Genomic DNA, 57671 nt, shown 5'->3' on the forward strand with positions numbered 1-57671 from the left:
ATGGCGTCGTAGGTCGCCGCGGCCGTCGCGCGTGGCGGCTCGGCATCCATCGCGGTCCACGCCGCGTGAAAACGGCGCGCGTTGACCCTCGTGGTGTCGCGGTCCCAATTGCCCACAATCAACGAGCCCTGCGCGCCGGGCACGCTCGCCAATCCGCGCACGTCCCAGCTGTCAGTGCCGAGGAAGCGCCCGCGGAAGCCGAGGCTGCGGGCCTGGCGCATCTGCGTCGAGTCGCCGGTCACGAAGTTGGGGAGCAGCAGCGCTTGGGGATCACCGGCGAGGAGCCGTTGCAACTGGGGCCGATAGTCCTCCGGGCCATCGATGTCGTATCGCTCGAGGGCGACGATGCGGCCGCCGAGGGTCGTGAAGGTCTGCGCGAAGAGCGCTGAGATGTCGCTGCCGTACGGGCTCGCAGCATCGTGCAGGATGGCGGCGCGGCGGATGCCCAGTGAGTCATAGGCGAAACGCGCGAGCACCTCGCCTTGGAACGCATCGAGGAACGCGAGGCGGAAGACGAACTGCCGGCCGGCCGTCACGAGTGGATTGGAGGCCATTGGCGCGATCATCAGAATCTCTGCTTCCTCGGCCACCGCACCCGCAGCGATGGCGAGGGTGCTGATCTGGGGGCCGATGATGACGTCGACAGAGTCGAGGTTGATGAGTTGGCGCGCGCCCACCGCGGCGGCATCGGGACGGTTCTCCACGCCAACGTCCACCAACTGGAGGCGGTGCGCTCGTCCGCCGATCTGCACTCCGCCGCCGGCGTTGATTTCGGCGATGGCGATCTCGGCACCGCGGCGCGCGGGGATTCCCGACGAGCCGCCCATCGCGCCGACGTACACCCCGATTAAGCCGATGCGGATCGGCGGAGGCTCCGTCGGCCGGCAGCCGACCCCCAGCAACGCGGCACAGCCGAGCGCAACGGCAGCGCCGCTGCGGAGACGTCGGAAGGGTGTGAGACGCGTGTGCATCGCGGGGTACCGGCGGAAGGGAGAAATCTACCCGAGTTGGCCGTCGCGGCCGACGCCTGTGCCTAGTTATTGTTATCGGTACGCCCGGATGGCGGAACTGGCAGACGCAGGGGACTCAAAATCCCCCGATCGCAAGGTCTTGTGGGTTCGATTCCCACTCCGGGCATTAATCGACGGGGCGTGGCAAGCAATTGCCGCGCCCCGCGTGCTATCGGTCGCTCGGCCGGGGTGGGTCGAGAATCAGGTCGGCGGCGAGCCATACTGTTCGCGTGAACGGATACAGCACGAGCGGCGCGACGAGCATCGCGGCCACCAGCGCGTATTCGACACGCTCCCAAGGCACGTTCGGCCAGACCGAGAGCATCCACGTGCCGAATGCTACCGCAAACAGCAGTTCGGCCACGATCAGGTTGACGAGATACGCGCCAACGAAATGATCAGGGTTCGCCCGGTCCGTTCGCAGCTCGCAGCGCGGACAGCGCGGCTTGAGGAACAACCAGCGCCGAAAGAGCCCGCCGCTGCCGCACTCAGGACAGTGCAGTGCCAACGCCCGCAAGAGGCGCCTGGGCGTCGAAGGTAGCGCGATGGGCTCGGTCACACATACAAGCTACATTCGTAGGGTCGGATTTCACACTCTGCCCGCTTCCCGCGATGCCTGGTCGCCATCACCTGTTCGTCCCCGGTCCATCCAACGTCCCCGATCGCGTCCTGCGCGCGATGCACCGCGCCCAGGAAGACCATCGGTCGAGCGCCTTCCCGGAACTCACGCAGGGCTTGCTGCGTGACATCAAGCCGGTCTTCGGCACGGTGGAGGGGCGGCCCTTCCTCTTCGCCGCGACTGGCACAGGTATGTGGGAAGTCGCCATCGTCAACACGCTCTCGCCGGGCGACCGCGTCCTGGCGGTGCGGCTCGGACAGTTCTCGCACCTGTTCATCGACACCGCGGAGAAACTCGGACTCAAGGTCGAGGTAATGGACCTGGAGTGGGGCGAGGCCTTCGACCCGCAGGCGGTCGGTGAGCGGCTGGCGCAGGACACGACGCACCAGCTGAAAGCGGTGCTGGTGGTGCACAACGAGACCGCCACCGGCGTCACCAACGACATCGCCGGCCTGCGGGAGGCGATGGACGCGGCCGGACACCCGGCGCTGCTGTTCGTGGATGGTGTGAGCTCGATCGGCTCGCTGGAGTTCCAGCAGGACGCCTGGGGCGTGGACGTGGCGATCACGGGTTCGCAGAAGGGCTTTATGATGCCCGCCGGGCTCGGGATGGTCTCGCTCTCGCCGCGGGCGCTGGAGTTGATCGAGACGGCCGGCTTTTCGCGGCACTACTTCGACCTGCGCCCGCAGGTGCTGCACAACGACCAAGGCTACTTCCCGTACACGCCGGCGCTGGCACACCTGTTCGGGTTGCGAGAGGCGCTGGATATGATGGCGGAGGAAGGGCTGCCCGCCATCCACGCGCGGCACGCCCGCTTGGGCGAGGGTGTCCGCCGCGCCGTCTCGGCCTGGGAGTTGCGGATCTGCGCGCGCGATCCCGAGCGCCGCTCCAACACGGTGACGGCGATCCTCGTGCCGGAGGGCAAGGACGCGCGGCAGGTCATCGACCACGCGTACCGGCGCTGGGATATGGCCTTGGGCTCCGGCCTCGGGCGCCTGAACGGCAAGGTGTTCCGCATCGGGCACCTGGGCGACTGCAACGAGGGGATGCTGCTCGGCGCCATCGGACTGGCCGAGATGGCGTTGCACGACGCGGGCATCGCCGTGCCGCTGGGCGCGGGCGTGGCCGCGGCGCAACGCTGGTACCGCGAGTCGAAGTGACGGCGCGGCCGGTGGTGTGGGTGACACGTCGGCTGCCGGCGGACGTGGAGGAGGCGCTGGCGGCTCGCTTTGACGTTCGCAGCCGCGGCGACGACGCGCCGATGGGCGCGGCCGAGCTGCAGGCCGCTTTCGCCGAGGCCGACGGCGTGCTGTGCACGGTGACGGACCGCGTGGACGCTGCGTGTTTCGCAGTGCCGGGCCGGCGCGCGCGCATCGTCGCAAACTTTGGCGTGGGGGTCAATCACATCGATCTCGCCGCGGCCACCGCCGCAGGTGTGACGGTCACCAACACGCCGGGCGTGTTGACCGACGACACGGCGGACTTGGCTATCCTGCTGATGCTCTCGGTGCTGCGCCGGGCGAGTTCGGGCGAGCGCGAACTGCGGGCGGGGCAGTGGACCGGCTGGCGCCCGACGCATCACCTTGGGCAGAGCGTGCGCGGAAAGACGTTGGGCATCGTGGGGTTCGGCCGCATCGGCCGCGCCGTGACGGAGCGCGCGATGGCCGGACTGGGAATGCAGGTGCTCGCCTGGACGCGCGGGCGCAGCGCGACGGCCCTGCCGACGGGCGTGACGCGCGTAGAGACGCTTGAGGAGTTGTTGCGCGCCGCTGACGTGGTCTCGCTGCATTGCCCGGCCACCCCCGAGACGCGGCGCTTGATGGGCGCCGCGCAGTTCGCCCAGATGCGTTCGACGGCGGTGCTGGTGAACACGGCGCGGGGCGATGTGGTGGACGAGGCGGCGCTGGTGGCGGCGCTCGAGGCAGGGCGGATCGCCGGCGCGGGTCTCGACGTGTACGAGCGCGAGCCGGCGGTGCACCCCGGCCTGCTGGGCCGCGACGACGTCGTTCTGCTGCCGCACCTGGGCTCCGCGACGGTCGAGACGAGGACCGCGATGGGGCTCCGTGCCCTAGAGAACCTCGACGCGTTCTTCGCCGGCCGCGTCCCGCCAGACCGCGTCGGGTGAACCCTGAGCGGCGCCTGCAGCGCCGCTTGCTCCGTTCGTCCGCCGCTCCGTACCTTTCGCATCCCAACAACCGCGACTGACCAATGGCGAACTACAAGTACGCGCGCGTCCCCGCGAAGGGTGAGCGCATCGAGGCTTCCGGCGGCGATTTCCGCGTGCCCGACCAGCCGATCATCCCGTTCATCGAAGGCGACGGCACGGGTGCCGACATCTGGCGCGCCTCGGTGCGCGTGTTCGATGCGGCCGTCGAGCGCGCCTACGGCGGCAAGCGCAGGATCCACTGGATGGAGATCCTCGCCGGCGAGAAGGCCTTCAACGCGACCGGCGAGTGGATGCCGGCCGAATCGCTCGAGGCCGTGCGCGAGTTCAAGATCGCCATCAAGGGCCCGCTGACGACGCCGGTGGGCGGCGGCATCCGTTCGCTCAACGTGGCGCTGCGCCAGGAACTCGATCTCTACGCGTGTGTGCGTCCGGTGCGCTACTTCCAGGGCGTGGGTGCGCCGGTGAAGGAGCCGCAGAAGGTGGATATGGTCATCTTCCGCGAGAACATCGAGGACGTGTACAGCGGCATCGAGTTCAAGGCGGGGACGCCCGAGGCGGAGAAGCTGCGCACCTTCATCGAGAAGGAGTTCGGCAAGAAGATCCGCCCCGAGAGCGCGCTCGGCATCAAGCCGATGTCGGCCTTCGGCTCCAAGCGCCTGATCGAGATGGCCATCCGCTACGCCATCAAGATGCACCGCCCGTCGGTGACGATGATGCACAAGGGCAACATTATGAAGTTCACGGAAGGCGCCTTCCGCGACTGGGGCTATGAGCTTGCGCGCGAGAAGTTCGCCGGGCAGGTGGTTGCTGAAGCCGACTTGGGCAAGGCCGGCGGTGGCGCACGCGCCGACGCCGTGGTCCTCAAGGACCGCATCGCCGACTCGATGTTCCAGCAGATCCTGCTGCGGCCGGACGAGTACTCGGTGGTCGCCACGCCGAACCTCAACGGCGACTACATCTCGGATGCGCTGGCGGCCGAAGTCGGCGGGCTGGGCATCGCGCCCGGTGGCAACATCGGCGACGAGGCGGCCGTGTTCGAAGCCACGCACGGCACCGCGCCCAAGTACGCGGGCCTCGACAAGATCAATCCGGGCTCGGTGATCCTGTCGGGCGTGATGATGCTCGACCAAATGGGCTGGAACGAAGCCGGCAAGCTCATCATCACCGGGTTGGAGAAGGCCATCGCGGCCAAGACCGTCACCTACGACCTCGCGCGGCAGATGCAGGGGGCGACGGAAGTCAGCACCTCCGGCTTCGGCGACGCGATCATCAAGGGGATGGCCTGATGTCCCTGCAGTTCACGGCGACGACGTCGGACCCGGCCCGAGCGGCGGTGCCGCTGCTGGCGGTGGTACTGCCGAGCGATGCCAAGCTGCCGAAGCGGCTGACGGCGCTGGACCGCGCGACCAAGGGCGCGCTCTCGTTGGCCCTCAAGCGCGGCGACTTCAGCGGCGCCAAGGACGAGGCGCTGCTGGTGGTGAATCCGGGCCCCGGGCCGCAGCGCGTGCTGCTCGTGGGCAGCGGCGCGGGCGACACCAAGGGCGTGACGCGCGCGGCCACGCTCGCTGGCCGCAAAGCGAACGCGCTCAACGTCGGCACGATGGGCCTGTGGGCCGAGGACCTGCAAGGTGAGCGCGTCGAGGCGGTCGTGGTCGGGCTCTCGCTCGGCAGCTGGGAGTTTCGTGAGTTGATGGCGCCGCCGGCGGGCAAGCCGCGTAAGCCGTTGACGGCGGCCCGCGTCTTCGTCGAGAACGCGGAGGCCACCAAGGCGCCGTTCGCCGCTGGCGTCGCGGTGGCGGAGGGGCAGCGCCTCGCGCGGCGTCTCGCGATGCTGCCGGGCAACATCTGCACGCCGAGCTATCTCGCCGACACCGCGCGCGACATCGCCAAGCGACTCGGGCTCAAGGCGAGCGTGCTCGGACGCAAGGAGATGACCAAGCTCGGGATGGGCTCGTTCCTCGCCGTCGCGCAGGGGACGACGCAGGATCCGAAGCTCATCGTGCTCGAGTACAGCGGTGGCCGCCGCGGCGAGGCGCCGGTGGTGCTCGTGGGCAAGGGGCTGTGCTTCGACACCGGCGGCGTGAGCATCAAGCCGGCGCCGGGAATGGAACTGATGAAGTTCGATATGTCCGGCGCCGCCGGCGTGCTCGGCGCGATGGAGGCGATCGGACGCTTGAAGCCGAAGGTGAACGTCGTCGCCCTCGTGGGCTCCACCACCAACGTGGTGGACGGCGATGCGATCCGGCCGGGCGACGTCGTGCGCGCCGGCGACGGCACGACGATCGAGATCCAGAACACGGACGCCGAAGGCCGCCTCGTGCTCGCCGACGTGCTGCACTATGCCAAGCGTTACAAGCCGCAGGCGGTGGTGGATGCCGCCACGCTCACCGGCGCGGTGGTGATCGCGCTGGGCAACGTGACCTTCGGCGTGATGGGCAACGACCAGGCGACGATCGACGAGGTGCTGGCCGCGAGCCGGCGGGGCGGGGAGCTGGCGTGGCAACTTCCGCTCTTCGAGGAGTACAAGGAGCAGCTGAAATCCGACGTGGCCGATCTCCGGAACATCGGCGGGCGCGGGGCGGGCACGATCACGGCCGGACTGTTCCTCCAGCACTTCGCCGGGGAGATGAAGTGGGTCCACTTGGACGTCGCGGGTACCGCCTATTCCGAAACGGACCTTGTCGTGCTGCCCAAGGGCCCGACGGGCGTGCCGGTGCGGACCTTCGTCGAGTTCGTCCGCGGGAGAGCGCGCTGAGCCGCATCGTCCTTCTCGGGGCGCTGTTGCTCGGCGCCCCGCTGCTCGCGCAGGACCCGAGGCCCCCGGCGGACACGACGCGCCGCGTTGTACCAGCGCGCGACAGCGTGACCGCAGACAGCCTTCCCGCCGCAGTGCGCGATACGGTGGACACGCTAGCCAAGCCGCCGCGCGATACGATCAAGACGCCGTTCGCCGTCAGCGAGCGGCCCGCCACGCCGGAGCTGCGCGGCCGGCAGTGGGTGTGGGATCGCGAGCGCATCTACCTGACCGGCGCGCACAATCTCGCCGAGTTGGTGGCGGAGGTGCCGGGCGCGAGCCTGGTGCGCTCGAGCTACCTGATGGCGCCCACGTCCGTGAGTTGGTTCGGCGAGCCGGGGCGCGTGCGGGTGTTCTTCGATGGCGTCGAGTACGACGCGCTGGATCCGCGCACGGGTGGCCAAGTGGATCTCGGCACGATCCCGCTGTACGGCTTGGAGGAGGTGGCGGTGGAGCGCGCCGCCGGTGAGCTGCGGGTGCACTTGCGCAGCTGGCGGGTGGAGAACACGACGCCCGCGACGCGCGTGGATGTCGGCGCCGGCGCGGAGAATCTCACGGTGTATCGCGGCTACTACGGCCGACGGTTCGACAGCGGGGTGGGTTTGCAGGTGGCGGCGCAACAGTTCTCGGTGCTCAACGGCCTGACGCGCGGCGACGGTGACTCCTTCGGCGGCATCGGCCGGCTGGGCTGGGCGCGCGGCGACTGGAGTCTCGATGGCGTGGCGATGCGCACCGGGCGCCTGCGGGCGGGTACGCGACGCTACATCCGGACGACGCCGCAGGAGAATGCGATCGGGCGCTTCGAGGGCAGCGAGCGGCTGGCGTACCTGCGTCTGGGCTGGCGGCAGCCGGACGCCGACGGCCTGTGGTGGCAGGCCATCGCGGCGACTCAGCAGTACGTGGAGGACGACTCGCTCGCATCGTCCGCGACCACGCCCGACTCAGACACGCTGCGCTCGCAGGCGCAGTACGTGTTCACGGGTGGCGTGACGAAGGGACCGTTGCGCGTGAGCGCCGCAGCGCGCTACCGCGTGGCGGAGGGCAGCGGAAGATTCGCACCATCGGCACGCGCAAGCTGGGATGCTGGACGCCTGTCGCTGGCCGGCTCCGCAGACCTCGTCGGTCCGGACTCGACGCGCCGCGTTGACGCGAGCGCGCGTGTGCAGCTGCTCCCGTGGGTGCATCTTGGCGGCGCGGCCTCGCAGCATACACCCGTGTCGGAGGCCGCTGGCGGGCCGGCACGGAGTACGATGCGCGGCGAGCTCGGCTTCGAGTTCCGGCGCCGCTGGATCTCGGCGGGCGTGGTCCAGCGCAGCGCAGCGAGGGTCGCAGGGATGCCGGTGTTCGACTCGCTGTACATCGCGGCGCTGATCCCTGAGTCGCAGGGACTGATGCTCGCGCTCGGTGGCCCCATCTGGGGGCCGTTTTCACTCGACGCGCAGGTCGTCGATTGGGGTGACGAGCAACTGTACCGCCCAAAAGTGCAGGCGCGCTCGCAGCTGAGCGTGGAGACCGCGTTCCGGCGCTGGCTGAAGCGCGACACGTTCCTGCTCCGCGCGGCGTTCCTGCACGAGTATCGCAGCGATATGCTCACGCCGGCGCCCGGTGGCACGTTCGCCCGCGCGAAGGGCGCGAGCGCGCTGTCGACGCTGCTCGACATTCGCCTGGGGTCTGCGCACATCTTCTGGCATAACCGGAACTTCACGGGCCAGGTGTACGAGACGCTGCCCGGATTCCTGATGCCGCGGCTCATCCAGCAATACGGCGTGCGGTGGGAATTCTGGAACTAGCCCAGCTTGCCCAAGTTGCTGTGGCAGAGTAACTTATCGCGCTTCTAATGATACGCAGTATGACGGGATTCGGAGCGGCCGAAGGGCCGATTGGCGGCTCGCGCGTCAGCGTGGAGCTGCGCTCCGTGAACCACCGGTTCTTTAACCCGTCGCTCAAGCTGCCGCAGGCGCTGGGCAAGTGGGAGCCCGAAGTGCGCGAGACGCTGCGTCAGCGCATCACCCGTGGGCACGTAACGCTCTCGGTGCGCGTGGTGCGCGACGACGAAGCCGCGTCCGTCGTGGACGAAGCGCGCTTCGCCGCGGCCGCCGACGCCCTGAAGGCGCTGCAGACCAAGTACGGTCTCGGCGGCGCCGTCGACGTGGCGACCGTCCTGCGGATGCCCGAGGTGCTCCAGCTGACGCGCGACGATGCGGGCCTGGAGACGGCGACTTCCGAGGAGCTCCAGGCGGTGGTCGAGGCGGCGGTCGATGCGCTGCAGACGATGCGGGCGTCTGAGGGAGCGCGCCTCGCGCAGGTGATCGACGAGCGGCTCAACGTCGTCGAAGCGGCCGTCGCGCGTATCGCGGCCCGAGCGCCGGAACGCGTCATCGCCCAGCGCGATCGCCTGCGCGAGAACGTCGAGCGCCTCGCCGGTGGCATCGCGGTGGACCCGCAGCGGCTCGCCCAGGAGATCGCAATCCTCGCGGATCGATTGGACGTGGGCGAGGAGCTTGATCGCTTCGGCAGCCACATCGCGGCATTCCGCGAGGCGCTGGCGAGCAAGACCGGCGACGGAGTGGGGAAGCGACTCGGATTCCTGCTACAGGAGCTGCTGCGTGAGGCGAACACGACGGGCAGCAAGGCCAACGACGCCGCGATGCTGCAGGACGTGGTGGCCATCAAGGAAGAGCTGGAGCGCATCCGCGAGCAGGTGGAGAACGTCGAGTGACGGCCCGGCCGTTTCCGCTGGTGCTCTCGGCGCCCTCCGGTGCCGGCAAGACGACCATTGCACGGAAGCTGCTCGAGCGGCGCAGCGACGTCGGGTATTCGGTGTCCTGCACGACGCGCGCTCCGCGGCCCGGCGAGGTGAACGGGGTGGATTACCACTTCCTCACGCCGGAGCAGTTCGACGAGGCGGTGCGGCGGAACGAGTTCGCCGAGTGGGCCGACGTGCACGGCAAGCGCTATGGCACCTTGGCGAGGGAGATCGAGCAGGTGATGGCGCGGGGCCAGCACGTGATGCTGGACATCGACGTGCAGGGCGCGCGGCAGGTGGCGCAGCGCTTCCTCGATGCCGTCACGATCTTCGTCGTCCCGCCCTCGGCCGAGGTGTTGGTGGCCCGCCTGACCGGCCGCAACACCGAGAGCGACGAGGCACTGGCCATCCGCTTGAAGAACGCCGTACTCGAGCTTCAGGAAGCCCAGCTCTACCAGCACGTGGTCGTGAACGACAATCTCGAGCACGCCGTGGCGCAGGTCGCAGCCATCATCGACGAGGAGACGCTCAAGCGGGAGCGGCTCCCGGCGCTGGGCAAGGACGTCGGCGACATCGTGGGGCGGCTGCAGCGGGACCTGAGCGCCCGGATCTAAGCCCTGCAGGGCGGAATTGGGTCACCGCGGGGTTTGTGCCGCGCCCTCCAGCCTTGTAAGTTTCGGGTCGCCAGCAGCACCCAAACCCTGAGGTCGCTCCAATGCAGGTCTTTACCCCCAAGGACATCACCGAACACGCCACCAACAAGTACCTCGCGGTGCTCGTGGCGGCGAAGTATGCGCGTGTGTTGAACGAATTCCCGCGCGATCGCTCGAAGGTCGAGAAGAAGCTGTCCACCCGCGCGCTCGAGGACCTCTCCGGAGGCGAGATCGAGTACCGCGTGGTGCCGCGCCGCCGCGCCAAGGGCGCGTAAGCGGCACGGCGTAGGCCTCGGGCCGCCGCGTCGTGCGCCCGTTTGACGGCCGCCGCATCCTGCTCGGGGTCACGGGCGGGATCGCCAGTTACAAATCGGCCTGGCTCGCCCGCCTGCTCACGCAGGCCGGGGCCCAAGTAGACGTGGTCCTCACGCGCTCGGCGCGTGAGTTCATCGGGAGCGTCACGTTCGAGGCGCTCACCGGCCGCCCCGTGCACAGCGTCCTCATCGGGGACGGGCACGCGCTCGATCATCTCCGGCTGGCACGCGAGGCCGAGCTGTTCATCGTCGCTCCCGCGACGGCCGACTTCCTCGCCCGCGCAGCGCACGGCCACGCCGACGAGCTCCTCTCGGCAGCCCTGTTGGCCGCTGAGTGCCCCGTGCTGCTCGTGCCGGCGATGAACGACCGGATGTGGGCCAATGCGGCCGTGCAGGCCAACTGTGCCGCGCTGGCCGCTCAAGGCAAGCACGTGCTTGAGCCTGGCGTCGGCCCGCTGGCCTCACCGGACGAAGGAGCCGGGCAGGGGCGTATGCAGGAGCCTGAGACCATCCTCGCGCACGCAGCGCGCCTGCTGGAGGCACCGGGCCGCCTCAACGGGCGGCGGGTCGTGGTCACGGCCGGCCCCACGCGCGAGGCGCTGGACCCGGTGCGCTACCTAAGCAATCACAGCACGGGCAAGCAGGGCGTGGCATTGGCCGAGGCGGCGTGGCGTCGCGGGGCCGACGTGGTGCTGGTCCACGGGCCACTGCAGGTGCCTTTGCCGGTGGGAGCGCGGAGCGTCGCAGTCGAGTCGACCGAGGAAATGGCCGCGGCAGTCGCGACTGAGATTGCCTCGGCCGACGTCCTCGTAATGGCCGCCGCACCCGCCGACTTCCGTGCGGCCGAAGTCGCCAGCGCAAAGATCAAGAAGTCCGGCCGCGCGCCGACGCTTGAGTTGGTCGAGACGCCGGACGTGCTGCGCAGCACGATGAAGGCGCGAAAGAAGGGAATGCTCGCCGTGGGTTTTGCGCTCGAGACCGACGACCTCGCCGAGAACGCGAAGAAGAAGCTCGAGGCCAAGGGGCTGGCGATGGTCGTGGCCAACAGCGCACGCGAAGCCGGCGCCGGTTTCGGCTACGACACCAACCGCGTCACGATCTTCGCGGCGGATGGTTCCGTGGACGAGCTGGCGCTGATGTCCAAGCGCGACACTGCCGATGCGATCCTCGACCGCGTCGAGGCTCGGCTGTGAGCGAGGGACTCGATCGCCTCCGGCAATACTTGGAGCAACGCAAGGAACTCGGCGAATCGGAGTTCGTGCTCGACTCGCTGTCGGTCGAGGACGCGCTCAAAGTGCTCGGCACGAAGAATCCTCCGCCGCCGCGCCCAAGAAGCGCCACCTCCGCTCCGCCGGCCCGACCGCCTGCGTCAGACTCCGTGATGCGGAAGAACGCTGAGGTTGCCGCTGCCAGCGGCGATTGGCGGGACGCCCTGCGCGCCGTCGAGGCCACTCCTGCGCCGGCCGCCCCAGCCAAGCCCAAGGGCGCACCGTTCGTGCCGCCTACACCGCTCGAAGCCGACGGGCCGCCCAAGTCGCCCACTGCGACGGGCGAGCCGCTTAACGTGGGCGCCGGCCGAGCGCCCAGCGGTCTCGACCGCCTGACGACGCTCGATGCCGTCGCCAGTGCCATCGGCGCCTGCCAGCTCTGCACGCTGCACAGCACGAAGAAGAAGGACGTGCCGGGGGAGGGGAATCCGGCGGCGCGATTCGTGGTGGTCGGCGAGGCGCCGGGCCAGACGGAAGACGAGCTCGGCAGGCCGTTCGTCGGCAAGAGTGGCGACCTTCTGACGAAGATTCTCGAGGCCATCGGCTTCAAGCGCGAGGACGTGTTCATCTGCAACGTCCTCAAGCACCGGCCACCGGGGAACCGCAATCCGGCCTCGGACGAGATCGCGGCCTGCCGTCCCTTCTTGTTGCGGCAGTTGGAGTTGCTCCAACCCAAGGTGATCCTGGCCGTCGGCACGTTTGCCGCGCAGACGCTCTTGGAGACAGATTCCCCCATCGGGAAGCTCCGCGGTCTGGAGCATCGGTACCACGGCATTCCGCTCGTGGCGACGTACCACCCCGCCGCGTTGCTGCGGAACCCCAATTGGAAGCGCCCAGCCTGGGAAGATGTCCAGCTCGCCCGTCGAATTTTCGATCGCCCGTAAGGGCCCACCCGACGCCTTCGCGGACCGCCGGCCCCCGTGGTCGGAGGACGCGGAGCGTGCCGTGCTCGCCGCGATGCTGCTCTCCGGCGACGCCATCGTCACGGCGCTCGAGCTCGTCAGCGAGGACTCGTTCTATCGCGAGGGGCATCGTCGGCTGTTTCGCGCGATGGCGTCCCTGCACAACACGGGAGCGGTCGTTGACCCACTGACGCTCTCGAACGAACTCGAGCAGCGCGGCGACCTGCAGGCGGCCGGCGGCAAGGAGTTCATCGGCGGGCTGCTGGACGAGATCCCGACGGCGGCGAACGTCGAGCATCACTGCCGCATCGTGCGGGACAAGGCCCTGCGCCGGCGGCTGATCGAGACGGCCACCTCGCTGGTCCGTGAGGGCCACGAGTCGCCGGTGGATGTCGCCGAGCTGCTGGACCTCGCCGAACACAAGATCCTCGAGCTGAACGACACGCGGGGCAACGAAGGCTTCGTGCGCATCAAGTCGCTGCTCTGGAGCGCGATGGAGCGCATCGAGGTGCTGCGCACGGCGGGCGGCAATCTCACGGGCGTGCCGTCGGGCTTTATGGATCTCGACAAGATGACGTTGGGCTTCCAGCCCTCGGACCTCGTCATCGTCGCGGCGCGTCCCTCGATGGGCAAGACGGCCTTCGTGCTCAACATCGCGCAATACGCGGCCATCGAAGGCAATGTCCCGACGGCGATCTTCTCGCTGGAAATGAGTACCCAGTCCCTCCTGCTGCGAATGCTCGCCTCGGAGGGATACGTGGACGCCCAACGCCTGCGCTCGGGCCAACTGACGGCCCAAGACGCCTCGAACCTCGCCAAGGCGGCTGCCCTGCTGGGGCAGGCGCCCATCTGGATCGACGACTCGCCCGGCCTCTCGGTGCTCGAGGTGCGTTCGCGCGCCCGACGCCTGAAGTCGCAGTCGGACATCAAGCTCATCGTCGTCGACTACCTGCAGCTGCTGTCCGGCCCGCCGAACTCCGAGAGCCGCCAGCAGGAAGTGTCGGCCATCTCGCGGTCGCTCAAGGCGCTGGCCAAGGAGCTCGACGTGCCGGTGCTCGCGCTGTCGCAGCTTTCGCGTGCCTCGGAACAGCGCGGCGGCGAGAACCGTCGCCCGCAGCTCTCGGACCTGCGCGACTCCGGCGCCATCGAGCAGGACGCCGACGTGGTGCTGTTCATCTACCGGCCGGAAATGAACGAACGGCCCTACGACGACCAAGGCAACGCGCGGATGGTCACCGGCACGACGGACATCCCGCTCGACGGCTACGCCGAGGTGATCGTCGCCAAGCAGCGTAACGGCCCGACCGGTCACATCCGCCTGCACTTCCGCAAGAGCCACACGCGGTTCGAGAACTGGACGAACCGCCAGCCCGAGGCCTGACCCGTGGCGGTGAAGGCCAAATCGGTCTATCGCTGCACCGAGTGCGGCGGCGAATCGCTCAAGTGGCAGGGCCGCTGCGACACCTGCGGCGAGTGGAACACGCTCGTTGAGGAGCTCGCCGCGCCCAAGGTGAGCGCGGCGACCAAAGGAGCGGGCGCGCAGCGGCGCCTCGCCGGCGCCACGGCCTTCGGCGAAGGGGGCCAAGTGCTCGAGACGCCGCGCCTGCGCGAAGTGGTCGGCGCAGAGGAGCACCGCCTGGCCACGGGCATCGCGGAGTTCGACTTCGTGCTCGGAGGCGGCGTGGTGCCCGGCGCAATGGTGCTCGTGGGTGGCGAGCCGGGCATCGGCAAGAGCACGATCCTGCTGCAGGTCGCCGCGCGTCTCGAGGCCGCCGGCCACCCAACGCTCTACGTGAGCGGAGAGGAATCGCCGCTGCAGGTGAAGCTGCGCGCCGACCGACTCGGTGCGACGGCGGGCGCGGTGTCGCTGCTCGGAGAGACGAATCTCGAGACCATCCTCGCGACGGCCGGCAATCTGCGTCCTGCGGCGATGGTCGTGGATTCCATCCAGACCGTCTTCACAGGCGACCTCGAAGGCGCGCCCGGCAACGTGGGGCAGGTGCGCGAGTGCGCGGCGCGATTGATGCGCTTCGCCAAGGAGACGGGCACGGCGGTGTTCGTTGTCGGGCACGTGACCAAGGGCGGCGGCATCGCCGGCCCGAAGACGCTCGAGCACATCGTGGACACGGTGCTGTACTTCGAAGGCGAGGGCTCGGCCGACCACCGCGTGCTGCGCGCCACGAAGAACCGCTTCGGCAGCGTGGACGAGATCGGCGTGTTTCGGATGACGACGCAGGGCCTCGAGGCGGTGGAGAATCCGTCGGCGCTGTTTCTCGGCGAGCGCAGTGCGTCGCCCGCGAGCGGCTCAGCGGTCACCTGCTTGATGGAAGGCTCGCGCCCGATGCTGCTCGAGGTGCAGGCGCTGGCCGCCAAGGCGGGCTTCGGCACGCCGCAACGCGTCAGCACCGGCTACGATGCACGGCGCCTGGCGCTGTTGCTGGCCGTGCTCGACAAGCGCGCGGGGCTCTCCTTCGCGCAACTCGACGTGTTCTTGAACGCCGTCGGTGGCGTGCGCGTGCAGGAGCCGGCCGGTGACCTGGCCGTGGCGGCGGCGCTGGCCTCGAGCTTCTACGACAAGTCACTCCCCGCTGACGCGATCTTCCTCGGCGAAGTTGGCCTTGGCGGCGAGATCCGCGGCATCTCTCAGGCAGAGCGCCGTCTCTCCGAAGCCGAGAAGATGGGAATGCGGCGCGCCTTCGTAAGCGAGCGCTCCCGGCCCAAGCGTGTGCCGAAGCAGCTGGCTATCGAAGTCGTGCCGGATGTCGTGGCGCTCTTCCGGGCGCTGTTCCGATGAGCCGCAACGTCGGCGTGGTGATCGTCGCCGGTGGCTCGGGCAGCCGCGCAGGCGGCAGCGAGCTCAAGCAACTGCGCTGGGTGGCCGGCAAGCCGATGCTGCTGCACTCGCTGCAGACGTTCCAGCAGCTGCCTGACGTCGCGATGGTCGTGTGCGTGCTGCCGCATCAGTACGCCGGTGATCCGCCGCCCTGGATCTTCCAGAGCGACAGCGACCGCCTGCTGATCTCCGTCGGCGGCCGCACGCGCGCCGAGTCGGTGGCGAACGGATTGGAGGATCTGCCCGCGGAGTGCACGACCGTGCTGGTGCACGATGCCGCGCGCCCGCTTGTGGATGTCGCGGTGATCCAGCGCGTCATCGCCGAGGCGCGGAAGGGCCACGGTGCCGTGGCCGCGCTGCCGGTCGTGGACACGCTCAAGCGCGTGGACGCCGACGGACGCATCGTCGAGACGGTCAGCCGCGACGCGCTGTGGCGCGCGCAGACGCCGCAGGGGTTCCCTCGAGAGCTCATCGAGCGTGCGCATCGCGAAGCCAAGGACGCAGGTTGGCATCACGAGGCCACCGACGACGCCGCGCTCTGCGAGCGTTTGGGCATTCCCGTGCACGTGGTGCGGGGCAGCGAACGCGCGCTCAAGGTGACCGAGGCGTCGGACTTCGCTCGCGCCGAGGTGTTGGCGAACTGGCGCGAGGAGGCGGATGCCTGAACCGCGGGGTCTCCCGTTCTGGTCAGCCGAGGAGATCGACTCGGCCATCGCGCCGGCCCTGGCGCACCTGCGCGACGGTGGGATCCTCGCGTACCCGACGGAAACGCTGTACGGCTTCGGGACGATGATCGACAACGACGCGGTCGAGCGGCTGGTGACGCTCAAGCGTCGCCCGCCCGCCAAGCCGTTCCTGCTCCTGATCTCCGATACCCCGATGCTCGCGCGCATCGGGCTGCACCTGACGCAGCCGGCCTCGATGCTTGCGGCGCGGCACTGGCCTGGACCGCTGACGCTGGTCCTGCCTGGCGGCGAGCGCCGGATTCCCGATCGGCTGCGCGGGCCGGAGGGCGGCGTGGCCGTGCGCTGGACGCCACATCCCGGGCTCCAACGTTTGATTGCAGCCCTCGGCGACCCTATCACCAGCACCAGCGCAAACCGTCCCGGCGAACCCGCCGCTACCGCCGCGCGCGAGGTGCTGCGCGACTTCGGCTCTGCCATCGCCAGCGGCTCGGTGATGTTGCTGGATGCCGGCCAGTTGCCGACCGACACGCCCAGCACCGTGGTGGACTGCACCGGCAAGCGCCCACGTGTCATCCGCCCCGGCGCGATCCCGGCCTCCGTGCTCCGCGAGTCAGTGCCCGATCTCGTCGGCGATCGGTAGGTTTCGCAGATGCACATCCTGTTCGTCTGCACTGGCAACACCTGTCGCTCCCCGATGGCCGAGGCCATCGCTCGCGCGGCGATCGCCGAGCGGGGGTTGGCGGACATCACGGTGGGGAGTGCGGGCACCAGTGCGTGGGAGGGCTCGCCCGCCTCCGACGGCGCGCTGCTCGTGTCGATGGAGCACGGGCTCGACCTCGGCACGCATCGCTCGCGGACGCTTTCTCGCGAGTTGCTCGAGGAGGCGAACCTCGTGCTGACGATGGGCGCGCACCACGCCGAGCGCGCCAACGCCCTTGGGGCAGGGGCATCCACGGCACTCCTGATGCACTATGCGACGAGGGGCCAGGAGGCCACGCCGGTAGCTGACCCCTTCGGCGGCGACCTCGAGGCCTACCGCGCAACGTTCGCAGAGCTGCAGGTCGCGGTGAGCAAGGTGCTGGACCGCGTCGCGGCGGAGCGCGGGGCCTCAGGGGCGTGAGCGGCGCGGCGCTGCCGGGCCGGCTCGTCCTGCTGGGGCATCCAGTCGCGCACTCGCTCTCGCCCGTGTTCCAGCAGGCGGCGCTCGACGCCGTGGGCATTCCGCTGAGCTACGAGTTGCTGGACGTCGCGCCGGCGGAACTCGGCAGCGTGTTAGAGTCGCTCCGCCAGGCGGGCGCCGCAGGCAACGTGACGGTGCCGCACAAGGAAGCCGTGGCCGAGCGATGTGCACGTTCGGCAACGGCAGAACTGACTGGCGCCGTCAACGCATTCCGGGTCAGCCCCGCGGGCGTGCTCGAGGGCGAGAACACAGACGTCTTGGGCTTCGTGCGCGCCGTGGAGGCGCTGCTGCCGAGCCCGCGGCCGCTGCGAGCGCTCAGGATCATCGTGCTCGGCGCCGGTGGTGCTGCCTCGGCCGTCTGCGCCGCCGCCCGGACGTGGCCGGGCTCGCAGGTGGTGCTGGTTGCGCGCACGCGCGAGCGGGCGGAGCGCCTGGCGGCGCGCTGGGCCGGCGAGGTGCGTGTCGCCGCGTCGGTGCCGGAGGCAATCGCGATGCTCGAGGGCCGGCCGAGTCTGGTGGTGAACGCCACGCCCGTCGGCTTGAGCGGCGACGCGATGCCGGTGGATCCGCGCGACTTGCCCGCAGGCTGCGCCGTGCTCGACCTCACGTATCGGCGAGGGGCCACGCCGCTGGTGGACGCGGCGCTGCGCGCCGGGCTGCCCACGTCCGATGGCCGCCGGATGCTGGTGGAGCAGGGTGCGGCGGCCTTCGAGTTCTGGCTGGGCGTGCCGGCTCCGCGCGCCGTGATGTGGGAGGCGTTGGAACGGTTGTAGCTCGCGGAGGCAGCTGACGCAGTAGTCCGTCGTGCTTGCCGCCGGCTTCCTCCAACTCCTCCTGCCGCGGGCCTGCGCGGCCTGTGACGCGCTGCTCGCGGATCACGAGCCGGGCGTCGTCTGCGGGCAGTGCTGGGCCCGCGTGCCGTTGCTACCGGCGCCGCACTGCCTGCGCTGCGGGCATCCGAGGCCACCGCGCGGCGCCTGCCCGGTGTGTCCGCTGTTGGCACGATTCATCCGAGCGGCGCGGTCGTACTGCTGGCTGCCGCACCCGACCAGCAGTGCCATCGTCGGGGCGCTGAAGTACGAGGGCTGGACCGCGGTCGCCGAGGCGATCGCGGAGCGGATGGCGCGCCTGCCCTGGCCGCGCGACGTGGTGGCGGAGCGTGCGGCGCTGCTGCCGGTGCCGCTGGCGCCCACCAAGGAGCGGGCGCGCGGCTTCAATCAGGCGGCGCTGGTGGCGCGGGCGGTGGCGCGGCGCTGGGGCCTGCCCGCGTGGGAGGACGTGCTCGAGCGGACGCGGGCGACGCCGTCGCAGACCTCGTTGACTCCCGGGGAGCGCTTGGCGAACGTTCACCGCGCGTTCGCCTGTGCGGACGGAGCGGCGGAGCGGATCGCCGGCCGCCACCTGATCCTCGTGGACGACGTGCTCACCACGGGCGCGACCCTCAACGCCTGCGCTACGGCGCTGTTCGAGGCGGGGGCGCGCACCTTGAGTTTCCTGACTTTCGGCCGGGCCCGCACCAGCGCGGACCGCCGCTGACCGCTTGCCCCCCTCGTCACAGGACTTCGTGCTATGGCCGCAACACTTCGCGTCGGCATCAACGGATTCGGCCGCATCGGCCGCCAGGTCGTCCGCGCCGCCAAGGAGCGCGGTGCCGCATTCGACATCGTCGCCATCAACGACCTCACCGACACCAAGACGCTCGCCCACCTGTTCACGTACGACTCCGTGCACGGCAAGTTCGACGGCACGGTGAGCTACGACGCCGACTCCATCACCATCAACGGCGACACGATCAAGGTCCTGAAGGAGAAGGACCCGGCGCTGCTGCCGTGGAAGGACCTCAAGGTCGACGTCGTACTCGAGAGCACCGGCCGCTTCACCAAGGCCGACGACGCCAAGAAGCACATCGCCGGCGGCGCCAAGAAGGTGATCATCTCCGCGCCCGCCACCGGTGAGGACATCACCCTCGTGCTCGGCGTCAACGGCGACAAGTACGACGCGGCGAAGCACACGATCGTCTCCAACGCCAGCTGCACCACGAACTGCGTGGCGCCGATGGTCAAGATCGTGCGCGATGCCTTCGGGATGAAGCACGCGTCGATGGTCACGATCCACAGCTACACCAACGACCAGAACATCCTCGACCTGCCGCACAAGGACCTGCGCCGTGCGCGCGCGGCGGCCGTCTCGATGATCCCGACCTCGACGGGCGCCGCCAAGGCGACCTCGCTGGTCATCCCCGAGGTGAAGGGCAAGATCGACGGTACGTCCATCCGCGTCCCCACGCCGGACGTGTCCATTACCGAGCTCACGGTGGAAGTGGAGAAGGCGACGACCATCGCTGAGGTGAACGCGGCCTTCAAGGCGGCTGCTGAGGGCGCGCTGAAGGGCATCGTCGGCTACTCCGAGGAGGAGCTGGTGAGCTGCGACTACATCGGCAACCCGCACTCGGTGGTGCTCGACGCCAAGAGCACGAACGTCATCGACGGCACGATGGTGAAGGTCTCCGGCTGGTACGACAACGAGTGGGGCTACTCCTCGCGCTGCGTGGACCTGCTGCTGATGGTCGGCAAGTCGCTCTGAGCCGGCGATGAACACGAAGACGATCAAGGACCTGAAGCCGGCGGAACTCGCGGGCAAGCGGGCCCTCGTGCGCGTGGACTTCAACGTCCCGCTCACGGAGGACGGCCGCGTCGCCGACGACACGCGGATCCGTGCCGCCGTCCCGACGATTCAGACGCTGGTGAAGGCAGGCGCGCGCGTCGTGCTCTGCTCGCATCTCGGGCGCCCGAAAGGCAAGCCCGAGCCCAAGTACTCGCTGGCGCCGGTGGCGCCGCGCCTCGTTGAGCTGCTCGGCAAGGCGGTGAGCTTCGTGCCGCACGTCGTGGGCGCCGAGGCCGAGGCGGCGACGAGGGCGCTCAAGGACGGCGAGGTCTGCCTCCTCGAGAACACGCGCTTCGAGGCCGGCGAAGAGAAGAACGACGCGGCACTCAGCGCGGCCTTCGCCAAGCTCGGGGATCTCTATGTCAATGACGCCTTCGGCGCGGCGCATCGCGCGCACGCGAGCACCGAGGGCGTGGCCACGCTGCTGAAGCCGGCAGTCGCCGGCCTGCTGATGCAGAAGGAGCTCGACTACCTCGGCGGTGCGCTCGAGAAGCCGAAGCGTCCGTTCATCGCGATCCTTGGCGGCAGCAAGATTTCCGGCAAGATCGACGTCATCGAAGCGCTGCTGCCCAAGGTCGATGGCATCCTGATCGGCGGCGCGATGGCCTGCACGTTCTACAAGGCGATGGGCTTGGAGACGGGCAAGTCGCTGGTCGAGCCGGACCGGGTGGAGATGGCGAAGGACCTGATGGAGCGCGCCGCGTTCCGTCTCTCGATTCCGCACGATGCCACGGTGGCGCCGGCCATCGCCGAGGGCGCCAAGGCGCACGCCGTCAAGCGCGACGAGATCCCTGCGGGCGAGGCGATGCTCGATATCGGGCCCGACTCGGCGGCGAGCTACGCGCGGGCCATCGCCAGCGCCAAGACAATCATCTGGAATGGCCCGATGGGCGTGTTCGAGACGCCGCCGTTCGACAAGGGCACGACTACCATCGCACAGGCGATGGTGGACGCAACCAAGAAGGGGGCCACGACGATAGTGGGTGGCGGCGACTCGGCGGCGGCCGTCGAGGCCGCTGGCCTCGCGACGGCGATGTCGCACGTTTCCACCGGCGGTGGGGCGTCGCTGGAGTTCCTGGAAGGGAAGGTGCTACCCGGGGTGGCAGCCTTGGATCAGCGCTAAGTCCCTGCGCGACGCCTAAGTTTCTCCGCAGCGCTTGCGGTGCTCACCTGAGACCAGAGCTGGAATGAAGTCGCTCGTATTTGCTGCGAACTGGAAGATGAACCAGGCCCCCGCTGACGCGGAGGCCTTTATGCGCGCATTCACGGCGCAGTACGCACGGCAGCAAGACCGCCGCGTGTTGTTCTTTCCGCCGAGCGTCTCGCTCGCGGTGTGCGTGGCCGCGGTGCGGCAGCGCGCGGACCTCGAGTGCGGCGTGCAGAACATCCACTGGGAAGAGAAGGGTGCCTTCACCGGCGAGATCTCGGCGTCGCTGGCCCGCGGGGCTGGCGCACGGCACGTGCTGGTCGGACACTCGGAGCGGCGGCACGTGTTCGGCGAGTCCGACGAGGCGACGGGACGCAAGGTCGCGGCGGCGGTGAAGGCCGGGCTGACGCCGATGCTCTGCGTGGGCGAGCAACTCGCCGAGCGCGAGGCAGGCAAGACGATTGACGTGGTGCTACGCCAGTTGCGGGCCGGGTTCGCTGCGGTCGAGCCAGCATCTGTGGCGACGGCGATGGTGGCGTACGAGCCGGTGTGGGCGATCGGCACGGGCAAGACCGCCACCCCGGAGGATGCCGCCGAGGTGCACGCCGCCATCCGCGCCGAGTTGATCCAGATGACCGGCGAGCGGGGCGGGGCGGTGCCGATCCTCTACGGCGGGAGCGTGAATCGCCCCAACGTGGAGGCGCTCATTGCCGTGGAGGACGTGGACGGCGTGCTCGTGGGTGGAGCCAGCCTGGACGCCGAGGTCTGGTTGGCCATCGTGCGCAGTTGACCGGGTGAGCTAACTCCGGTATTCTTCAAGGCTTACCCAACTCTGCAGACCCTCGGAAACGCCGTGTATACGTTCCTCATCGTTGTTCTCATCATCGACGCGCTCATCCTCGCGACGGCCGTGTTGCTCCAGGCCGGCAAGGGTGGCGGACTCGCCGCGAGCTTTGGCGGTGCCTCGTCGTCGTCGGATTCGCTGCTCGGCACGCGTCAGGCCGGCAACATCCTGACCAAGACCAGTTGGTGGGCGGGCGGCATCTTCATCGGCCTCGCCTTCGTGCTGCAGATTATGTCGACGCGCTCGCGCGTCCCGTCGTCGATCCTCGACGGCGCCGTGGCGCCCTCGGTGCAGACGGCGCCGAGCGTCGCGCCGGCTCCTGAGCCGGGTGCCCAGTCGGCCGTGCCGCTGACGCCCGCCCCCACGACTCCTCAGCCCCAGCCGTGACGTCGCTCTCGCACGATGAACCAGGGTTCCTCCTCCTCGAGGACGGGACCCTTTTTTTTGGCCGTCTCCACGCGCCCCTGACTTCGCCCGCCGTCGCCGAGGTGGTGTTCACGACCTCGATGAGCGGCTATCAGGAGACATTCACCGACCCGTCCTACCGCGCTCAAATCGTGGTGATGACGGCGCCGATGATCGGGAACTATGGGGTGAACTCCGAGGACCCTGAATCGGAGAAGCCGCAGGTAGCTGGCGTGGTCGTCCGGGAGCTCTCTGAGTCGCATTCCAACTGGCGGGCGGAGCAGGGGCTCGGCGAGTGGCTTATTGCCGCGCAAGTACCTGTCATTTCAGAAGTTGACACGCGCCGTCTGACGCGTCACTTGAGGACCGTTGGCGTCCTCCGCGGCATCATCGCCGCCGGCGTCGAGCCCACCGACGCGCACCGCACCGAGCTGGCGGCCTGCCCGTCAATGTCGGGGCTCGATCTGGCGTCCAAGGTCAGCACCTCGAAGCAGTACCTGTGGGGCGACCCCAAGGCGGCGCACCACATCGTGGCCTACGACTACGGCATCAAGCGCAACATCCTGCGGATGTTCGAGAATCGCGGATGCCGCATCACCGTGGTGCCGTCCACGACACCGGCCAAGGATGTGCTGAAGCTCAAGCCGGACGGCGTGTTTCTCTCCAATGGCCCCGGCGACCCGGAGGCCGTGAGCTACGCGCCCGCCAACATCAGGGCGGTGGTCGAGGCGGGCGTGCCCGTCTTCGGCATCTGCCTCGGCCACCAGCTGCTCGGCATCACCTTTGGCGGTCAGACGACCAAGCTGCCGTTCGGACATCGCGGCGGGAATCACCCGGTGAAGGACCTGGCCACTGGCGACGTGCTGATCACCTCCCAGAACCACGGCTTCGCGGTGCAGGGCGGGGCCGAGGGCATCCCGGGTGCGCCGGAGCTCCAGGTGACCCACTTGAATCTCAATGACGGCACCGTGGAGGGGCTGCGGCACCGCTCCAAGCCGGTTTTCGGCGTCCAGTACCACCCCGAGGCCGCCCCGGGGCCGCACGACGCCGTCCCGCACTTCGACGAGTTCATCGGCGCCCTCAGCGGCAAGCGCTAGGCTAGGGTAGACAGCGCGCAACCGCTTGACACACAACAGCTAAGGTCCTAACCTTTGGGCACTTACGGCACTTGGGCCGTCAACCCATCCTCGGTATGTCGATGACCAAAGCGGACCTTGTGGAGCGTGTCACGGAGGCGATGTCCCAGACCTCCGGCCCGATGATTTCCAAGAAGGACTGCGCACGCGTGGTCGATTCATTCCTGGACGCCATCAAGGACGCGCTCAAGGAACAGAAGAACATCGAGGTGCGAGGGTTCGGCACCTTCAAGATTCGCAACCGGAAGACCCGGATGGCGCGTAACCCGCGCACCGGTGCACCGGTTGAGGTTTCCGCCCGTCCGGTCCCGGTGTTCAAGCCCAGCAAGGAGTTGCGGGCCCTCGTCGCCGATCTGGAGATGGTGCCCGAGGAGGGGTGACCCCCTCCGTGAAGCACCGCGTCCAGCTTTTCGCCTCCTGGAGCGACACCCTCGGCCCAATGGTCGAGGTCGAGTTGCCGGATGGCGCGCGCGTGAGCGACCTGCTCGCCACGCTCGCCGCACAAGCCAAGGCCAAGTCCCCCAAGCCCTTGCCGCGTCCTCTGGTGGCGGTGAACCAGCGCTATGCCAAGCCGGACCAGGCGCTAGCCGCCGGGGACGAACTCGCGATCATCCCTCCGGTCGCGGGCGGCTGATGCGGACGGCCCTCGTTGAGCACCCGCTCGACCCCACGGCGTTGCTGGCGGAGGTCGCGAACGTCGGCTCCGGCGCCACGACCGTCTTCGTCGGAACCGTGCGGCGGACCAACCAAGGTCGCGAGGTGACTGGCATCGACTACTCGGCCTACGCGCCGATGGCTGCGGCCGAGATGCAGCGCATCGCAGAGGAAGCAGCCGAGCGCTTCGGTACGCCACACATCGTCATCGAGCATCGCCTGGGGACCCTCAGCCTCGGCGAGGCCAGCATCGCCATTGCCGTGTCGCACGAGCGTCGGGCGGCGGCGATGGACGCACAGCGCTACATCATCGAGGAGTTCAAGGCCCGCGTGCCTATCTGGAAGCGCGAGCACTACGTGGACGGCGAGCGCGCCTGGGTGGACAACACCGGCGGCACCCTGGCTGCTGCGCCCGACGCCGTGGAGGCCTCGTGACGCTGCCCGCCCCGCTCAAGGACCAGCACGGGCGCTCGATCGAGTACCTGCGCATCTCCGTGACCGACCGCTGCAACTTCCGCTGCGTGTATTGTATGCCGGCGGAGGGACTGCCCTGGCTCCCGAAGCAGGAGATCCTCAGCTACGAGGAGATCACCGAGGTCGTGCGCCAGCTTGCGCCGCTTGGACTCCGGCGCCTGCGGCTGACCGGCGGCGAGCCGACCATCCGGCCCGAACTCGTGCGTTTGGTGCAGATGCTCCGCGCCGTGCCCGGCATCGAGGACATCGCGCTCTCGACCAACGGCGCCAAGCTCCCGACGATGGCGCGCGAGCTCCGCGCCGCGGGCCTCGACCGCGTGAACCTCAGCGCCGACTCGCTACGCCCCGAACGCATCGTCGCCATCGCGCGGCGCGACCTCAAGTTCGAGCCCGTGCAGGCGATTCGTGCCGCGCTTGCCGCCGGGCTCGAGCCGGTGAAGGTGAACGTGGTCGTGATGCGCGGCCTCAACGATGACGAGATCGAGGACTTCGCGCGGCTGACGCTCGAGTTGCCGATCCACGTCCGGTTCATCGAGTTGATGCCGGTCGGAGAGATGGCCCACCTGACCGACGCGCACATCGTGCCGAGCGACGAGGTCCTGCGCCGCGTGGCGGGCATCGCCCCGCTTGAGGGTGCCGCCGGCCCGGCCAAGGGCAACGGGCCCGCCAAGTACTACCGCCTCGCCGGGGCCGCCGGCACGGTGGGTGTCATCACGCCGATGACGCACACCTACTGCGGCGACTGCAACCGCGTGCGCCTCACCGCCGACGGCCGTCTCCGCACCTGCCTGTACGGTGACCACGAGGTGAACCTGCGCGAGCCGCTGCGGGCAGGTCTTGGACTGGAGCCGCTGTTTGTCCAGGCGCTGGCCGAGAAGCCGAAGGAGCACAATCTGTTGCAACTGAGGGTGGGTGGGCTGAAGGCGCTGTCGCAGGTTGGAGGGTGAGACTGGGACGGATGACGGATGACGGATGCTCAGACGGCCCGCTGGATGTTGTTCGCCTCCGTCATCCGTCATCCGTCCTCGGTCCCAGAGCTACAACTCGCCCTCGCACCACACTAAATTCCCCTCACTGATTCATCCCCAAAACGAGACTCTGTAAAGTATGGTCAACAAGATTACCGTCGTCGGAGCCGGCAACGTCGGCGCTACCGCGGCGCAGCGCATCGCCGAGAAGGAACTCGCTCGCACCGTCGTGATGGTGGACGTGGCGGAGGGCATCCCGCAGGGCAAGGGCCTCGACCAGTGGCAGTCGGCGCCGATCGAGGGCTTCGACAGCCGCGTCATCGGCACGAACGGCTACGACGAGACCAAGGACTCGGACATCGTCGTCATCACGGCCGGCATCGCCCGCAAGCCGGGGATGAGCCGCGACGACCTGCTCAACACCAACGCCGGCATCGTGAAGTCGCTGAGCGAGCAGATCAAGAAGACCTCGCCGAACGCGATCGTCATCGTGGTCTCCAACCCGCTCGACGTGATGTGCTGGGTGGCCAAGGAAGCCACGGGCTTCCCGAAGGAGCGCGTCATCGGGATGGCCGGCGTGCTCGACACCGCCCGCTACCGCGCATTCCTCGCCACGGCGCTCGACGTCTCCGTGCGCGACATCCAGGCGATGGTGCTCGGCGGCCACGGCGACACGATGGTGCCGCTCATCTCCTACACGACCGTCTCGGGCATCCCGATCACGCAGCTGATGGACAGGGCGACGCTCGACGCGATCGTGGACCGCACGCGCAACGGCGGCGCCGAGATCGTGAAGCACCTCAAGACCGGCTCGGCGTACTACGCGCCGTCCTCGGGCGCGGTGCAGATGGTCGAGGCCATCGTCAACGACCAGAAGCGCATCCTCCCCTGCTCGGCCTGGCTGGACGGCGAGTACGGCGAGAAGGGCATCTTCCTCGGCGTGCCGGTGAAGCTCGGCCGGAACGGCATCGAGAAGATCATCGACGTGTCGCTCACCGCGGACGAGAAGGCGGCGCTGGCCAAGAGCGCACAGGCCGTGCGCGAACCGATGAGCGTGGTCAAGCTGTGACGCTCTGAACCGGGAGGCGCCGCGTGGTGCCTCCCGGTCTTGTCTCTGACCCCCGCAGAGGACTTCGATGGCCGCGTTGCTGCAATTTTGGAATTCGACGATCGGCAAGAAGTGGGTGATGGCCGTGACTGGCATCGGCCTCGTGCTCTTTGCCGTCGCCCATATGGCCGGGAACCTGCAGGTGTTCCTCGGTGCCAGCGTCTTCAATGCCTACGCGCACGCGCTGCAGTCCCTCGGAGCGCTGCTGTGGATCGCGCGCATCGGCCTGCTGGTGATGGCCGTGCTGCACATCATCTCGGCGCTGCAGCTGACGGCCATCGCGAAGGCCGCGCGGCCGCAGGACTACGTGAAGCGCGAGTCGCAGATCGCCACGCTGGCCTCGCGCACGATGCGCTGGGGCGGGGTGGTGCTGGCGGTCTTCCTGGTCTTCCACATCCTGCACTTCACCACCGGCCACCTGCACCCGGCGTTCAGCAAGGGGGGCGCCTACGGCAACGTGGTGCTGGGCTTCAAGGTGTGGTGGGTCACCGCGTTCTACGTGATCGCGATGAGCCTCTTCGGCCTGCACCTGTACCACGGCGTCTGGGCCGGCTTCCGCACGCTGGGCGTGGCCAAGCCCAACCCGATGCCGATGGAGCGCAAGCTGGCGCTGGGCGTCGCGATCGTGACCTGGGCGGGATTCATCATCGTGCCGATCGCGGTCGCGCTCGGCATCGTCGACTGAGGAACTCAAGCACAATGGCACTCAAGCTCGACGCCAAGATCCCCAGCGGGCCGCTGGCGGAGAAGTGGGACAAGCACCGCTTCGAGATGAAGCTGGTGAACCCGGCCAACAAGCGGAAATTCCACATCGTCGTGGTGGGCTCCGGCCTCGCCGGCGCCAGCGCCGCCGCGACGCTCAGCGAGCTCGGCTACAATGTGTCCTGCTTCTGCTACCAGGACTCGCCGCGGCGCGCGCACTCGATCGCGGCGCAGGGCGGCATCAACGCCGCCAAGAACTACCGCAACGACGGCGACTCGGTGCAGCGGCTGTTCTACGACACCATCAAGGGCGGCGACTTCCGCGCCCGCGAGGCCAATGTGTACCGCCTCGCGCAGGTGTCGGTGGATATCATCGACCAGTGCGTGGCGCAGGGCGTGCCCTTCGCGCGCGAGTACGGCGGACTGCTGGCCAACCGCTCCTTCGGCGGCGCGCAGGTCTCGCGCACCTTCTACGCGCGCGGCCAGACCGGGCAGCAGCTGCTCATCGGCGCCTACCAGGCGTTGGAGAAGGAGATCGCCAAGGGCGGCGTGAAGATGTACGAGCGCCACGAGATGCTCGAGCTGGTGCTCGTGGACGGCAAGGCCCGCGGCATCATCGTGCGCGATATGGTCACCGGCGAGATCGAGTCGCACGCGGCGGACGCGGTGATCCTCGCGACCGGCGGCTACGGCAACGTCTTCTACCTCTCGACCAACGCCAAGGGCTGCAACGTCACCGCGACCTACCGCGCCTACAAGAAGGGCGCGGCCTTCGGGAATCCCTGCTTCACGCAGATCCACCCGACCTGCATCCCGGTCGCGGGCGACCATCAGTCCAAGCTCACGCTGATGTCCGAGTCGTTGCGCAACGATGGGCGCGTGTGGGTGCCCAAGCGCAAGGAAGACTGCGGCAAGGAGCCGTCGCAGATTCCGGAAGAGGACCGCGACTACTACCTGGAGCGGAAGTACCCGAGCTTCGGCAACCTGAGCCCGCGCGACATCGCCTCGCGTGCCGCCAAGGAAGCCTGCGACGACGGCCGCGGCGTGGGGCCCGGCGGGCGCGGCGTGTACCTCGACTTCGCCGACGCCATCAAGCGGCTCGGCAAGCCGGCCATCGAGGAGCGCTACGGCAATCTCTTCGAGATGTACCAGCGCATCACCGACGAGGACCCCTACGAGCGTCCGATGCGCATCTACCCCGCCGTGCACTACACGATGGGCGGCCTCTGGGTCGACTACAACCTGATGAGCACCATCCCCGGCCTGCACGTGGCCGGTGAGGCGAACTTCTCCGACCACGGCGCCAACCGCCTCGGCGCCTCGGCGCTGATGCAGGGCCTCGCCGACGGCTACTTCGTGATCCCGTACACCATCGGCGACTACCTCGCGAGCACCAAGCTCGAGAAGGTGACGGCCGAGCACCCCGCGTTCCGCGAGGCCAAGGAGCAGGTGGAGCAGCGGACCAAGCGCCTGCTGTCCATCAACGGCCAGCGCACGGTGGATTCGTTCCACCGCCAGCTCGGGCAGATTATGTGGGACAAGTGCGGAATGGCGCGCAGCGCCGAGGGGCTCAAGCAAGCGTTGGTGGAGATCCCCAAGCTGCGCGAGGAGTTCTGGCAGAACGTGCGGGTGCCGGGCAGCGGCGCCGAGCTCAACCAGAGCCTGGAGAAGGCCGGCCGCGTGGCCGACTTCCTCGAGTTCGCCGAGTTGATGTGCATCGACGCGCTGCACCGTGAGGAGAGCTGCGGTGGGCACTTCCGCAGCGAGCACCAGACAGAGGACGGCGAAGCCAAGCGCGACGACGCCAACTTCGCCTACGTGGCGGCCTGGGAGTATGCCGGGGAGGGGAAGGCGCCCATCCTCAACAAGGAACCGCTCCACTTCGAGAACGTCCACCTGAGCACGCGGAGCTACAAGTGAGCGGGTCCAGCACTGCGACGATGAACGTGACGCTGCACGTCTGGCGCCAGGCCGGCCCCGGCGTGCCCGGGGAGATGGTGACCTACCCGGCGCCGGCGATCAGCCCCGATATGAGCTTCCTCGAGATGCTCGACGTGGTGAACGAGCGGCTCATCGAGAAGGGCGAGCAGCCCATCGCGTTCGACCACGACTGCCGCGAGGGCATCTGCGGCGCCTGCGGGATGATGATCAACGGCGCGGCCCACGGGCCGATGCGCCTGACGACGACCTGCCAGCTGCATATGCGCAGCTTCAAGGACGGCGACGATATCTACATCGAGCCGTGGCGCGCGCAGGCCTTCCCGGTGGTGAAGGATCTCGTGGTGGACCGTTCGGCGTTTGACCGCATCATCCAGTCCGGCGGGTTCATCTCCGCGCCGACGGGCACGCCGCAGGATGCGAATGCGATCCCGATCGCCAAGCAGGACGCGGACCTCGCGATGGACAACGCGGCCTGCATCGGCTGCGGCGCTTGCGTGGCCGCCTGCCCGAATGCGTCGGCGTCGCTGTTCACGGCGGCGAAGATCGCGCACCTCGGTGTGTTGCCGCAGGGGCAGCCGGAGCGGCGGAAGCGGGCTTTGGATATGGTCGCCCGTATGGATCTCGAAGGCTTCGGCGGCTGCTCGCTATTCGGCGAGTGTATGGCGGCTTGTCCGAAGGGGATCTCGATTGATGCGATCCAGCAGATGAATCGGGATTATGCGGTGGCGGTGGCGACGAAGGGGGAGGGGAAGGAGTGGGTAGGGGCGGCGTAGCTAGCGCGGGCACACAACCGGGACGTCCGACCTCGGCCGCACTACAATTGATGGTCCAACGCGTGATCCGCTCGGTCCTCCTCAGGATAGACGGCGCGCAATTGCGCCACGAGTTGGGATTGATTGTCGTAAGCAGGATGCGCCGGGACACGGCAGTACTTCTCGTCCTCCGAACACACGTAGCGCACGAACTCGCGACCCATTGGAGCCCATGCGACTTTGCGGCTCTGCCGCTGCAAGGCAGCCAGTGATGCGTGCGCTTCGGAAGAAGCGATAGGTGTCACGAGTAGCATCTCTGAGATGTACGCTTGATCGCGAGTCCCCCAGCGGAGGTGCTGAAATCCGGCTGGCGTCAATTCTACCCGTTTAGCTTTCGCAATCTCTGTTATCGTTGGGTCATAGGAGCCGCAGAGGCCATACTCGAGCATCTTCCCCAGTATGCGTGTGGTTGCCCGCGGCTCTACGTGCATCGCTCTGAAGTAGTCGATAACGTGCTCGACCGGCATGAACGGGTCCGTGGGGTCGTGCTTAGAGGTGTCGCGAAGCACCTGCAGGAGACGCAATCCAAGCAGAGGGGAGTGCTCAAGATCTTCATCAAGTGCAAAGACGTTGCGCACGAAGGTGTTCTCGGTGCTGGAGAAGATGTCGTATCGCCCGTTCACCAGGGCCTTCTTGACTCTCCAAGCCGGCAGAACGATTGACGAGCCTGCGATGTAGGTCTTGAGCAACTCTGCGACCTCAAGCCGGGGACTCGAAACAAGGTACTTAGCGAGCTCGAGGCACCGGCGAACGTCGTTATTCGCAAGATTCCCAATCCAATACGCGACATCGCCCGACTTCAGGAAGATTCCCTGCAGGGCAGCGGTAAAGGCCGTGAGGTTGTCCAGCGAAAGTGAAATGCCGCGGCCGATGAAGTAGCCTCGTCCCGGTTCGCGCTTCTCCTCGTGCAGTCGCGACTCAAGAAACTCGATGCGCTTCTTGAGCACAACCATCGGGAGGGGAGTCGGTAGGAATAGCGATTCGTTCTCAAAACTCCGAAGAGCGCCCTCCCGCGAAAGTTGCCAGCTCGTGCGATCCGTAATCGGCATTACCACGAGACTCAGTTCCGATTCGTACAGGGAACGTGCATACTGAAACACACGCTCCTGGAATTCGATTGTGAAATGGTCGGCGTTGTCGAACACCAGACACGGTAACATCCGCCGGACGTTGACGATGTGTTGCAGCAATCTTTTAATGTATTCGTGCGGCCGTGTCTCTCGACGCTCTTCAATCATTCGTCCAAAGTCGATCTGGAAAGACACTTTGTCGCTTTCGTAGAGGTACTTTAAGGTTCCTTCTGAGCGCCTCTTGTATTCGTCGAAGAACATTCCCTTCAGCTCATCGAAGCTCGGCCCCTTCTCGCCAAACACTGCCTGCTCGAGAGCGCTCAACAGGCGACGGTTGAGCCACTCAGACACCTCAGAGTCGTTTCCGTCGCTGTCAGCGAGGTTTATTCGGGCGACGACCAGCTCGCCAGCCAGAGGACGCGGCAAGACGAACTTGAAGAAGCGATCGATGAACGTTGACTTGCCCGCACCTTTGGTACCGATCAGCAGTACGAACTCGTTTCGGCCGGTATCTCTCACGCGAGAGATGACTGATGACAGTTCGCGGCCTTCATCCGTGTCCAGGTTCTTGATTCTCCCCAGCAAGTCGTCTGAGATTCGTGCGAGCCTCTCGTCCGCGTGCTGGCTCTCTCTCGACACTACGAAGCATTTCGCCAACAGATCTGGATCGTCATCGCCACTAAGGCGGCGAAAGAACGAGGTCATGACGCGTTCGATATCGGACATCAGCGTTGACTGTGCGAGAAGCACGCGTGAATCGGGGTTGCGCAACGCACGCCGAAACTCGTGGGTGCGAAGCGGGCGCCCCTCCGCTTCTTGAAAGTGAGCGCGAAAGGCCAGTTGAGCCACGTTCTCGGGCGACAACAGAGCCCAAAAGAGCGCAAACTCGCTCTTGATCGCCTCGTATCCCGGGAATACGAACGCCATGCCATCAAGTGTGTCGCGCCCGTCCCCCAGTCTGCTTCCACGGAACACGATCCATTCGTGTCCGTTCGTCACCACGGCGAGTTCAGCGTTCCGCATGCCGCAATACCGAATCGCTTGTTGCAGCCCTTCGCGGGTCGCCGCTTCTTTGAAGATGGGGCCTGAGAGCTTGTAGCTTCGCCCGGGGCGCGCGGTTGGAGCAAGGAGGGGCAGGCCGTCCCGCTTCGCCTCGACAATTACCCGAGTTAGCGACTGGTTGCAGAGCCGATAGTCAATGTATCCGGATCCTGCCATGCTCTCCGTCATAATGTCTTCGAAGGTCCAGCCAAGAACGTCGGAGAGGATGCGGTCAATCACTTTTACGCGGGTATCCTGTTCGGACACGACCGACTTCTTGTAAAGCTCAATCTCGCCGTGGAGCTGGGAGAATCTCTGCAGCGCCGAGTCGATGGGTTCCATTGGGATCGTAGCGTGAGGCGTAACTGTGAACCACTCGCAACGTCGCGTCCAGCCCTCTACGGCACCACCCGAGGCACCTCCGCCTTCGCATCCGTCATCGCCCGTCGCGCCTTCAGGTGCGCCTCCATCTGCAACCGCGGCACCCCCTCCGTCAACCACTCCGGCGCCGGCTGGTCCCGCAAGAAGGTATCGAACCACTCGGTCATCCGCAGCGCATAGTCCTTCTGGTTGGCCGCACGCGCGAGCCCGTGGTTCTCCCCGACATACTCGAGCAGCACGACCTCCTTCCCGAGGTGGCGGAGGTGGTTGTAGTACGTGATGCCCTGGTTGAAATCCACCGCGCCGTCGCGGTCGTTGTGGAGGAGCATCAGGGGGCTCTGTAGCTGATGTGCGAAGACCTGAGGTGAGTTGCGGCGGTACGCCTCGGGCACTTCGTTGGGGCTGCCGGTGAAGCGGCCCTGGCTGGCGATGAAGATGCTGCCGTCGGTGCTGCCGGTGTTCCAGTACACGGAGCCGAACATCGAGACCATATCGGTGAGCGGCGCGCCGGCGACGCCGGTCTTGAAGATGTCGGTCTGCGTGGTGATGAACGCGGTCTGGTAGCCGCCCCAGCTGTGGCCCTGGAGGCCGACGCGGGCGGTGTCGATGAGGCCGGTGGCGATGGCAGCCTTCACGGCGGGCACGACGCACCACAGCGCGCTGCGGCCGGGATCGTCCAGATGATAGGTGATGTCGGGCATCAGGTACGCGTAGCCGCGCGAGGTGTAGACGCTGGGATTGGCGTAGCGCGTGGCGTTGGGCTGCGCGTAGACGTTGTAGTTCTGCGAGAGCCGCTCGTAGATGTACGTGAGCATCGGGTAGGTCTTGCCCTGCTCGTAGCCGGCGGGCAGCACGAGCACGGCCTGACGCCGCGCGTCGCTGTTGTCGCACTTGTACTCAATGAGCCGCGCCCCGGGCGTCCACGCGACCTCGGCCTGCTGCGGATTGGCGGTGGTGAGCCGGCGGACGTTGGTGATGCCGGCGTCGGCGGCCCAGAGGTCGGGGTAGGCGACGACGCTCTGGCGCGTGAAGAACCACACGTTTGCATCGCGAGCGCGCCGATAGTCCACCTTGGCGTCCTCGTCGGTGAGCACGCGCACGCCGCCGCGGGCCACGTCGACCTGCACGAGCCCCTCGCGCTTGCTGTACTCGCCGTAGGTTTCGACGAACATCGGCTGCGAGGGGTCGATGCCGCGGCGATCGCGGTTGTCCCAGTTGAGCCGGCCGAGGTAGCGGATATGCTCGCGACGCCCGTTGCCGGTGAGGTTGCGGGCCGCGGCGCCGGTGGCTGAGAGCTTCCAGATGTCCCAGTTGTCGCGCACGAGGATGCTGGCGTTGTCCCGCGTCCAGCCGAGCAGCGCGCCGCCCAAGGCCGGCTTCACCTGGTTGCGGTCGTCGTCCTCGTTCCAGAACGGATTGTCGATGCCGGCGGTGACGACGCGGGTCTGGCCGCTGGTGAAGTCGTAGACCTTCCAGTCACCCGTGTCGTAGTAGGCGTACTTGGAGTTGTCGGGCGAGAAGGCGTTGCTCGCGCCACCGAAGAAGCCACCGCCCCCGCTGCCGGGGACCTTCGCCTGGATGAGGCGGCGCTCGCCGGACTGCAGGTTGACGGCATAGAGATCGTGGAACTGGTAACCACGGATGCCGGCTTCGCGCTCGTAGGCGCGATTGTCGCTGGCGATGCCCCAGGTGTCGCGCGGCCCGCGCTGCAAGTTCCGCAGCGAGTCGTCGGTGAGGGGAACGAGTGCGCGTCGCGTGAACTGATAGGCGGCGACGTGCACGAAGTTGCGGTCGCTGTTCTCCTGCACCTGCTGGGCGGACTGGGTGCGGTCGTCCTTCCAGTGCCAGAGCACTAGCGAAGGCACGTCGGCGTCGGTCTGCGGCGCGGCGGCTTGGCGTCCACCGCTGCCAGCACCCGGCGCCGGACTGCTGCCGCCGCCACCGGCCGTGGCGCGCGGGCGCGGAGGACGCGGTGAACGCAGTCCGACGAAGATCGCCGAGCCGTTGCGCGCAAAGGCCATCGCGTAGTCGCCGCTGGGGACGTAACCGGCCGGAAGCCCGGTCGCCTTGGCGTCGATCACGTGCGGGGCGTCGTTCCCGGTGGCGCGAGGCCAGGCAAGCACGGTCACGACCTCATCCACGTTCTGGGCGCTGTCGGATTCCACCTTCAGCACAGCCAGTGCGGCCGACGAATCGCCCCAGGTGATGCGGCGGTAGGTGGCCTTCTCCGCGGCCAACGCGCGGGTCTCGCCCGTGCCGAGCCGGCGGAGTTGCAGCGAGTTGCCGAGCTGGTCCGGCGTGCCGATGGCGTAGGCCATCCACTGCGCAGCGTCGTCGAAGGCGAACTCGGTTACGTTGGCGATCGGCGTGGACGGCGACGTCGCCGGCGCGGCGAGGTTCACGAGTTGAAGCACCGTGCCACTGGGCGACGTGTTGGCGCTACCGCCGCCAGCCGCGCCGCCGCCGCTCGGGGCGGCGTGGTGGATGGCCAGCCAGCTTGAGGTGTCGCCGGCAAAGCGGAAGGCGCGGACGTTCTCGAACTCGCGCTTGCTCCCGTCTGCCAGGTTCACGATCGCGAGCGTGGGAGAGGCGTTGGCGCCGGCTGCAGCGCCTCCGCCCGCCGCCGCGCCAGGCCGGCCGCGCGAGCGCGACGCCTCGGCGCTCGGCCGCACATAGAACGCGACCCAGCGGTTGTTGCCGCTGATCGTCACGTTGGCGCCGGACGCGGGACCGCCGGACGGGGCGGAGCCAACCGGAAACCGCCACTCCTGCCCGTTGGCCGCGCTACCGCGGATGACCACCTCCGCGTCGCCCTCGTTCGGCGCGAGCTCGTAGGCCAGCCAGCGCCCATCGTTGGAGATCTGCGGCGCGCGGATGCCCTTCCAGCCGAGCAGGTCCTCCAGCGTGAGCTGGCGGCCAGCCGAGGCGGGCGGCGTCCAGCGGGAAACGGGCGCGGCGCTGGCAGCGCCGTAGGGCAGGGCCAACTGCGGGTTGCCAGACGGCCCGCGGTCAGCGGCGGGCGTGGCGGCTTGGGCGCCGAGTACGGACGTGGCGAGCGCCAGCAGGCCGACGCACAGCGCAGACGAAGCAAGAGTACGATTTCGCATAGTCGGGCTCGTGGAGGGGACGGCGATCAGGGGGCCAACGCCGCATCGATGCGGAGCAGGGCGTCTTCGAGATGAATGCGCGTGTTGCGGTCGCGTACGCCGCGGCTGAGTGCGCTGCGGAGCTCAGTGCGAAGCAGAGTGAGCTGTTCGCGGATGAGCGGACGGATGTCCGACTGGGCGATCTTGAGCTCGCCGTTGAGCGGCGGATCGTTGTTGCTGCCGACGCGCAGGTCGCCGGAGCGCGGCGGGCTCCAGCCCTCGTTGTCGGCCGTCTTGAGCAGCTGCGTGGCCTGCGCGAGGTACGCGCGCTGCAGGTTGCGGCGGTAGGTATCCACCGCGCGGCCGCCCGTGGCGTCGCGCCAGACGGCCGCCCGCGCGTCGTCGAGCATCTGCGCGGGCGTGTACGTCGCGTTGCCGAGGAAGGCCTCGTGCTCGATCATCCGCCCGATGCGGGCCGGGTTGAGCAAGCGCTGCACGGCGAGTTCCTGGTACGCGCGTATGCGCTCGACGGCACCGGCGTGCTCCAGCCTGCGGAGCACGTCGACGTTCAGCGCCCAGGTCGGCGTGGCCAGGACCTGCTCGTCGATGAAGCGCATCGCCTTGCGCTGGTACGCGGCGTCGATCGGCGTGTAGACGACGCCGGCCTCGCCGTAACGCTTGTGGTGCGTCCACGAGCCGCCCACCGCCGCTGCGGCGTGTTCGGCGTAGCGATTCCACTGCGTGAGCGCCTGCAGGTAGTGCGTCTCGATCTCGTAATAGTCATCGCCGGGCCGCAGCAGCCAGGGCATCAGGCTGTCGACCATCACCTTGAGGTTCTTCATCCCCAACGACGCAGCTTCGACGGGGTCGTCGGAGATGCCCTCGGTCATCCGGTAGGGATCCCACTCGACGTCCATCCCGAACTGCGCCGAGGCAAAGCGGAACCAAGGCTTGTCGGCGCGCTCGGTGATCCAGCGGTGCAGGACCGGCGTCTCCTCGTCGGCGCTCTTGGCCTCGATGATGGGACGATACCCCCAGTAGACAGCCCAGCGGTCCCAGATGCCGACGCGGCGTTCCGGCGGCACACCATCGCCCGGCTGCGCGGCGTAGTTGAAGCGTGTGCGGCCCACCGAGGAGCCGGAGTGGCCCATCCGCCGCACGAAGTCCGGATTGCGGATGGAATCGATGGGGAAGACGAAGTTGGCCCGTTGATTGTGCGGCAGGCCCACCGAGTGCGCCGTCTCGTGCGAGGTGACATAGCGGATCGCCTCGCCCATCAGGTCTTCAGGCAAGCGCGAGCTGCGGTAGCGCTGATCCGCCGCGGCAGTCGCGACCTGCGAGAGCAGCTGCCAGCGCATTCGCTCGGCGACGGCCTCGAACATATTCGTGTGGGCGCGCAGCACCTCACCTGAGCGTGGGTCCACGACATCGCCGCCAGAGTTGGCGGAGCGCACCGTGGTCGGCACGTAGCGCAGCACCGAGTAGCGCGCGTCGAGCAGCGAGAAGCTTGGATCCTCCGTAGGCGACGGCGCGCGACGGACCTGGATCGCATTCTTGAAGCCCGCATCCTCGAAGGCGGCATTCCATTCCAGGATGCCGGCTTCGATGTACGGGACCCACTCTTCCGGCGTCGCGGGATCGATGTACCAGACCCAGGGCTTGATCGGTTCCACCAGTTCACCGCGCAGGAATGCTGCAGTGTCCCTCGGCTCGAGGCGGTAGCGCACGGCATAGCGATCGGCGCGCACGCCTTGGAAGTCGCGCGAGTAGTCGGTGCGCTGGATGGAGATGAAGCCCACGCGTTCGTCCCAGAGCCGCGGCCGCATTGGCACGGCGGGCAGCAGGATCATCGAGTGGTTGACCTCGAACGACAGCGCGCCGCCGCGCGGATTGCTCGGCGCCTGGTTGGCGGCGTAGCTCTGCACGACGCGGACTTCGACGTTGGTCGGGAAGCTGCGCGCGAACTCCAGCCAGCCGCGGTCGCGCTCGAGGCGCTGGACGCCGAGCTGCGTGCGGGGCTGTCGCTGCAGCGTGAAGGCCGGGTGGTCGCCGAGGTAGAGGTCGGTGACGTTGATGACCGACGAATTCGTGCCGCGCGCGGCGATGGGGAAGGACTGCAGCACCGGCGCGAAGTTCTGGTCCTCGACGGCGATGTGGCGCGCCGTGCCCGGCTCGGCGGTGGTCTGGTGCGAGGCGGCGCGGAGGTAGATGCGATCGTCACGGCGCTCCCAGCGCACCACCATATTCGGCGCCATATTCGCGCCGACCTGCGAGAAGCCATCCTGCACCTGCGCGAATCGCGACATCACGATCATATCGCGGCCGAGCAGGGAGTCGGGGAGCTCGAAGAGCAGCGTGGCGCCGACACGGTGGACGCCGAAGAGGCCGGCCTCGGACTGGGCCGTCGCCGGGACGACGTCGCGGTAGGGGCGCTGCTGGGCGGAGAGACCGGGGGCCGCGAGTAGCGCGAGCGCGGCCAGCGTGAACGTGGAGCGCATCGGGAGAATCGCCTCGGCTGCTGATATCGTGAATGGGCCGGCACGCCCCTGCGGGCGCGCCGGCGGGGCGAGCGCGAGCTAGATCTTGGGCAAGGTGACGCCGACCTGCCCCTGGTACTTGCCCTTCTTGTCCTTGTAGCTCACGAGCGGCGGTTCGTCGCCCTCGAAGAACAGCACCTGGGCGATGCCTTCGTTGGAATAGATCTTGGCGGGCAACGGCGTCGTGTTGGAAATCTCCAGCGTCACGTAGCCTTCCCATTCCGGCTCGAAGGGCGTGACGTTGGTGATGATGCCGCAGCGCGCGTAGGTGCTCTTGCCAACCGTGATGGTCATCACGTTGCGCGGAATCCGGAAGTACTCCACGGAGCGTGCCAGGGCGAAGGAGTTCGGTGGCACGATGCAGACGTCGCCCTCGTACTCCACGAAGCTCTTCGGGTCGAAGTGCTTGGGGTCCACGATGCTGTTGAGCACGTTGGTGAAGATGCGGTACTCGGGGGCCACGCGCATATCGTAGCCGTAGGCCGAGACGCCGTACGAGACGACGCCGGCGCGCATCTGTGAGCTCTCGAAGGGCTCGATCATCCCGTTCTTGGCCTGCTCGATGATCCAGCGGTCGTTCTTGATGGACACGTACGGTTCTCGGTGAGGGTGGTCTGCCGCTGCCGACCGGAAATCTGCCCTCGGGAACCGCGGTCCGGAACCTGCTAGAACCTCCAGCGCACGCGTGCCTGCACCTGCCGCGCGTCCCAGCCGGGCTGCACGGAGACCTGCAACCGCGAGGTGGAGTTTCCCTGCACGCCGGAGATGCCCGAGACGAAGGCGGCCGCTGAGGTCGCGAGCGCCGCGCCGCGCCACGCGGCGGGTTCGGAGCCCGGGGCGGCGGCGGCGAGGCCCATCCCGACGAATCCGAGCACGATGTTCATCGCCGGGAGCGCCGCCGCCTTGCGGCCGAAGGGCGTGAAGCGCTGCAGGGCGAAGAGGCCAAGCGAGACGCCAGCGGTGGCCTTGAGGGCCGTCTCGTTGGTCAGCGGGTTGTCGTTCATCGGCTCGTAGATTCCCCCGCCGGGTCCCGGTTCCCATTCGTACGCCGGCTGAATGCCCGCCGCCTCGTCGAGCGTGATGCCGTACTCATCGAGCCACGCAGCGACTTCGGGATCGTCCGCGAGGTCGAGCACTCGCACGTGGTTGTCATCCGCCGCGATGCGGCGGACCAGCGCTTGGTGGCCCGTCTGCGCCATCAGGTGGCCCACGGCACAGTGGGCGTCGGTCACTGGATCGACGAAGTACGAGACGTACTCACCTGCGAAGTCGCGATTCTGCGGGTACTTGCCGGCGTCGCGGTAGGCCTCGAGCAGCGCGATGGCCGCGGCGCGATTCGCGCGCTGGCTCGCGGTCAGCGAGCTGAGCTCGCGCTGCGAGAGGGACCTCAGGGCGCCGTTCAGGTGTCTTACGACGTGTGCCTGCGCCGGCGAGAGATGCACTGCCGGTGAAGCAGTACCCGGTGAGACGGACGGTGGAGAGACGGACGGCCCGAAGAAGAGGCCAAGGACGAACGGAAGGAGCACCTGGGCAATCGTCACGGAGGCCTCGCTGAGATGATACGGAATTCTACTCGTCAGGCGCTGCCAACGTCACGCGCGAGCCCGCGAGCGGCCAGAGCTGGCCGGTCACATTTTTGTGACGCTGCTCGCATCACACGGTGCTCAAGGCTCTCAGTATTATTCCGGTCTATGAAAGTGCCACGCCTAGTTGCCCTCCTTGCGTTGAGTCTGTCGCCGGTCCTCAGGGTCGCGGGTCAGTCTGCCGCGCCTTCCGCGCCCAGTGCGCCGGTCGCCGCTGCCGCCGATGTTGCGTCAATCGACGCCATCATCGACGCACTCTACGCCTCCATCTCCGGCCCGGCCGGCCAGCCGCGCGACTGGGACCGCCTGCGCTCCTTGATGGCGCCAGCCGAGTTGCTGCGAGGCCGCCCGTGAGGCTGCGCCGCGCCGCCACCATCCTCGGGGCTGCCGTCCTCTGTGGCAGCTGCGTGCGCATCGCAGGCGATGCAGAGTTCTCGGTCGGTGTCATCGCGGGCGAGTTGCGCGGGGCCAACCTGGACGAGGCGTCGGGACTCGTGGCCTCGCAACGGCACCCCGGGCACTACTGGGTGCATAACGATTCCGGCAATGACCCCGAGCTCGTGCTCGTGGACTCCACGGGTGCGGCGCAGATGACATTGCGCATCGAGGGCGTGCGCAACCGCGACTGGGAAGACATCGCGCGGCTCGGCGACACCATCCTCGTCGCCGAGATCGGCGACAACCGCGCCGAGCACGACACCATCTTCGTGATTGCGCTGCGCGAGCCCGCGACGCGCGCGGACACCGCCGTGCGGCCGCTCGGGGTCTACCCGATGCGATTCCCGGACGGTGCGCGCGACGCCGAAACGCTGCTGGCGGACCCCCTCACCGGAGATTGGTTCATCATCTCCAAGCGCGAGGATCGGGTGCGGGTCTACCGCTACGCCGCGCCGCAGCGCGCGGGCGTGCTGCACACGCTGGAACGGATTCCCGGCGAGCTCGGAATGCGGATGGTCGTGGGCGGCGATGTCTCGCCCGACGGGTCGGAGCTGTTGGTGAAGACCTACGACGCGGTGTATCACTGGCGGCGTCACGGTCAGGAGTCCCTGAGGGTCACGCTGATGCGCCCGCCGCGCCGCCAGCCGTACACGCCAGAAAAGCAGGGTGAGGCGATCGGCTTCTGGCTGGACGGCGGCGGCTACGTCACCACGTCGGAAGCCGAGGCCGACCTGCCGCAACTGTTCATCCGTTACGCGAGACGCCCGCGTTGAGGCGCGCTACCCCGCGTCGCCGCAGCGCGCCGAGACTCCGACGGCCTCCGCGACGCCACGCCAACTGAATGCGGAGATCGTCGCGTCGAAGTGCGCGGCGAAGAACATCCCGGCCTCATATGGCCCGACCGCACGCTGCGTCAACGCGACGCCGTCGGTGGTGTTCGTCACGCGGCCGCGGAACGCCCCGACGGGCTGCAAGGTCTGACGATCGAAGAGCCAGAAGGTGTTCACCAGCGGCCCTTGGTCGGTCACGATCCAATAGCCGTCGCGCTGGCCGCAGGTCCACAGCGCGATGCCCTCGGCTTGCTGGGCCAGGAGGCCGCGGCCGAAGGTCCGCCCGGTGAAGCGGCCGTCGAGCGTGTACTCCTTCACCTCCGTCCGCCGCTCGTCCTCCTCGGCAATCATCACCCGGTCGTTGGCCGGGTCGAGGTGGATGCTCTCGGCGATCCTGATCGCGCCTGCGTCGGTGGTGTCACCGAACGTGTTGACGAGGGTGGCGGTAAGGGCACCCCCGCGCGTCGCAATGTCGTAGACGCGCACGCGTCGGTCGAGACGCGAGAGCGGCGGGACCTCGTCCTCGGGTTCCTCGTAGTTGTCTGTCACGTACACTCGGTAGACGCCCGCTCGCGGTGCATACGCGGCGAGACCGTAGGGCAACGTGAGGTCTGTGCCACCGAAGGAGCCGAGGCTGGCAAAGGACGGCAGCGCGAAGCCCTGCACGCGGTGATTGTCACGCTCGACGACCAGCAGCAGCGAATCGCCAAGCACGAGCACGCCGTTGGGACGCGCCAACTGCCCGCGGCCGGCGCCGGGTCCGCCGACGCGCCGGATGGGAGCGCCGGTGACCGCATCGTAGACGATGAGGACGTCGGTCGCCTTGGCGGACGCGATGATCCGGGGGCCATCGTCGGAGAACCAGATGGCGGGCCCATCCACGTTGTCGAGGGTGTCGATCGGCCCGACCCAGGCTTCAGCCACGATTGCGACGCTATCGCCGCCGACGCTGAGGGCGCGGGCGCTGCGCAGCGCCGTGGCGAGAATGTCCCGTGCCTCGTCGCCGTCCTCCCAGCCGTGGAGCTGCACTCGTGAGGCGGGTCCCTTGTACGCTTGAAAGAAGGCCTCGACGCGCGCGCGGAACAGCGCGGGGACGGAATCGAGCGTCGAGGCGACCGGCACGACGATGATCTTGTCGTCTTGCTGGCCCGCGTCCGTCATCCGAAGGACGCCGACGGGTCGCACGAGCACGCGGTCCCCGCTTTGGGCCGTGGAATCGCCGAACAGCAGGGCGTCGAGCGGGTCGGCGTCTCCGGCGAGGCTGCAGGGGAATGCGCCGTAAGCTGCCGGATAGGCCAGCGAATCCGGCAGGACGCGATCGACCTGCATCTGCCGCGTGACGGCGTCGAACTCGAGCTTCTCACGCCCGCCACGGGGAATCTCCACGAGCAGTATTGCTGTGGCGGGGGCATCCGCCGGCTGCTCCGCTAGACCGCAGAGCGAGGGCGGAAGCGCCGACGACCCTGCCGCCGGCGCACAGGCACCGGCGAACAGGGCCGCAACAGCCACACTCAGGATGGCTGTGCGCATCAGAAGTCGAACTTCACGCCCGTCTGCAGGCGGTAGCCGTAGAACTCGTCTTGCATCAGCCGTCCGCGCGCCCCCTGATAGAAGCGTAGGGGGCGGTTCGTCAGGTTGTTGGCTTCCAGGAAGAAGCGGGTGTTCGGCGCCACCATCCAGTTAGCGCTCAGGTCGACGTCGAGGCGGCGGTCGGCCCACCGGTCGTAGAAGGCCTCTTCATTGTAACCGCCCTCGCCGGCATCGAGCGACTCGCTCTGGTAGTTGAACGCGAGGCGCACCGAGCCCTTCGGCGGATCATAGGAGATGGAGAAGTTGCCGCTGTGCTGGGCGGTGCCCAGCAGGGGAAGCCCCGAGATGTCGCGGCCCGAGACGGTCAGCCCCTCGACCTTCGAATCGTTGAACGTGTAGTTGGCGTACAGGCCGATCCACTTCAGCGCGCCGGGTAGCATATCGAGCTGGCGCTGGACGGCCACTTCAAAGCCGAGCAGCGAGGCCGAGGCGCCGTTCTCGGGGCTTGAGATGCGCGAGAACGTGTTTCCCGTGACCGGATCGAGTGCGTTGAACTGCGTGAAGTTGAAGATGAAGTCGGTGATGTCCTTGTAGAACACACCGGCCGAGACGAGGCCGACGGACTCGAAGTAGCGCTCGGCCATCAGGTCGAGGTTCATCGACCGGGTCCGCTTGAGGTCCGGGTTGCCGGTGGCGAGTTCGTCGTCGTCGAGCGAGATCTCGCGGTACGGCACGAGGTCGAAGTAGTTCGGGCGCGCCAACGTGTTCGTCCACGCGGCTCGCACCACGGTGCGGGCATCCACGTCCCAGCGGAGGTGTACGCTCGGCAGGACGTCCGTGTAGGACTGGTCGCCGGAGGTGGGCGAGACGTCGTCCGTGTCGAGGTCGTACTCGAACCCACGGTAGTCGATTGAGGTGCCCTCATAGCGCGCACCGACGATGGCCGAGAGCCGGGGGGTGATCTGCTGCGTCAGCTGGACGTAACCGGCGGTAATCGCCTCGGTGGCGGAGAAGTTGCCGGCGGCGTACTCCGCCGGCTGGTCTTCAAATGTGAAGTTCGCCGGATTGTAGAGGTCAAGCGACGAGAGGAACTCCGGCGTGGAGAACACGCCGTAGCGGTACGCGCCGGTATAGTTCCGCGCGGTCGTGAAGTCGGCTGATCCGACGGCCGTCATATTGCCGAAGGCGGTCGACGGCACTGCGCGATCGAACGAATTGTTCCGGAGCTTCTCCTTGCCGCGGTAGCGGCCCCCAAGCTTCAGCGTCGAGTTGCCGCTGCGGAACGGCAGCGTCAGGTCAAGGCGGCCGTTGAGATCCTCGTCCTTCGTATAGCTGTCGAGGACCTCGATGCGACGGAAGGTGAAGGCCGAGGGAGCGAGCTGCGAGGGCGTGACCGGATTGAACTGCGGGTTCTGCTGGTCCGAGTAGTCCGAGGCGATGGCCACGCCGGAGCGCCGCCATTCGATGTAGCGCTCGTCAGGGCGTGTTTCGGACGCGCGGGCGATGGAGCTCGACCATTCCAGGGTGGCGAAGTCCCGCAACAGGTGAGAGCCCGAGAACTGGTGCGCCTGCGTCCGCTGATCCTCGAGACGCGCGTCGCGAAGGCGTCCGCCAGGCCCGCCGCCCTTGGTCTGCCGGCGGATTTCGGCCGTCTGCTCGCCGCCGGCGTCGGGCGCGCTGAGCACGTAGCGGGCGCGGAAGCGGTTCTCCCAGTCGTCGCGGCTGTTGTAGAGCACGCGGTACATCACGGAACTGGTGGGCGAGACGCGGTAGTCCAGGGACGTCCCGATGGACCGGCGCGTCCGGCGCACATCGTAGCGGCGCACGTCGAACTCGTTCATGTATTCGACACCGCCTGCGGTGCGGTCCCAGGTACCCTCCTTGTTGTCGGAGCCGAAGTTCTGGTCGTAGTACGATGCGCTCACGAGCACACCGAGCCGATCATCGAAGAAGCGGTTGCCGGCCACGACGGAGCCGAGGTACACCGGCTTGATGCGGATGACATTGTGGCCCGTGCCCACCTGCGTCGACAGGCGGAAGCCGGACGGTGCCGCCCGCGTCACGACGTTCACGGCGCCACCGATGGCGTCGGCGTCCATATCAGGGGTGAGTGTCTTGCTCACCTCGAGTGCCTGCACCATATCGGCCGGAATCAGGTCCAACTGCACCTCACGCACTTCGGCTTCGGCACTTGGCACGCGCTCGCCGTTGACCATCACGCTGTTAAACCTCGGCTCAGTGCCGCGGATGGAGCCGAAGCGAGCCTCACCTTGGTCGAGCGCCACCGTGACACCAGGGATGCGCTTGAGCGCATCCCCGATATTCGCGTCCGGGAAGCGACCGATCTGGTCGGCTGCGATGACGTTGGTGATGTTCGGGGCGTTGAGCTGCTGGGCAAGCGCCGCGGCCTGGCCGGTCCGCGTGTCGGTGACGACGACGGCGCCCAACGTGGTCGTCGCCGGCTGGATGCGCAACGTGAGCGTGGCGCGGCCACCGTCGGCAATCGTCACCTGCTCGGTGACCGGCGCATAGCCGAGGTAGCGCACCGAGACCGCGTGCTCGCCGGCGGGGAGGCCGATGAACTGGAAGCGCCCCGTCCGGTCCGTCAGCGTGGTACGCGAGATCGCATCGATGCGCACTGAGGCCCCAGTCACGGTGAGGCCGTTCGAGGCATCGATCACCGTGCCGGTGAGGATTCCCTGGGCGAAGGCGGGGGTGGCGGCCAGGCCGGCGGCCACGGCAAGCGTGGCGGCGAGGCCACGCAGGCGTCGGGTGACAAACATTGCACGGGTGGGATTGAAGGGTTCTGTTCCAACGCGAACCCGAGCAGCCTCACCCGCGTCTGTCACTTCGCGCGGCAGGAGCCGTCACGCCGGCGTAACGTCGCGGTGTCGAATCGACGTGTGGCGTGACCTGCTCCTGCCGCGTTTCCGCAATCGATCCTCGCCCCGCACCAGGAAGTCCCCGGTAGGCGGCATTGGAATGTCGCGGTACTAGCGCCGTCCGCCGTAGTTGAGCACAAGTCCGATCGAGAACACGGGTTCATCGAAGGCCGCGTTGATCGGGAACGCGACGGCGGGCCGAATGGCCAGCGCATCGCTCAGCACGATGCCGACGGCCGCGCCCGCGAGGATGTAGGTGTCCTGATCGTCGGTCGGCGCCAGACCACCGGTCACGCGGAACACGTCGCGCAGCACGGTCGCGGACACGGACGGCACCAGCGCCACGCGATTGCTGCGCATCAGCTCGCCGCCGATGGCGAGGCCGAGGCCGTAGCTCTGGGTGTGAAGGTCGCCACCGGTGCCGTTGTAGTCCTTGGTGGTGAGCCCGTAGCTGGCGCTCAGGAGGGGGCAGGCCTGCACGCGCCCGCTCGCGCTCACCGGCACCTGCGAGCCAAGGCGGCCGCCGAGCCGGACGTTGGCGTCGCTGCCGTCAAAGGCGTATGAACTGATCCCCAGGCCGCCGAAATACGAGTTGGACCCGCTGGTAAAGCCCGCGCCTAGCTCCTCGAAGTCGCTAGAGAACATGAACGAGCCCGCCAGCTGCAGGTGGTTGGTCGCGAAGCTGGGCGAGCCGAGGCAAGCCTGCGCGGCGGCAAGTGCCGGCATCGCAACCAGCGCGAGAAGAGCAGGGACAAGAACGCGGATCGAAGAGGACATCGTGGCCTCGAAGTAGGTGTGAGTCGGTGCTGGCGGTGCTACACGGAGTGCTTCGCAAAGGTTCACGCGACGCCCTAGGGCAATTCAATCGCGACGAGTGCATTCGGGATTGCACTTCCAAGTGCAATCATCGCTTGCGGTTGCAGTTGCGAGCGGCACAACGCGCCGATAGCTTCCCACCCGAAAGTATTAGGCTCGTGAAATAATTCACGAATAGCGCCCGACTCCCATCCCCCCGTATGGAACGGACGTACCTTCCAGTCCTGCTCTTGCTCGGATTCGTCGCCGCCAACGCGGTGCTGATCCTGGGCATTTCGCACTACCTGACCCGCCATCGGCCGACGCCGGTGAAGCAGGAGCCGTACGAGTCGGGTATGCCGGTGCTCGGCGACGCCCGCGAGCGCTTCTCGGTGAAGTTCTATATGGTCGCGATGCTGTTCATCGTCTTCGACGTGGAGACGGTGCTGCTCGTGCCCTGGGCGGCCTACTACCAGCAACTCTCCTGCAAGGTGCCGCTGGCGAACGGCGTCTGCGCGCCTGAGCAGGTGACCTTCTATGGCCTCGGCGTGATGCTGGTCTTCCTGACCGTGCTGGTCGCCGGGTTCATCTATGAATGGAAGAAGGGAGCGATGCAATGGGATTGACGACGCGTCCTGACCCGTCCACGGCCGTCTCGTGGAATCCGCAGGCCCAGGAAGGGTGGATCACCACGCGCCTGGACTTCCTCGTGAACTGGGGCCGGGCCAACTCACTGTGGCCGATGCCCTTCGGGACGGCCTGCTGCGCGATCGAGTTTATGGCCACGGCGGCCTCGCACTTCGACCTCGCGCGCTTCGGGATGGAGCGGATGAGCTTCTCGCCCCGCCAGAGCGACGTGCTGATCTGCGCTGGGCGCGTGCCGTTCAAGCTGGCGCCGGTCATCCGCCGCATCTATCAACAGATGCACCAGCCCAAGTGGGTGATCTCGATGGGCGCCTGCGCCTCCTCGGGCGGAATGTTCGACTCCTACGCCGTGGTGCAGGGCATCGACACGATCATCCCGGTGGACGTGTACGTGCCGGGCTGCCCGCCGCGTCCGGAAGGCCTGATCTACGGCATTATGATGCTGCAGAAGAAGGTGATGCAGGAGCGGATGAGCAACGCGGCGCTGCGCGACGAGCTGATCGTCGACCCTACCTCGCAGCTGTACATCCCGCCCGACCGCATCGACGAGCTGTCCGAGCCCTTCGGCAACTCGGTGCACCAGACCCGGTCGGCGCCGTGAGCAAGCACTCCGCCCCCACGTTCTCCATCGTGCACCCCGGCACGCCCGGGGACCAGCCGACGACGCCGACGAACATCCCGCACCGCGGCGGCGCGATGAACCCCAGCGTGGACGCGCTGCGCGCCCGTTTCGGCACGGCCATCGGCCGCGCCGAGGTCGTCTGGGGCGACACCACCGTGTATGTGGAGCGCAGCAAGGTCGGCGAGGTCGCCGCGTGGCTGCAGGGCGATCCCGACCAGAGCTACGAGATGCTGGTGGACGTGACCGCCGTCGAGTACCGCGATGCGGTGCGCCCGATCGAGGTTGTCTGGCACCTGCGCTCGCTGAAGTTCCGCCGCTTCCTGCGCCTCAAGGCCGAGCTCCCCAAGGACGGCAAGACGCCGTTGGCCGTGCCGAGCGTGTGGCCGGTGTGGAAGGGCGCCGATTGGTTGGAGCGCGAGTGCTACGACATGTTCGGCATCCGCTTCGAGGGTCATCCGGACCTGCGCCGCATCCTGATGTGGGAGCAGTACAAGGAAGGCTATCCGCTGCGGAAGGACTTCCCGATGCGCGGGCGCTTCTCGCGCTCCGAGCAGCTGAAGCAGGCGCTGGCGGCGAATCCCGAAGCGCGCTACTCGATGGAAGAGCTCTCGATCGCCGATGCCTTCGAAGACCTGCCGCGTGATATGCGCCAGCGACTCGGCGGCGGCGAGAAGACTGGGGAATAGACGCCAATGGCCACGATGACCGATAAGCGCACCATCGAGGTAGCGCTCTCCACCACGGGGCTGGGTCCCGACGGCAAGCCGCAGCGCATCCCGCTGGGCGCCGAGGGCCTGATGACCCCGCACGCCGCCGTCGAACCGGAGTTCGAAGGCGAGCATATGCTCATCAACATCGGGCCGCAGCACCCGGCGACGCACGGGGTGCTGCGCCTGGTGCTCGAGCTCGACGGCGAGACCGTCGTCCGCTGCATCCCGCACGTCGGGTACCTGCACTGCGGCTTCGAGAAGATCGGGGAGTACCGCCAGTACAACCAGATCATCCCGTGGACCGACCGCGAGGACTACCTCAACTCGATGGGCAACAACGTCGCGTTCGCCTTGGGCGCGGAGCGGCTGTTCGGCATCGAGATCACCGAGCGCTGCCGTGTGCTGCGCGTGATCGCGATGGAGCTGTCGCGCATCATCTCGCACCTAGTGTGGCTGGGCACGACCTGCATCGACATCGGCGCGTTCACGCCGTTCCTGTGGAGCTTCCAGGAGCGCGAGAACGTCTACAACCTGCTCGAGCGCTGGACCGGTGCGCGCCTGACGACCAGCGGCGCGCGCGTGGGCGGGATGATCGCCGACGTGCCGGAGGGCTGGACGGACCAGTTGCGGCACTTCATCGACACCTTCCCCAAGACGCTCGACCAGGTCGAGCGGATGCTGAACAAGAACGCCATCTGGGTGGGCCGCACGGTGGGCCTGGGCGTGATGACGCCGCAGGAGGCGCTGAACTACGGCCTGACGGGGCCGATGCTGCGCGCCAGCGGCGTGGCCTACGACGTGCGCAAGGACTTCCCGTACCTCGGCTACGAGACCTACGATTTCGACGTGCCGGTGGGCACCAACGGCGACGTGTACGACCGCTTCCTCGTGCGGCAGGAAGAGCTGCGGCAGTCGCTGCGCATCCTCGACCAGGCGCTCAAGCGCCTGCCGGACGGCCCGGTGGACGTGGATGACCCGCGCGTCATCCTGCCGCCGAAGTCCAAGGCGACGAGCCAGATGGAATCGATGATCCATCACTTCAAGCTGGTGATGGAAGGCCCGCGGCCGCCGATCGGCGAGGTGTATATGCCGATCGAGAGCCCCAAGGGCGAGAAGGGCTACTACTTCGTGTCCGACGGCACGGCCAAGCCGGTGCGCTGGCGCATCCGCCCGCCCAGCTACGTGAACCTGTCGGCGATCCCGAAGATGGTCGAGGGCCACCTGCTCTCCGACGTCATCGCGATCAACGCTTCGATCGACATCGTGATGGGAGAGATTGACCGGTGAGCCACGGACCTTCGGCGCCCAGCGCCGCCCCCCACGGGCATCACGCGCACGAACCGTACGTGCCGGTCTTCACGCCGGGCTCGGCGCGCAAGAAGGAGCTCGACGACCTGATGACGCGCTATCCGGACAAGCGGGCCTGCCTGCTGCCGGGCCTCTGGATGATCCAGCAGGAGCGCGGCTGGATCAGCGAAGACGCGATGCGCGAGATCGGCGAGCAGCTCGGCTGCACCGCCGCGTACGTGAAGGGCGTCGTGACGTTCTACACGATGTACCACCAGCATCCGGTGGGGCAGCACTTCATCCAGGTCTGCACCACGTCGCCCTGCCTCTGCGCCGGCGCCGACAAGGTCGTGGAGGCCTTCCTCGAGCACACCGGCTGCAAGGAGCTCGGCCTCACGAGCCCCGACGGCAAGTACACGGTCATCGAGGTCGAGTGCCTCGGCGCCTGCGGCTTCGCCACGCCGGTGCAGATCAACGAGGATTACGTCGAAAACGTGACGCCCGAGAAGGTTCCGGAGATTCTCGGAGGCCTGAAGTGATGCAGTCCGCATCCGTCATCCGTCATCCGTCCACGCTCGGGTCGCGCTAATGGGTTACCCGCACAAGAGCCATCCCAGAGAGACTCCGGTCCTCTCCAAGCATTTCGGCAACCCCGAGGCCCGCAAGCTCGAGACCTGGAAGTCGTTCGGCGGCTACAAGGCGCTGCAGCAGGCCTTGGGGATGGATCCGGTCGCCATCCAGAACGTCGTGAAGGATTCCGGCCTGCGCGGTCGCGGTGGCGCCGGATTCCCGACCGGGCTCAAGTGGTCGTTTATGAAGCTCGGCGACGGCAAGCCGCATTATCTGGCCTGCAACGCCGACGAATCCGAGCCGGGCACGTTCAAGGACCGTGAGATTATGCGGTGGACGCCGCACGCGCTGATCGAGGGCTGCGCCATCGGCGCCTACGCCATCGGCGCCGAGACGGCCTACATCTACGTGCGCGGCGAGTTCACCGAACCCATCAAGCGGCTCGAGGATGCGCTCGCCGAGGCGCGGGCCGCCGGCATCATCGGCAAGAACGCGATGGGCAGCGGTAAGACGATCGACGTCTGGGTGCATCGCGGCGCCGGCGCGTACATCTGCGGCGAAGAGACCGCCCTGATGAACTCGCTCGAAGGCAAGCGCGGCAATCCGCGCATCAAGCCGCCGTTCCCGGCGGTGAGCGGCCTGTTCGGGATGCCGACGACGATCAACAACGTCGAGACGCTGGCCGCGGTGCCGCACATCCTCAACAACGGCGCCGAGTGGTACAAGGCGATGTGCCTGTCGTCGCCCAAGAGCACCGGCAGCAAGCTGTTCTCCGTCTGCGGCAATGTCAGCAAGCCGGGCAACTACGAAGTCGTGATGGGATTCCCGTTCAAGGAGTTCCTGTACGACCTCTGCGGCGGCCCCCTGCCGGGACGCAAGTTCAAGGCGATCATCCCCGGCGGTTCGTCGGTGCCGGTGATCAACCTCGAGGAAGCCGAGTCGGTGAAGATGGACTACGAGGGCTTCCTCGAAGTCGGCACGATGCTGGGTTCCGGCGGCGTGATCATCTTCGACGACGCGCAGTCGATGCCGCTGCAGCTGGCCCGCCTCTCGCGCTTCTACGCGCACGAGAGCTGCGCCCAATGCACGCAGTGCCGCGAAGGCACCGCGTGGATGACCAAGATCCTCGAGCGCATCGTGGCCGGCAACGGCACCTTCGAGGATCTCGACACGATCTTCGACCTGGCCGAGAATATGACCGGCAAGACGATCTGCGTGCTGTCGGATTCCTGCGCGGCTCCCGTGACCAGCGGCATCAATCGCTTCCGCGGCGAGTTCGAGGCGCTGATCAAGGGCAAGCGCTCGTCCACCGTCGCGGTGGGGGCGGGCCGATGAGCCAGACGGTGAACCTGACGATCGAGGGGCGCCAGATCAGCGTCCCGGCCGGCACGAGCATTCTCGAAGCGGCCAAGGCCGCCGGCGTGCTCGTCCCGCATTACTGCTACCACCCGGGTCTGCCGGTGGCCGGCGTCTGCCGGATGTGCCTCGTCGAAGTGGAGAAGATGCCGAAGCTGGCACCCTCCTGCGCGACGGCGGTGGCGGAAGGGCAGGTGGTGCACGTGTACTCCGAGAAGGCGCTCGAGGCGCGCAAGGGCGTGCTCGAGCTGCTGCTCATCAACCATCCGCTCGACTGCCCGATCTGCGACCAGGCCGGGGAGTGCGAGCTGCAGGACTACACCTTCCAGGAAGGCCGCGCCGACTCGCGATACCACGAGCCGAAGCGCTTCAACCCGGTCGAGGACTTCGGCGGCGACGTCCTGTACGTCACCAACCGCTGCATCCTCTGCACGCGCTGCGTCCGCTTTATGGAGGACGTGCACCAGGAGCCGGTGCTCAACGTCTCCGAGCGCGGGGACCGCGCCGTCATCGGCAAGGCGACGGACGCCGACCTCACGCAGCCCTGGGCAGCGAACGTGATCGACCTCTGCCCGGTCGGTGCACTGGTCTCAAAGGACTTCCTCAACAAGGCACGGGCCTGGGAGCTGGACCGCACGGCCTCCGTCTGCACGGGCTGCTCGCAGGGCTGCAACAGCATCCTCGAGACCCGCGACAACGTCGTCGTCCGGATGAAGCCGCGCTCCAACGAGGCGGTGAACCACTTCTACCTCTGCGACGAAGGTCGCCTCGGCTACCGCGGGTTCAACCGCGCAGACCGCATTGAGGCGCCGAAGATCAAGCTGCACGACGTGCTCTCGCCGGTGGACTGGGAGATCGCCTACGCCGAGGCCGTCAAGGCGCTCAGCGGCAAGCGCGCGTACGTCGTCGCCAGCCCGACGCTGAGCAACGAGGCGCTGTTCCTCCTGAAGCAGCTCGTCAAGAAGACGGGCGGGCAGGGCGTGTTCCGTTGCGCCACCGGCCCCGAGGCGCCGCTGCCGGGCGTGAGCGACCTCTCGCTGCGCGCTGACCGCGCGCCCAACGTGCAGGGCGCCGAGCTGCTCGGCTTCGTCCGTCAGGACGCAGACGTGCTCGCGGGCCTCAAGGACGGTGACGTGCTCGTGCTGGCCGGTGAGGAGCTCGAGGGCGTGGACGCGGCGAAGGCCGCCAAGGCCAGCGCCATCGTCGTGATCGGCACGGCGCTGCCGCTGCACATCCCGACGCCGTCGGTGGTGCTGCCGATCGCCAACGCGGCCGAGGAAGAAGGCACCTTCACCAACCTGCGCGGCCGCGTGCAGCGCTTCCTGCAGGCCAAGGCCGCACCGGGCCTCGCCCGGCCGAGCTGGTTCGCCCTGGCCGACCTCAACAACGCGATCGGCGTGACCAACGAACACCTGCTGCCGGGCAGCGTCTTTGCGGCGCTGGCGGCGGCCGAGCCGGCCTACGCCGGCCTGAGCTACGAGACGCTGGGCCTGATGGGAGCGCCGGTGGCCGGCGCCACGACAGGGGCGGCCTGATGGACCAGAGTCAGCTCCCCCTGGGCTTCTGGCCCTTCGTCGTCTTCACCATCCTGAAGATGCTCGGCATCTTCACGCTCTATATGGTCGGCGTGGCGTACACGACGCTGGCCGAGCGCAAGATCTCGGCGTGGATCCAGGACCGTCACGGTCCCAACCGCGTCGGGCCCTGGGGCCTGTTCCAGGTGCTGGCCGACGGCGTGAAGAACATTATGAAGGAAGAGACGATGCCGGGCGGCGTGAACAAGCCGATCTTCATCCTGGCACCAGCCATCGCCTTCGTGCCCGCGCTGATCGCGTGGGCGGTGATTCCCTTCGGCGCGCCGATCCCGACGCCCTGGGGCGCCGTGGACCAGGTAGTGGCGGACCTGCCGATCGGCTTCCTGTTCACGCTCGGCATCGCCTCGCTCGGCGTGTATGGCATCGTGCTCGCCGGCTGGGCCTCCAACAACAAGTACGCGCTGCTCGGCGGCCTCCGCGCCTCGGCGCAGATGGTGAGCTACGAGATCACGATGGGGATGGCCGTGATCTGCGTGCTGCTGGTCAGCGGCAACGTCTCGCTCAATGCCATCGTCGCGCAGCAGCAGGGAATGGGCTGGAACGTGATGGTGCTGACGGTGGCGGGCTTCCTCTTCCTCGTGTCGGCGTTCGCGGAGACCAACCGCGTGCCCTTCGATATGCCCGAGGCGGAGTCGGAACTCATCGCCGGCTACCACAGCGAATACAGCGCGATGAAGTTCTCGATGTTCCCGATCTCCGAGTACGCCAATATGGTCACGACCAGCGCGATGCTCGTGACGCTGTTCTTCGGCGGCTGGGACATCCCGTTCACGGATTGGGATTCGACCGGCCCGTACACCGTGGCCAAGGGCGTGGCCACGTTCGCGATGTTCGCCGCGAAGGTGATCTTCTTCGTCTTCTTCTACATCTGGATCCGCTGGACGCTGCCGCGCTTCCGCTACGACCAGCTGATGTCGCTGGGCTGGAAGGTGATGCTGCCGATCGCGCTGGTGTACCTGACTGTGATCTCGGCGGCGATGCTGGCGCTGGACAAGGCCGGCCTCGGCCGCGGCGCGACCTTCGGCTACGCGATGGGCGCGCTCAACCTCGTCTGCGTCGTGGTGCTGTTCCTGGTGCTCGACCGCGGACGCCTGGTGAGCCCGGCCAGCGCCCGCCTGAGCCCTGACGATGTGGCCCGCCTGCGCCGCCGCGCCCCCGCGCGCGCGACGCTGACCCCTGAGGAGATCCGCTGAGATGGCCATCAACGTGAAGGTGATGGAGCGTCCCGTGAGCGAGGTGAGCTATGTGCGCGCCACGCTCTCCGGCCTCGGCCTGACGCTCAAGCACCTCGTCAATCCGCATAAGGTGACGGTGCAGTATCCCGACCAGCGCTGGGACATCTCCCCGCGCTGGCGCGGCACGCACCGGATGCTCACGACCGAGGACGGCAAGGCCAAGTGCGTGGCCTGCGGCCTCTGCCCGACCGTCTGCCCGTCCAATTGCATCAAGCTCGTGCCCGGCGAGGACGAGGCGGGGAACCGCTACCCGCTGGTGTTCGAGATTGACGAGTTCCGCTGCATCTTCTGCGGCTACTGCCAGGAGGTCTGCCCGGAAGAGGCGATCCATATGGGCCGCCACTACGAGAACGCCGAGTACTCGCGCGACGGCTTCGTCTACGACCTCGAGCGCCTGACCGCGCAGACGCATCCGGTCAGCGAGCTCTGGGACCCCGCCGACCCGCGGGGGGAGTGACGGATGAACAACGAGTTCCTCCCGCTCTTCTACACGTTCCACTTCTACCTCTTCGGGCTGATCGCGCTGGTCTCGGCGATTCTGTTCGTGACCCGCAAGAGCCCGGTGGCGGCGGCGCTGTGGCTGGTGAACGTGATGTTCTGCCTGGCCGCGCTCTACGTGATGCTCGACGCACAGTTCATCGGCGCCATCCAAGTGCTGGTGTACGCCGGCGCGATTATGGTCGTGTTCCTGTTCGTGGTGATGCTCCTGAACCTCGGCAAGCCCGAGGACGTCAGCGACATCCGCGGGCAGTTGCCGCGCGTGACGGCTGGCTTTGTGGGCCTGGCGCTCCTCGCCGAGGTGATGGTCCTGGCGCGTGGTCGCTTCATTCCGACGCTGACGCTGCCGGTGCCGCCGAGCGTGGACACGGTGGAGAAGCCGGGCGGTATCATCGGCCCGATTGCGGACGTGCTCCTCAAGGAGCAGGTCCTGGCCTTCCAACTCTCGGCGGTGCTGCTGCTTGTGGCCATCGTCGGCGCGGTCGTGATCGGCCGCAAGCGGAGCTGACCGATGGTCGCTGAATCCCTCGCGCTGTCGGCCGCGCTCTTCACGATCGGCGTCATCGGCGTGCTCACGCGCCGCAACGCCATCATCCTGTTTATGTGCGTCGAGCTGATGCTCAACGCCGTGAATCTCTCGCTGGTCGCGCTGAGCACGCTGTACGGCGCCGCCGGCCAGGTGTTCGTGCTCTTCGTCATCACCGTGGCGGCCGCCGAGGCGGCCGTGGGGCTCGCGATCGTCATCGCGATCTTCCGGCATCGCCAGTCGGTGCACCTCGATGACATCAACCTGCTGAAGGGCTGATGATCCAGACCCCTCCCCCCGAGATGGGCCATCCGCTGGCGGACACCGTCGCGCGCTTCGCCTGGCTGCTGCCGGCGCTGCCGCTGCTCGGCTTCGCGCTCAATGGGCTGCTGTCGCTGCGGCACGCGGCGAAGGTCGGCCCGGCGGACCCCACCGCCGCCTCCGAGCACGCGCACGGTGACGCGCACGGTGCCCACGGCCACGACGACGCCCACGGACACGGCGACGACCACCACGCCGCCCGCCACCCGGCGGCCGCGCTGGTGTCGCTCATCGGCCCCGGCGTGCTCATCGCCTCCTTCGGCGTGGCGCTGGCGATCTTCGTCGCGATGCGGGCCGCGCACATCGAGGCGCCCTTCGTCCTGACGCTGTTCCAGTGGATGCCCACGGGCAACCTGAGCGTCGACGTGGCGCTGCAGCTGGACCAGCTCTCGATGGTGATGGTGCTCATCATCACCGGCATCGGCTCGCTGATCCATCTGTTCTCGGTCGGCTATATGCAGGACGACCCGGGGTACCCGAGATACTTCGCGTACCTCAACCTGTTCGTCTTCTTTATGCTGCTCCTGGTGCTCGGCGCCAACTACCCCCTGATGTTCGTGGGCTGGGAAGGCGTGGGGCTCTGCTCGTATCTGCTCATCGGGTTCTGGTACCAGGAGAAGGCCAACGCCGACGCCGGCAAGAAGGCCTTCATCGTCAACCGCATCGGCGACTTCGGGATGCTGGTGGCGATGTTCCTGATGTTCGCCAACTTCGGCACGCTGTCGTTCGCCGGGATGGAAGGCGCGCTGGCCGGCGTGGAGCTGGGCGCGCTGGTGCCGACGGCGATCGCGCTGTTCCTGTTCCTCGGCGCGGCCGGCAAGTCGGCGCAGGTGCCGCTGTATGTGTGGCTGCCGGACGCGATGGCCGGCCCGACGCCGGTCTCGGCGCTGATCCACGCCGCCACGATGGTGACGGCCGGCGTGTACCTCGTGGCGCGCTCGGCCACGCTGTTCGCGCTGGCGCCGACGGCGCAGCTGACCGTGGCGCTGGTGGGCGCGCTCACCGCGGTGTTCGCGGCGACCATCGGCCTCAAGCAGTGGGACATCAAGAAGGTGCTCGCGTACTCCACCGTCTCCCAGCTCGGCTATATGTTCGTCGGCGTGGGCGTGGGCGCGTACACCGCAGGCGTCTTCCACCTGATGACGCACGCGTTCTTCAAGGCGCTGCTGTTCCTCGGCTCGGGCTCGGTGATCTACGCGATGCACAAGGCGTATCACGCGACGCACAACCACGAGGACGCGCAGGATATGCGCAATATGGGCGGCCTCAAGGCCCATATGCCGGTGACGTTCTACCTGATGTGGATCGCCACGCTGGCCATCGCCGGCATCCCGCTCTTCTCGGGCTTCTTCTCCAAGGACGAGATCCTCGCGGCCGTGTTCGCGCGGACGCACGACTCGACCATCGCCGCCGGTTCGTTGCTGGGCGTGCCCGGCAACGTCGTGCTCTACGTGGTGTACGCGCTGGGCCTCGCGGCGGCGCTGATGACCGCGATCTATATGACGCGGATGATGCTGTACACCTTCCACGGGCCCAACCGCACCGGCGAGAAGGAGCGTCCGCACCTCGCGGAGGCGCCGTGGATCATGACCGGGCCCTTGGTCGTACTCGGCGTGCTCTCGCTGGTGGGCGGCTGGTTCAACCTGCCGCTGATCACCGGCGGCGCGCTCGGCCCGGTGGAGCTGCTGCACCACTGGCTGGAGCCGGTGATCGGCAACGCCACGCTGGCCGTGACGTATGGCGAGGCCCCGCATCTCTCGCACAGCACGGAGTACGTGCTCATCGGGACGGCGGTCGCGATCGCCGTGGCCGGCATCGCCTTCGCGTTCGCGAAGCTCAAGCCCGAGGCACTGGTGCCGGCCAAGCAGGCGCCGGCAGAGCAGGGCATCGGCAAGACACTCTACAACAAGTGGTACGTGGACGAGGCCTACGACAAGGTCATCGTCCAGCCCACCGTCGGGGTCTCGCGCACGGTCCTCTGGAAGGGGATCGACACGGGCCTCATCGACGGGCTTCTCGTGAACGGCAGCGCCCTCCTGATGAAGGCCTTCGGATGGATGGGCTCCCAGCTGCAGACCGGGCGCGTGGGGACCTACGCCTGGGTCA

General features: G+C 67.8%; 54 protein-coding genes and 1 tRNA gene (2 of these 55 only partly in view). 45 read left to right on the forward strand and 10 right to left on the reverse strand.

The annotated features are described in order from the left end of the window. A protein-coding gene (locus KF689_06310; protein ID MBX3132984.1) for an ABC transporter substrate-binding protein crosses the window boundary here: on the reverse strand, nucleotides 1-971 show its 5' portion. The gene continues 208 nt to the left of window position 1, outside the view; only the first 971 of its 1179 coding nucleotides appear in the window; its start codon is at nucleotides 969-971; the stop codon falls past the left edge of the window. An 82-nt stretch (nucleotides 972-1053) separates the two neighbouring features. Between KF689_06310 and KF689_06315 the strand changes: the two genes are divergently transcribed. Continuing rightward, nucleotides 1054-1137 (forward strand) — tRNA-Leu (locus tag KF689_06315). A gap of 42 nt (nucleotides 1138-1179) precedes the next feature. On the opposite strand, the gene KF689_06320 is transcribed toward KF689_06315, so the two are convergent. Continuing rightward, nucleotides 1180-1569, reverse strand: coding sequence for a DUF983 domain-containing protein (locus KF689_06320; GenBank protein MBX3132985.1), 390 nt, complete (start codon nucleotides 1567-1569; stop codon nucleotides 1180-1182). A gap of 53 nt (nucleotides 1570-1622) precedes the next feature. On the opposite strand from KF689_06320, the gene KF689_06325 reads away from it, so the two are divergent. From KF689_06325 to KF689_06470, 30 genes are all read left to right on the forward strand, one after another. Next, entirely contained in the window at nucleotides 1623-2789 is a 1167-nt protein-coding gene (locus tag KF689_06325; protein MBX3132986.1) for an aminotransferase class V-fold PLP-dependent enzyme, read from the forward strand. Further along, nucleotides 2786-3754 (forward strand): D-glycerate dehydrogenase, encoded by a 969-nt coding sequence (locus KF689_06330; protein MBX3132987.1) that lies wholly within the window; start codon nucleotides 2786-2788, stop codon nucleotides 3752-3754. Before KF689_06325 ends, KF689_06330 begins: the two co-directional genes overlap by 4 nt. An 83-nt stretch (nucleotides 3755-3837) precedes the next feature. After that, a complete protein-coding gene (icd, locus tag KF689_06335) occupies nucleotides 3838-5082 on the forward strand; it encodes an NADP-dependent isocitrate dehydrogenase (protein MBX3132988.1) in 1245 nt (414 codons plus the stop codon). Next, nucleotides 5082-6551 carry a leucyl aminopeptidase gene (locus KF689_06340; GenBank protein ID MBX3132989.1) on the forward strand — a complete coding sequence of 490 codons (1470 nt, stop codon included), beginning with the start codon at nucleotides 5082-5084 and terminating at the stop codon, nucleotides 6549-6551. Before icd ends, KF689_06340 begins: the two co-directional genes overlap by 1 nt. Before the next feature lie 107 nt (nucleotides 6552-6658). After that, a complete protein-coding gene (locus KF689_06345) occupies nucleotides 6659-8380 on the forward strand; it encodes a hypothetical protein (protein ID MBX3132990.1) in 1722 nt (573 codons plus the stop codon). Between the two features lie 59 nt (nucleotides 8381-8439). Next, entirely contained in the window at nucleotides 8440-9309 is an 870-nt protein-coding gene (locus KF689_06350; protein ID MBX3132991.1) for a YicC family protein, read from the forward strand. Continuing rightward, nucleotides 9306-9950, forward strand: coding sequence for a guanylate kinase (gene gmk, locus KF689_06355; GenBank protein ID MBX3132992.1), 645 nt, complete (start codon nucleotides 9306-9308; stop codon nucleotides 9948-9950). Before KF689_06350 ends, gmk begins: the two co-directional genes overlap by 4 nt. A 101-nt stretch (nucleotides 9951-10051) precedes the next feature. Next, on the forward strand, nucleotides 10052-10264 hold the full coding sequence (locus tag KF689_06360) for a DNA-directed RNA polymerase subunit omega (GenBank protein MBX3132993.1): 213 nt from the start codon (nucleotides 10052-10054) through the stop codon (nucleotides 10262-10264). A 32-nt stretch (nucleotides 10265-10296) separates the two neighbouring features. Continuing rightward, nucleotides 10297-11496, forward strand: coding sequence for a bifunctional phosphopantothenoylcysteine decarboxylase/phosphopantothenate--cysteine ligase CoaBC (gene coaBC / locus KF689_06365; GenBank protein ID MBX3132994.1), 1200 nt, complete (start codon nucleotides 10297-10299; stop codon nucleotides 11494-11496). Next, nucleotides 11493-12455, forward strand: a complete 963-nt coding sequence (locus KF689_06370; protein ID MBX3132995.1) for a hypothetical protein — start codon at nucleotides 11493-11495, stop codon at nucleotides 12453-12455. Before coaBC ends, KF689_06370 begins: the two co-directional genes overlap by 4 nt. Then, nucleotides 12418-13854, forward strand: coding sequence for a replicative DNA helicase (dnaB, locus tag KF689_06375; GenBank protein ID MBX3132996.1), 1437 nt, complete (start codon nucleotides 12418-12420; stop codon nucleotides 13852-13854). Before KF689_06370 ends, dnaB begins: the two co-directional genes overlap by 38 nt. 9 nt (nucleotides 13855-13863) lie before the next feature. After that, nucleotides 13864-15267 carry a DNA repair protein RadA gene (gene radA, locus KF689_06380; protein ID MBX3132997.1) on the forward strand — a complete coding sequence of 468 codons (1404 nt, stop codon included), beginning with the start codon at nucleotides 13864-13866 and terminating at the stop codon, nucleotides 15265-15267. Continuing rightward, entirely contained in the window at nucleotides 15264-15971 is a 708-nt protein-coding gene (gene ispD, locus KF689_06385; protein ID MBX3132998.1) for a 2-C-methyl-D-erythritol 4-phosphate cytidylyltransferase, read from the forward strand. The genes radA and ispD overlap by 4 nt, the downstream gene beginning before the upstream one ends. Next, on the forward strand, nucleotides 15964-16632 hold the full coding sequence (locus KF689_06390; GenBank protein MBX3132999.1) for a threonylcarbamoyl-AMP synthase: 669 nt from the start codon (nucleotides 15964-15966) through the stop codon (nucleotides 16630-16632). Before ispD ends, KF689_06390 begins: the two co-directional genes overlap by 8 nt. A 9-nt stretch (nucleotides 16633-16641) precedes the next feature. Then, nucleotides 16642-17112, forward strand: a complete 471-nt coding sequence (locus KF689_06395) for a hypothetical protein (protein MBX3133000.1) — start codon at nucleotides 16642-16644, stop codon at nucleotides 17110-17112. Continuing rightward, nucleotides 17109-17945, forward strand: a complete 837-nt coding sequence (locus KF689_06400; protein MBX3133001.1) for a shikimate dehydrogenase — start codon at nucleotides 17109-17111, stop codon at nucleotides 17943-17945. Before KF689_06395 ends, KF689_06400 begins: the two co-directional genes overlap by 4 nt. 31 nt (nucleotides 17946-17976) lie before the next feature. Beyond that, nucleotides 17977-18708, forward strand: a complete 732-nt coding sequence (locus KF689_06405; protein MBX3133002.1) for a ComF family protein — start codon at nucleotides 17977-17979, stop codon at nucleotides 18706-18708. A gap of 33 nt (nucleotides 18709-18741) precedes the next feature. Beyond that, nucleotides 18742-19755 (forward strand): type I glyceraldehyde-3-phosphate dehydrogenase, encoded by a 1014-nt coding sequence (gap, locus tag KF689_06410; GenBank protein ID MBX3133003.1) that lies wholly within the window; start codon nucleotides 18742-18744, stop codon nucleotides 19753-19755. A gap of 7 nt (nucleotides 19756-19762) precedes the next feature. Continuing rightward, nucleotides 19763-20959 carry a phosphoglycerate kinase gene (locus KF689_06415; protein ID MBX3133004.1) on the forward strand — a complete coding sequence of 399 codons (1197 nt, stop codon included), beginning with the start codon at nucleotides 19763-19765 and terminating at the stop codon, nucleotides 20957-20959. 64 nt (nucleotides 20960-21023) lie between these two features. After that, nucleotides 21024-21773 carry a triose-phosphate isomerase gene (gene tpiA, locus KF689_06420; GenBank protein ID MBX3133005.1) on the forward strand — a complete coding sequence of 250 codons (750 nt, stop codon included), beginning with the start codon at nucleotides 21024-21026 and terminating at the stop codon, nucleotides 21771-21773. A gap of 63 nt (nucleotides 21774-21836) precedes the next feature. Beyond that, nucleotides 21837-22214, forward strand: coding sequence for a preprotein translocase subunit SecG (gene secG / locus KF689_06425; GenBank protein MBX3133006.1), 378 nt, complete (start codon nucleotides 21837-21839; stop codon nucleotides 22212-22214). Continuing rightward, entirely contained in the window at nucleotides 22211-23329 is a 1119-nt protein-coding gene (carA, locus tag KF689_06430) for a glutamine-hydrolyzing carbamoyl-phosphate synthase small subunit (GenBank protein ID MBX3133007.1), read from the forward strand. The genes secG and carA overlap by 4 nt, the downstream gene beginning before the upstream one ends. 101 nt (nucleotides 23330-23430) lie before the next feature. Next, complete coding sequence (locus KF689_06435) at nucleotides 23431-23748, forward strand: integration host factor subunit beta (GenBank protein ID MBX3133008.1); 318 nt, start codon at nucleotides 23431-23433, stop codon at nucleotides 23746-23748. Further along, complete coding sequence (locus KF689_06440; protein ID MBX3133009.1) at nucleotides 23745-24002, forward strand: MoaD/ThiS family protein; 258 nt, start codon at nucleotides 23745-23747, stop codon at nucleotides 24000-24002. Before KF689_06435 ends, KF689_06440 begins: the two co-directional genes overlap by 4 nt. Then, nucleotides 24002-24457 carry a molybdenum cofactor biosynthesis protein MoaE gene (locus KF689_06445; protein ID MBX3133010.1) on the forward strand — a complete coding sequence of 152 codons (456 nt, stop codon included), beginning with the start codon at nucleotides 24002-24004 and terminating at the stop codon, nucleotides 24455-24457. Before KF689_06440 ends, KF689_06445 begins: the two co-directional genes overlap by 1 nt. Next, on the forward strand, nucleotides 24454-25443 hold the full coding sequence (moaA, locus tag KF689_06450; GenBank protein MBX3133011.1) for a GTP 3',8-cyclase MoaA: 990 nt from the start codon (nucleotides 24454-24456) through the stop codon (nucleotides 25441-25443). The genes KF689_06445 and moaA overlap by 4 nt, the downstream gene beginning before the upstream one ends. Before the next feature lie 160 nt (nucleotides 25444-25603). Then, on the forward strand, nucleotides 25604-26533 hold the full coding sequence (gene mdh, locus KF689_06455; protein MBX3133012.1) for a malate dehydrogenase: 930 nt from the start codon (nucleotides 25604-25606) through the stop codon (nucleotides 26531-26533). Between the two features lie 67 nt (nucleotides 26534-26600). Then, nucleotides 26601-27257 carry a succinate dehydrogenase cytochrome b subunit gene (locus KF689_06460; GenBank protein MBX3133013.1) on the forward strand — a complete coding sequence of 219 codons (657 nt, stop codon included), beginning with the start codon at nucleotides 26601-26603 and terminating at the stop codon, nucleotides 27255-27257. A 14-nt stretch (nucleotides 27258-27271) separates the two neighbouring features. Beyond that, entirely contained in the window at nucleotides 27272-29194 is a 1923-nt protein-coding gene (locus tag KF689_06465; GenBank protein MBX3133014.1) for a fumarate reductase/succinate dehydrogenase flavoprotein subunit, read from the forward strand. Nucleotides 29195-29214: 20 nt separating this feature from the next. Continuing rightward, nucleotides 29215-29988, forward strand: a complete 774-nt coding sequence (locus KF689_06470) for a succinate dehydrogenase/fumarate reductase iron-sulfur subunit (protein ID MBX3133015.1) — start codon at nucleotides 29215-29217, stop codon at nucleotides 29986-29988. A 41-nt stretch (nucleotides 29989-30029) separates the two neighbouring features. Here KF689_06470 and KF689_06475 read toward each other — a convergent pair whose 3' ends face one another. The 5 genes from KF689_06475 to KF689_06495 all read right to left on the reverse strand — a co-directional run bounded on the left by KF689_06475 (nucleotide 30030) and on the right by KF689_06495 (nucleotide 39584). After that, nucleotides 30030-32480 (reverse strand): AAA family ATPase, encoded by a 2451-nt coding sequence (locus tag KF689_06475; GenBank protein ID MBX3133016.1) that lies wholly within the window; start codon nucleotides 32478-32480, stop codon nucleotides 30030-30032. Between the two features lie 56 nt (nucleotides 32481-32536). Next, on the reverse strand, nucleotides 32537-35626 hold the full coding sequence (locus KF689_06480; protein ID MBX3133017.1) for a S9 family peptidase: 3090 nt from the start codon (nucleotides 35624-35626) through the stop codon (nucleotides 32537-32539). Nucleotides 35627-35652: 26 nt separating this feature from the next. Next, nucleotides 35653-38103 carry a zinc-dependent metalloprotease gene (locus tag KF689_06485; protein ID MBX3133018.1) on the reverse strand — a complete coding sequence of 817 codons (2451 nt, stop codon included), beginning with the start codon at nucleotides 38101-38103 and terminating at the stop codon, nucleotides 35653-35655. A 78-nt stretch (nucleotides 38104-38181) separates the two neighbouring features. Continuing rightward, nucleotides 38182-38733 carry a dCTP deaminase gene (locus KF689_06490; protein ID MBX3133019.1) on the reverse strand — a complete coding sequence of 184 codons (552 nt, stop codon included), beginning with the start codon at nucleotides 38731-38733 and terminating at the stop codon, nucleotides 38182-38184. A 74-nt stretch (nucleotides 38734-38807) separates the two neighbouring features. After that, nucleotides 38808-39584, reverse strand: coding sequence for a hypothetical protein (locus KF689_06495; GenBank protein ID MBX3133020.1), 777 nt, complete (start codon nucleotides 39582-39584; stop codon nucleotides 38808-38810). 249 nt (nucleotides 39585-39833) lie between these two features. Here KF689_06495 and KF689_06500 point away from each other — a divergent pair, with 249 nt between their 5' ends. Then, on the forward strand, nucleotides 39834-40079 hold the full coding sequence (locus KF689_06500) for a hypothetical protein (GenBank protein MBX3133021.1): 246 nt from the start codon (nucleotides 39834-39836) through the stop codon (nucleotides 40077-40079). Next, nucleotides 40076-40936 carry a hypothetical protein gene (locus KF689_06505; GenBank protein ID MBX3133022.1) on the forward strand — a complete coding sequence of 287 codons (861 nt, stop codon included), beginning with the start codon at nucleotides 40076-40078 and terminating at the stop codon, nucleotides 40934-40936. The genes KF689_06500 and KF689_06505 overlap by 4 nt, the downstream gene beginning before the upstream one ends. A gap of 6 nt (nucleotides 40937-40942) precedes the next feature. On the opposite strand, the gene KF689_06510 is transcribed toward KF689_06505, so the two are convergent. The 3 genes from KF689_06510 to KF689_06520 all read right to left on the reverse strand — a co-directional run bounded on the left by KF689_06510 (nucleotide 40943) and on the right by KF689_06520 (nucleotide 46182). Then, a complete protein-coding gene (locus tag KF689_06510) occupies nucleotides 40943-42523 on the reverse strand; it encodes an inorganic diphosphatase (GenBank protein ID MBX3133023.1) in 1581 nt (526 codons plus the stop codon). After that, the gene (locus KF689_06515; protein MBX3133024.1) at nucleotides 42523-45306 is read right to left on the reverse strand and encodes a TonB-dependent receptor; all 2784 of its coding nucleotides are present in this window, start codon (nucleotides 45304-45306) and stop codon (nucleotides 42523-42525) included. Before KF689_06515 ends, KF689_06510 begins: the two co-directional genes overlap by 1 nt. A 210-nt stretch (nucleotides 45307-45516) precedes the next feature. Continuing rightward, nucleotides 45517-46182: a hypothetical protein gene (locus tag KF689_06520; protein MBX3133025.1), complete on the reverse strand. Its 666-nt coding sequence runs from the start codon at nucleotides 46180-46182 to the stop codon at nucleotides 45517-45519. 239 nt (nucleotides 46183-46421) lie between these two features. On the opposite strand from KF689_06520, the gene ndhC reads away from it, so the two are divergent. The 12 genes from ndhC to nuoL form a co-directional block, all read left to right on the forward strand. Then, on the forward strand, nucleotides 46422-46826 hold the full coding sequence (gene ndhC, locus KF689_06525) for an NADH-quinone oxidoreductase subunit A (protein ID MBX3133026.1): 405 nt from the start codon (nucleotides 46422-46424) through the stop codon (nucleotides 46824-46826). Beyond that, on the forward strand, nucleotides 46817-47446 hold the full coding sequence (locus KF689_06530; GenBank protein ID MBX3133027.1) for an NADH-quinone oxidoreductase subunit B: 630 nt from the start codon (nucleotides 46817-46819) through the stop codon (nucleotides 47444-47446). The genes ndhC and KF689_06530 overlap by 10 nt, the downstream gene beginning before the upstream one ends. Continuing rightward, nucleotides 47443-48153, forward strand: coding sequence for an NADH-quinone oxidoreductase subunit C (locus KF689_06535; GenBank protein MBX3133028.1), 711 nt, complete (start codon nucleotides 47443-47445; stop codon nucleotides 48151-48153). Before KF689_06530 ends, KF689_06535 begins: the two co-directional genes overlap by 4 nt. Nucleotides 48154-48264: 111 nt before the next feature. Beyond that, nucleotides 48265-49464 (forward strand): NADH dehydrogenase (quinone) subunit D, encoded by a 1200-nt coding sequence (gene nuoD / locus KF689_06540; protein ID MBX3133029.1) that lies wholly within the window; start codon nucleotides 48265-48267, stop codon nucleotides 49462-49464. Continuing rightward, complete coding sequence (locus KF689_06545) at nucleotides 49461-50003, forward strand: NAD(P)H-dependent oxidoreductase subunit E (protein ID MBX3133030.1); 543 nt, start codon at nucleotides 49461-49463, stop codon at nucleotides 50001-50003. Before nuoD ends, KF689_06545 begins: the two co-directional genes overlap by 4 nt. A gap of 49 nt (nucleotides 50004-50052) precedes the next feature. Further along, nucleotides 50053-51369: an NADH-quinone oxidoreductase subunit NuoF gene (gene nuoF / locus KF689_06550; GenBank protein MBX3133031.1), complete on the forward strand. Its 1317-nt coding sequence runs from the start codon at nucleotides 50053-50055 to the stop codon at nucleotides 51367-51369. Continuing rightward, nucleotides 51366-52925 (forward strand): (2Fe-2S)-binding protein, encoded by a 1560-nt coding sequence (locus tag KF689_06555; GenBank protein ID MBX3133032.1) that lies wholly within the window; start codon nucleotides 51366-51368, stop codon nucleotides 52923-52925. The genes nuoF and KF689_06555 overlap by 4 nt, the downstream gene beginning before the upstream one ends. Then, nucleotides 52925-54178, forward strand: coding sequence for an NADH-quinone oxidoreductase subunit NuoH (gene nuoH / locus KF689_06560; protein MBX3133033.1), 1254 nt, complete (start codon nucleotides 52925-52927; stop codon nucleotides 54176-54178). Before KF689_06555 ends, nuoH begins: the two co-directional genes overlap by 1 nt. 43 nt (nucleotides 54179-54221) lie before the next feature. Continuing rightward, on the forward strand, nucleotides 54222-54677 hold the full coding sequence (locus KF689_06565) for an NADH-quinone oxidoreductase subunit I (GenBank protein MBX3133034.1): 456 nt from the start codon (nucleotides 54222-54224) through the stop codon (nucleotides 54675-54677). Nucleotides 54678-54680: 3 nt separating this feature from the next. Continuing rightward, a complete protein-coding gene (locus tag KF689_06570; GenBank protein MBX3133035.1) occupies nucleotides 54681-55226 on the forward strand; it encodes an NADH-quinone oxidoreductase subunit J in 546 nt (181 codons plus the stop codon). A gap of 3 nt (nucleotides 55227-55229) precedes the next feature. Next, nucleotides 55230-55523, forward strand: a complete 294-nt coding sequence (gene nuoK, locus KF689_06575) for an NADH-quinone oxidoreductase subunit NuoK (GenBank protein ID MBX3133036.1) — start codon at nucleotides 55230-55232, stop codon at nucleotides 55521-55523. Next, nucleotides 55523-57671, forward strand: partial view of an NADH-quinone oxidoreductase subunit L gene (nuoL, locus tag KF689_06580; GenBank protein ID MBX3133037.1) — the 5' portion only. The gene runs 47 nt beyond the window's last position; only the first 2149 of its 2196 coding nucleotides appear in the window; it begins with the start codon at nucleotides 55523-55525; its stop codon lies off the right edge, out of view. The genes nuoK and nuoL overlap by 1 nt, the downstream gene beginning before the upstream one ends.

The organism is Gemmatimonadaceae bacterium (genome assembly GCA_019637355.1).
In the GTDB taxonomy this organism is placed as follows: Bacteria; Gemmatimonadota; Gemmatimonadetes; order Gemmatimonadales; family Gemmatimonadaceae; genus Pseudogemmatithrix.

Coding starts and splice junctions, on each gene's coding strand:
- KF689_06395 (MBX3133000.1), top strand. CDS start 16,642: ATGCACATCCTGTTCGTCTGCACTGGCAACACCTGTCGCTCCCCGATG.
- KF689_06515 (MBX3133024.1), bottom strand. CDS start 45,306: ATGTTTGTCACCCGACGCCTGCGTGGCCTCGCCGCCACGCTTGCCGTG.
- ispD (MBX3132998.1), top strand. CDS start 15,264: ATGAGCCGCAACGTCGGCGTGGTGATCGTCGCCGGTGGCTCGGGCAGC.
- dnaB (MBX3132996.1), top strand. CDS start 12,418: ATGTCCAGCTCGCCCGTCGAATTTTCGATCGCCCGTAAGGGCCCACCC.
- KF689_06435 (MBX3133008.1), top strand. CDS start 23,431: ATGACCAAAGCGGACCTTGTGGAGCGTGTCACGGAGGCGATGTCCCAG.
- KF689_06500 (MBX3133021.1), top strand. CDS start 39,834: ATGAAAGTGCCACGCCTAGTTGCCCTCCTTGCGTTGAGTCTGTCGCCG.
- gap (MBX3133003.1), top strand. CDS start 18,742: ATGGCCGCAACACTTCGCGTCGGCATCAACGGATTCGGCCGCATCGGC.
- KF689_06510 (MBX3133023.1), bottom strand. CDS start 42,523: ATGCGCACAGCCATCCTGAGTGTGGCTGTTGCGGCCCTGTTCGCCGGT.
- ndhC (MBX3133026.1), top strand. CDS start 46,422: ATGGAACGGACGTACCTTCCAGTCCTGCTCTTGCTCGGATTCGTCGCC.
- KF689_06480 (MBX3133017.1), bottom strand. CDS start 35,626: ATGCGAAATCGTACTCTTGCTTCGTCTGCGCTGTGCGTCGGCCTGCTG.
- KF689_06350 (MBX3132991.1), top strand. CDS start 8,440: ATGACGGGATTCGGAGCGGCCGAAGGGCCGATTGGCGGCTCGCGCGTC.
- nuoF (MBX3133031.1), top strand. CDS start 50,053: ATGGGTTACCCGCACAAGAGCCATCCCAGAGAGACTCCGGTCCTCTCC.
- KF689_06415 (MBX3133004.1), top strand. CDS start 19,763: ATGAACACGAAGACGATCAAGGACCTGAAGCCGGCGGAACTCGCGGGC.
- KF689_06470 (MBX3133015.1), top strand. CDS start 29,215: ATGAACGTGACGCTGCACGTCTGGCGCCAGGCCGGCCCCGGCGTGCCC.
- nuoD (MBX3133029.1), top strand. CDS start 48,265: ATGACCCCGCACGCCGCCGTCGAACCGGAGTTCGAAGGCGAGCATATG.
- KF689_06460 (MBX3133013.1), top strand. CDS start 26,601: ATGGCCGCGTTGCTGCAATTTTGGAATTCGACGATCGGCAAGAAGTGG.
- nuoH (MBX3133033.1), top strand. CDS start 52,925: ATGGACCAGAGTCAGCTCCCCCTGGGCTTCTGGCCCTTCGTCGTCTTC.
- mdh (MBX3133012.1), top strand. CDS start 25,604: ATGGTCAACAAGATTACCGTCGTCGGAGCCGGCAACGTCGGCGCTACC.
- KF689_06360 (MBX3132993.1), top strand. CDS start 10,052: ATGCAGGTCTTTACCCCCAAGGACATCACCGAACACGCCACCAACAAG.
- KF689_06325 (MBX3132986.1), top strand. CDS start 1,623: ATGCCTGGTCGCCATCACCTGTTCGTCCCCGGTCCATCCAACGTCCCC.
- KF689_06445 (MBX3133010.1), top strand. CDS start 24,002: ATGCGGACGGCCCTCGTTGAGCACCCGCTCGACCCCACGGCGTTGCTG.
- KF689_06520 (MBX3133025.1), bottom strand. CDS start 46,182: ATGTCCTCTTCGATCCGCGTTCTTGTCCCTGCTCTTCTCGCGCTGGTT.
- KF689_06390 (MBX3132999.1), top strand. CDS start 15,964: ATGCCTGAACCGCGGGGTCTCCCGTTCTGGTCAGCCGAGGAGATCGAC.
- tpiA (MBX3133005.1), top strand. CDS start 21,024: ATGAAGTCGCTCGTATTTGCTGCGAACTGGAAGATGAACCAGGCCCCC.
- KF689_06465 (MBX3133014.1), top strand. CDS start 27,272: ATGGCACTCAAGCTCGACGCCAAGATCCCCAGCGGGCCGCTGGCGGAG.
- KF689_06485 (MBX3133018.1), bottom strand. CDS start 38,103: ATGCGCTCCACGTTCACGCTGGCCGCGCTCGCGCTACTCGCGGCCCCC.
- KF689_06475 (MBX3133016.1), bottom strand. CDS start 32,480: ATGGAACCCATCGACTCGGCGCTGCAGAGATTCTCCCAGCTCCACGGC.
- icd (MBX3132988.1), top strand. CDS start 3,838: ATGGCGAACTACAAGTACGCGCGCGTCCCCGCGAAGGGTGAGCGCATC.
- KF689_06555 (MBX3133032.1), top strand. CDS start 51,366: ATGAGCCAGACGGTGAACCTGACGATCGAGGGGCGCCAGATCAGCGTC.
- KF689_06340 (MBX3132989.1), top strand. CDS start 5,082: ATGTCCCTGCAGTTCACGGCGACGACGTCGGACCCGGCCCGAGCGGCG.
- nuoK (MBX3133036.1), top strand. CDS start 55,230: ATGGTCGCTGAATCCCTCGCGCTGTCGGCCGCGCTCTTCACGATCGGC.
- KF689_06530 (MBX3133027.1), top strand. CDS start 46,817: ATGGGATTGACGACGCGTCCTGACCCGTCCACGGCCGTCTCGTGGAAT.
- KF689_06570 (MBX3133035.1), top strand. CDS start 54,681: ATGAACAACGAGTTCCTCCCGCTCTTCTACACGTTCCACTTCTACCTC.